Genomic DNA, 41,518 nt, shown 5'->3' on the forward strand with positions numbered 1-41,518 from the left:
CACGCATTCGACGAGGCTAGGCAGGGGCACCGCCCATCACCCAGCGTGATCGTGTGGCGCTGGCCACAATTCGGGCCCGGCAATCCGGACACTCCTGACCCCGCGCACCCGTCGGCGAACGTCCCTCGCGAAGCAGGCGAACCTCCGGTCCGCCCAGCGGCGCGCCACCCCGGGCAGGAACCGGGACAGCCGGCCCCGGCACCAGCCAAGGTCCATTAACTCGTCCGTTCGGTTGATTCCCTCTTCCGCCCTTCGCCCGAAACCCCGACAAGATCAACGCATTCGCCCCGATCCGTACCCCTCCTCGTCCGGTCCGCGACCACCCGCCGACCCCCGAACCGGGCCGTAACGGAATGGACCAGGATGGCCGGTACGTTGGCCCCACGGGGAGCCGTGCGCGCACGGCCCGCCGTACGCGCGTTTCCAGGGAGGTCTCCACCGGTGCTCGACCCACACGAGCTCTACGAACTCAGCGACGATCTGCCCGAACTCGGCCAGCCGGTGCTGATCCAGGCGCTCACCGGCTTCGTCGACGCCGGCAGCGCCACCCGGCTCGCCCGGGAACAGCTGCTCACCTCCCTGGAGGCGCGGCCGGTGGCCCGGTTCGACGTCGACCAGCTCTTCGACTACCGCTCCCGCCGGCCGGTGATGACCTTCGTCGAGGACCACTGGGCCGACTACGACGCGCCGGCGCTCGAGCTGCACCTCCTGCGCGACGATGACGAGACCCCGTTCCTGCTGCTCACCGGCCCCGAGCCGGACCTGCAGTGGGAACGCTTCGTGGCCGCGCTCGCCGGGCTCGCCGCGCGGCTCGACGTCCGACTCACCGTGGGCCTCAACTCGATCCCGATGGCGGTGCCGCACACCCGGCCCAGCGGGGTCACCGCGCACGCCACCCGGCGCGAGCTGATCGCCGGCTACGAGCCCTGGCTCCAGCGGGTCCAGGTGCCGGGCAGCGTGGGTCACCTGCTGGAATACCGCCTCGGCGAGCAGGGCCGCGACGCCCTCGGCTTCGCCGCGCACGTGCCGCACTACGTCGCCCAGACCGAGTACCCGGCCGCCGCCGAGGCACTGCTCGCCGCGGTGTCCCGCAGCACCGGGCTGCTGCTGCCCCGGGACGGCCTGCGCAGCGCCGCCGAGGTGGTCCGGGTGGAGATCGACCGCCAGGTCGCCCAGACCGAGGAGGCGGCCACCCTGGTGCAGGCCCTGGAGGAGCAGTACGACGCGTTCGCCCGGGGCCGCGACCAGCAGAACCTGCTGGCCGCCGAGACCGGCCCGCTGCCCACCGCCGACGAGCTCGGCGCCGAACTGGAGCGCTTCCTCGCCGAGCAGACCCGCCCCGGCGACACCCCCGACCGCTGACGCCCACGCCGGGCGCCTCACCCGGCCCGGCCCGCCCGGCCCGGGCCGGGCGGCCCCGGCGCCTTACCCCGGACCGGGCGGCCCGGGCGCCTCGCCCTGCCCGGGCGACCCCGGCGGTGGGTTGCGGCATGTCGCGGCTTCCGGCGTTGCGGACACCCCGGAATGCCGTAGCCCGAGTCGACCATGAGGGCGGCGGCCGGCGCGGCCGGCGCGGCTGACTCGGCGCGCGGCGGCGGGATGCGGCAGGCTTGGAGACATGCGCCTGGCGACCTGGAACGTCAACTCGGTGAAGGCCCGCCTGCCCCGGCTGCTCGACTGGCTGGCCGGCACGAAGCCCGACGTCGTCTGCCTGCAGGAGACCAAGTGCCGCGACGGGGCGTTCCCGGTCGCCGAGGTGGGCGAACTCGGCTACGAGGCGGCCAGCCACAGCGACGGCCGGTGGAACGGGGTGGCCATCCTGTCCCGGGTCGGGCTGGCCGACGTGGCGGTCGGCTTCCCCGGCGAGCCCGGCTTCCCGGAGCCGGAGGCGCGGGCCATCTCCGCCACCTGCGACGGGGTCCGGGTCTGGTCGGTGTACGTGCCGAACGGCCGGGCGCCCGACGACCCGCACTACGCGTACAAGCTGGCCTGGTTCGCGGCGCTGCGGGACGCGCTGGAGCCGGAACTGGCCACCGGGCTGCCCCTGGCGGTCTGCGGGGACTACAACGTCGCCCCGACCGACGCCGACGTCTGGGACCCGGCGCTCTTCGTCACCTCCACCCACGTCACCCCGGCCGAGCGGGCGGCCCTCGCGGCGCTGCGCGACCTGGGGCTCAGCGACGTCGTGCCGACCCCGATGAAGGGGCCGCACCCGTTCACCTACTGGGACTACCGGGCCGGCATGTTCCACCAGAACAAGGGCATGCGGATCGACCTGGTGTACGCCTCCGCGCCGTTCGCCCGGGCGGTCCGCTCCGCGTACGTGGACCGCGAGGCGCGCAAGGGCAAGGGCCCGTCCGACCACGCCCCGATCGTGGTCGACGCCGACCTGGTGCCGGCCGTCGAGGGGTTCTGACCGCCGCGGGATCGGCGAGGTGGCGGTGGGCGCGCGCCCGGGATGCCGCGACATCGCCGAGACGGTGCCGGCGCGCTTAGGGTGGGACGCATGGCAGTCGTGAAGATCAACGCGATCGACGTCCCGCCCGGCGCCGGTGCGGAGCTGGAGAAGCGGTTCGCGGCCCGGGCTGGCGCGGTGGAGAACTCGCCGGGCTTCCTCGGCTTCGAGCTGCTCCGCCCGGTCGCCGGAGAGAGCCGCTACTTCGTCTACACCCGCTGGGAGTCCGAGGAGGCGTACCAGGCGTGGGCGCAGGGCCCGTCCCGGGCCGCGCATGCCGGCGGCGAGGGCGGCGAACCGCGCAAGCCGGTCGCCACCGGGGCCACGCTGCTGGAGTTCGAGGTGGTCCAGCAGGTTCCCGGCAAGGGCTGAATCGTCAGCTGACGGCCAGGGCGTCCGACGCCGGCCACACCCCGGCGGGCGGCATCTCCAACCGCTCCCCGAGCTCGCGCCGCCACTCGGGGGCCGTGAAGGGCTCGCCCCAGTAGTCGGTCACCCGCATCGCCTCGCCGTCCCGCAGCTCGGCGATCGAGACGTTGCGGTAGATCCGGCCGTCGCCGTAGTCGTTGCTCCACTCGACGACCAGCGTGTCTCCACAGCCGTGCCGCCGCCCGACGGCGAGCCGTAGCCCGACGAAGTGCGACTCGACCTCCGCTATCCGGGCTCTGCCCCGGATCAGCTCACCGGACTGGGGCCACGGCCGCACCGCGTCCTCGGCGAGCGGTACGCCGAGGATCCGCTCGAGTCGCGTGTTCGCGTCGCCACCCACTCCCCGGACCTTACTGACAAGCCGCGCCAACCGGGCCGAAACCTCCAGCGCGCCGTCACGGGGTACGGGTGCCGACCAGGGAGGCGAACGTGATCACGTTGTCCTCGTAGCCGGTCCGCCCGCCGAGCCATTCGCCACCACAGGTGATCAGGCGCAGCTCCGGCGGGCCGGTGTCGCCGTAGACCCGGTCGGCGGGGAGGTTGTCCTTGTCGAAGTACTCCACGGTGTCGACCTTGAACGTCACCACGCTCCGGTCTGACCGGGTCACCTCGATCCGGTCACCCGGCTTGAGCTCCCGGAGGTGGTAGAAGACCGCCGGCCCGCTCTTGGTGTCCACGTGCCCGACGATGATCGCCCGCCCGGGCTCGCCCGGGACCGCGCCGCGGTCGTACCAGCCGGTCTGGCTGTGCTGGCTCAGCGGGGGGACGTCCACCGAGCCGTCCTTCGCCTGGCCGACCGGGGTGATCGGCGCGGTCACCTTGATCGCCGGCACGGAGAGGCTCACCGGCCGGCTGGCCGGCGCCCGGGCCGGGGCGGGCGCGGCGGCGCGCGGCGTCGCACCGGTCGACGCGTCGGCCCAGTCGAACGGGCCGACGGTCCGGCCCAGCCCGGCGCCGGTGGCGAAGACCCCGACCAGCACCAGCAGCACGGCGAGCGGCGCGGACCACGGGCTGCGGGCACGGGCCGCCCGGGTGGGCGGTGGGGAGGCGGGCTGCGCGGCCATGGCGGGGCTCAGCGTCGGGCGGCGCCATGGACGGCACGCGGCCGGCGGGAGGTGGCCACGCCGACGACCGCCCCGGCCACGGTGAGCGCCAGGCCGACCGGGACCAGCAGCCCACCCAACCCGATCCCGCCGGCGGTGCCGCCGAATCCGGTCGCCGGGCCGCGGCTCGGCCGCGGGCCGTGGGTCGGCTCCACCTGCTTGACCACCTGGAGCATGGTCGACGCGGTCTGCCCGGTGGGGCACTCCAGCTTGACCCGGTAGTTGCCGGGGCGGGTGCGCTCCTTGACCATCGGCGAGGCGGTGAGCAGCCCGCGCTGCGGCTGCACCTGCACCCGGCCGAACGCGTCGGAGACCACGGTCGCCGGGATGGAGTTGTCCCGGCAGCTGGCGCGGATGCCGACCAGGAAGCCGGGCTCCACGGTGCTGGGGGTGACCTCCACGAAGATGACGTCCTCGGGTGGCGGCCGGCTCTCCCCGGGCGCCGGCTCGGCGGCGGGGAGCGCGACGGGCCGCGGGCCGGCCGACGCCGGGAGCGCCCCGAGAAGCGGGGCGCAGGCGGCGGCCGCGATCAGCAGCGCCACGCGTCGCGTGACTGACACCATGCCCCCTCCCGGCGCCGCCCGTACTGCCGTTACGGGATGAATCCTCTCACCCCGGGCCGTACACCACATCCGATCCGCGCCGCCGGTCGCGTACGCTCGAATCGCTGTGACCTCCACCGACCTGAGCGCCGCCCCGCCGGCCCACGCCGCCCGCATCCGCACCTTCCATCCGCGTCGCGGCCGGATGAGCGACCGGCAGCGCGACGCGCTGGCCCGGCTCTGGCCCGCGTACGGGCTGGAGATCGCCGACCTCGACGGGCCGTTCGATCCGGCGGCGCTGTTCGACCGGCCGGCCCCGCTGGTGCTGGAGATCGGCTCCGGCATGGGCGACGCCACCGCGGCGATGGCGGCCGCCGACCCGGACCGACATTATCTGGCGGTCGAGGTGCACACGCCCGGAATCGCCAACCTGCTGGAGCTGGTCGAACGGCACGGGCTGGCCAACGTCCGGGTGGCCAAGGGCGATGCGCTGGACCTGGTCCGGGCGATGCCGGCCGGTTGTCTGGACGCGGTGCACGTCTTCTTCCCCGACCCGTGGCCGAAGGCGCGCCACCACAAACGGCGGATCATCCAGCCGGCGCACGTGGCGCTGCTGCGCTCCCGGCTGGCGTCGGCCGGGACGCTGCACTGCGCCACCGACTGGGCCGAGTACGCCGAGTCGATGCGGGAGACGCTGACCGCCGACCCGGAGCTGGTGGACGTGCACGGGGGCTACGCGCCCCGGCCGGCGCACCGGCCGGTGACCAAGTTCGAGCGGCGCGCGCTGACCGCCGGGCGGGAGATCTTCGACCTGATCCACCGGCGGCGCTGAACCCGGTTGGCGCGGCGGCCCATGATCCGGGCACGATGGGAGCCGCCATGACTCTCACCGCCGCGCTGCCGAAGAGCGCCGACCCCGACACCCTCTACGACGCGTTCGCCGGCTGGGCGTCCGAGCGCGGTCTCGACCTCTACCCCCACCAGGAGGAGGCGGTCATCGAGATCGTCTCCGGCGCGAACCTGATCATGAATACGCCGACCGGCTCCGGCAAGAGCCTGGTGGCGATCGCGGCGCACTTCGCGGCGCTGGCCGACGACCGGACGACGTTCTACACCGCGCCGATCAAGGCACTGGTGTCGGAGAAGTTCTTCGCCCTCTGCGAGGTGTTCGGGGCGGAGAACGTCGGCATGCTCACCGGCGACGCCAGCGTCAACGCCGACGCCCCGATCATCTGCTGCACCGCGGAGATCCTGGCCAACCTGGCGCTGCGCGAGGGCACCCGGGCCGACGTCGGCCAGGTGATCATGGACGAGTTCCACTTCTACGCCGAGCCGGACCGGGGCTGGGCCTGGCAGGTGCCGCTGATCGAACTGCCGCAGGCGCAGTTCATCCTGATGTCCGCCACGCTGGGCGACACCACCCGCTTCGTGGACGACCTGACCCGGCGCACCGGGCGGCCGACCGCCGTCGTCCGCTCGGCCGAGCGGCCGGTCCCGCTCCTCTTCTCGTACGCGATGACCCCGCTGCACGAGACCCTGGAGGAGCTGCTGGAGACCAAGCAGGCCCCGGTGTACGTCGTGCACTTCACCCAGGCCGCCGCGCTGGAACGGGCGCAGGCGCTGATGAGCGTCAACGTCTGCACCCGGGCGGAGAAGGACATGATCGCGCAGGCGATCGGGAACTTCCGGTTCACCTCCGGCTTCGGCAAGACGCTGTCCCGGCTGGTCCGGCACGGCATCGGCGTGCACCACGCCGGCATGCTGCCCAAGTACCGCCGCCTCGTGGAGACCCTGGCCCAGGCCGGCCTGCTCAAGGTCATCTGCGGCACCGACACCCTCGGCGTCGGCATCAACGTGCCGATCCGCACCGTGCTCTTCACCGGCCTGTCGAAGTTCGACGGCACGCGTACCCGGCTGCTCAAGGCCCGCGAGTTCCACCAGATCGCCGGCCGGGCCGGACGGGCCGGCTTCGACACCCTCGGCCGGGTCGTGGTGCAGGCCCCCGAGCACGTCATCGAGAACGAGAAGGCGCTGGCCAAGGCGGGCGACGACCCGAAGAAGCGCCGCAAGGTGGTGAAGAAGAAGCCGCCGGAGGGCTCGATCGGCTGGGGCGAGCCGACCTTCCAGCGCCTCGTCGAGGCCGAGCCGGAGCCGCTGACCTCCAGCTTTCAGGTCAGCCACTCTATGCTGCTCAACGTGATCGGCCGCCCCGGCGACGCGTTCGCCTCGATGCGGCACCTGCTCACCGACAACCACGAGGACCGGGCCGCCCAGCGCCGGCACATCCGCCGGGCCATCGCCATCTACCGGGCGCTGCGGGCCGGTGGCGTGGTCGAGGAGCTGCCCGAGCCGGACGAGCAGGGCCGCCGGGTACGGCTCACCGTCGACCTCCAGCTGGACTTCGCGCTCAACCAGCCGCTGTCGCCGCTGGCCCTGGCCGCCATCGAGCTGCTCGACCGGGAGTCCCCGTCCTACGCGCTGGACGCGCTCTCGGTGATCGAGTCGATCCTGGACGACCCGCGTCAGGTGCTCTCCGCGCAGCAGTTCAAGGCCCGCGGCGAGGCGGTCGCCGCGATGAAGGCCGAGGGCATCGAGTACGAGGCCCGCCTCGAACTGCTCGACGAGGTGACCTGGCCCAAGCCCCTCGCCGAGCTGCTCGAGTCGGCGTACGAGATGTACCGGCAGGGCCACCCGTGGGTCGCCGACCACCAGCTCTCCCCCAAGTCGGTGGTCCGGGACATGTACGAGCGGGCCATGACCTTCCCCGAGTACGTGCAGTTCTACGGCCTGTCCCGGTCCGAGGGCCTGGTGCTGCGCTACCTCGCGGACGCGTACAAGACGCTGCGGCAGACCGTGCCCGAGGACGCCAAGACCGAGGAGCTGGTCGACCTCATCGAGTGGCTGGGCGAGCTGGTCCGCCAGGTCGACTCCAGCCTGATCGACGAGTGGGAGCGGCTGCGCAACCCGTCCGACGTGGCGGAGGTCGCCGCCTCGCTGGACGACCGGCCGCCGGCGGTCACCCGCAACGCCCGGGCGTTCCGGGTGCTGGTGCGCAACGCCCTGTTCCGCCGGGTCGAGCTGGCCGCCCTGCGTCGTTGGGATGAGCTGGGCGAACTCGACGGTTCCTCGGGCTGGGACGCGGACGCCTGGGCGGACGCGCTGGAGCCGTACTTCGAGGCGTACGACTCGATCGGGGTGGGGCCGGACGCGCGCGGGCCCGCGCTGCTGATGATCGAGCAGGGCCGGGAGCGGTGGACCGTACGCCAGATCCTGGACGACCCGGACGGCGACCACGACTGGGGCATCAGCGCCGAGGTCGACCTCGCCGCCTCCGACGAGACCGGTGCGGCGGCCGTCCGGATCACCGACGTGGGGCAGATGTAGCTCCACGCCGTCCGGGAGCTCGGTGGAGCTCTCCGGTCCCGGGTCAGCCCGCCGGTGCGCGCGGCGGTACGCCGGCCTGGGACAGGTGGGCGGGGACGTGCGGGCGTTGCTCGTCGGAGGCGAGCACCGCACCGAGCGGCCGCGGCATCGCCGCGCCGACGCGCCGCGCCGGCGCGGTCACGTCCCGCCCCGCGCTGCGCGGGACCGGCGGTTCGCTCGTGCGGCCGGTGGCGGCGTGCGCCGGCCGCTCCGGTGCCCGGCCGGCGAAGTGCCGGTCGATGGCCGCCCGGGCCTTCGTGAGCACCCGCTGGTAGGTCTCGTGGCCCGCGTCGGCCAGGTGGACGTCGGCAGGATCGAAGCCGGCCCAGCCGACGAAGGCGGTGAAGTCGGCGTCCTGCGTGGCCGCCCGGGTCGGAAGGCTCGCCAGCGGGACACCCTCGCCGTCGCAGAGCACCAGCTCGCTGCCGAACTTCGCGCTCCACTCGACGATCTCGAGGGCCGGGTCGCCCGCCGGGTGCGGGCGGTCCAGCTCGAGCTCGATGGTGTTCCTGCCTGCCTCGAAGGTCATCGCACCCGCCTGCCCTGGTGTACCTGTTTTTGACCTTATGTCCAAATTGCCGCAGCGGCCGGGTGGCCGCCCGAAGATGCCGACCCCTCACCCGTTCGGGTGAACGGAGGCCGAACCCGGCCCCGACCCGACCGCACCCCGGAACCCGGCCCACAACGGCCGCCCAACCCCCTGGGCGATGTCAGACCCGTCGATTAGAATGTATGTACTAATCCCGTTGTTGACCTGGGAGGATGCTCGTGACCGCGCCCACCTCCACCACCCCGCTCACCCCCTACGCCACCCTCCTCGGGTTCACCCGGTACGTGGACCGCACCGGGCCGACGAAGGCCACCTTCGTCGGCGGCCTGCGCAAGCAGCGGGCGAGCCGGCACGGCTTCAACCCGCACGGCCAGTTCGTCAAGGCGCTCAAGGCCGACATCGCGTTCCACACCGGCGGCACCCACCTGGCCCAGGTCGCCGACCTGGTCAAACCGCGCTGGCGCCCGCTCTACGAGGCCCTCGTCCCCGGCGCCACGACCTGGCTGCGCTCGCTCGGCGAGCCGATGGGCGTCGACCTGGCCCAGACCCGCGACGCCCTGGCCATGCTGGGCGACCTCCCCGTCAAGATCAACCCCCACTTCGGCGTCCGGTACGCGGACGGCCACGCCGAGGCGGTCCGGCTGCACTTCGACGAGGCGCCGCCGAGCGAGGAGGCCGCCCTCGCGACGCTGCACCTGATGGCCCGGCACATGGACGCGGTCCTTCCGCACGCCGAGCCGATCCTGGTCGACGTCCGCCGCGGCGAGTCCCACCGCATGCCGACCGACACCAAGCCCGACCAGGTCGAGCAGTGGCTCGCCGGCGAGGCCGCCGCCTTCCGCGCCATCTGGTCCACCGCCGCCTGACCCCCTCCGAGCGCGCAAATTCACGGAAAGAGTGGCTATCCGCCGTTGGATAGCCACTCTTTCGAGTGCAGACCGGCGGATCGGGTTGTCCACAGGGGCTTTCGGGGCCGACGGGAGGTGGGCAAGGTTAGCGGGTGGCTCGAATTCCTCGTCGGCCGGCCGAATTGGTCGGCAAGGTGTTCCTCGCGCCGGATGCGGTTCGTCGTGGCCTCCTCACCAAGAACGACCTGCGGAGCAGCGCGTGGCGGCGACTCTTCCACAACGTCTATGCCGATGCGCGAATGGAGATTTCGCACGTCACCCGCTGCCGTGCGGCGGCGTCGTGGCTGTTCCCGCCCGGTTGCGCGATCGCCGGCCGATCGGCTGTCGCACTGCTCGGCGGAGCAGAGCCCCGAGCCGACGAGCCGGTCGAGGTTCTCGTGGAACCGTCAGCTCGCTTCGGGCCGGTGGCTGGGCTCCGCATCCATGTGGCGAGGTGGCAGGAAGGTGAAGTGTCACGCATCGGCCGGATTCCCGTCACCACAGCGGCGCGCACCTGCTGGGATGTCGCTCGCTGGCTGGACGTGGTGGAGGCCGTGGCTCACGTCGACTCGCTGGTGCACCAGCGGGTCACCGGTCCCGCCGACTTGACCGCCTATCTGGGGCAACGCCGGGGAGAGCGGGGCGCCCGACGCTTCGCCGACGTGTTGAGCCTGGTGGATGGCGGTGCGGAGTCGTTACCCGAATCCCGCCTGCGGGTACGCATCGTTCGCGCCGGCCTTCCTCGGCCGGTGACCCAGCACGTCATCGAGCGGAACGGTCGCTTCGTCGCGAGGGTCGATCTCGCGTGGCCGGACCTGAAGGTGGCTGTTGAATACGACGGGCTCTGGCACCACGACCCCGACCAGTTCCACCGCGACCGCCGTCGTCTCAATCGGATCCTGGGAGACGACTGGATCGTCCTGCACGTCACCAGCAGGCGAATGGCCGAGGACTTCGAAGGCGTCCTCACCGAGATCCGTACCGCCCTGCGCCGCCGGCGCGCCACTCGCTGAAGCACGGTCGCACTTTCCCGGAAAGAGTGGCTAATACCCACCGGATAGCCACTCTTTCCGTGAATTAGGCGGCCCAGCCCGGTGTCGCCGGCCATGGCGTACCGGGGATGAAGCGCGCGTTCGAGCGGGATGTCAGGCGTGCCGGCGACTTGCACCTCCCCCTGGTGGAGGAGCGAGGGTGAGGGCATGAACGGCGAGCCGCAATTCTCGATCGGCGACCTGGCCCGGCGGACCGGGCTGACGGTCAAGACCATCCGGTTCTGGTCCGACCGCGGCATCGTGCCGCCCATCGGCCGCGACCCGGGCGGCCGACGCCGCTACGGGGTCGAGGCCGTCGCCCGCCTGGACCTGGTACGCACCCTCCGCGAGCTGGGGCTGGACCTGGCCACGATCCGTCGGGTGGTGGACCGCGAGGTCCCGCTCGCCGAGGTCGCCGCGGCACACGCCCAGGCACTGGCGACGCAGATCCGGGTGCTACGGCTGCGGCACGCGGTGCTGACCACGGTCGCCCGACGTGGATCCGACCCCGAGGAGATGGAGCTCATGCACGAACTGGCCCGGCTCTCCGCCTGCGAGCGTCGGCGGCTGATCGACGAGTTCCTCGACGCCGCGTTCACCGGCGTGGACACCGGCCCCGCGCTCGCCGGGGTCCGGCGGACGCTGACCCCCGAGTTGCCCGAAGACGCCGAGGTCGAGCAGGTCGAGGCGTGGCTGGAGCTGGCCGAGCTGTCCCGGGACCCGGACTTCCGCGCCGGCCTGCGACGGATGGCGGAGCAGCACGCCGCGGACCGGGCCGGCGCCACCGGGGTACGCCGGGACGCGGTCGCGATCACCCGCGACCAGGTCGGCCCGGCGTTGGCCGCCGGCGTGGACCCGCTCTCCCCCGCCGCCGAGCCGGTCGTCGCCGCCGTCACCGCCCGGTACGCGCAGCTCTGCGACCGCCCGGACGACCTCGACCTGCGGCGGCGGCTGCTGGCCCGGCTGGAATGCGCGAACGACCCACGCCGGGAGCGGTACCTGCACCTGCTGTCCGTGGTCAACGGCTGGCCGACGGGCGAGAGCCTGGCCCCGGCGCTCGACTGGTCGATCCGCGCGCTGCACGCCCGGACCGCGGAGTAGCCCGGTTTCCACCGGTTCGCACCCCTACCCTGGCAGCATGCGATTCGACCAGCACACCGTGGTCCTCCTGGTCCGTCCGGACGATCCGCCCGACCTGCCCCGGGACGCCCTCGACCGGCTGCACGACACCCACCTGGCCCACCAGGCCGGGCTGGTGGAGCAGGGGGCGGTCCTGGCGGCCGGCCCATTCCTCGGCGGCGACGACCCGAGCGTCCGCGGCTTCGCCGTGCTCTCGGTGGACCCGCAGCTGGCCCGCGAGCTGTACGCCAACGACCCGGCGGTGCGGGCGGGGCAGCTGGTCGCCCGGGTGATGAGCTGGCTGGTGCCGGAGGGTGTGCTCCGCTTCGAACAGGTCCCGGTGCCCACCTCCATGCTGGAGATGGCCGCCGGAGACTAGTCCTCCGCGCTCTGCCGGCTGCCCGGCACGACCGGCATCGGCCACACCCCGGTACGCGGCACCGCCGGCACCTCCACCTGGTGATCCGACCAGACGTACGTCTCGGGCAGCAGGTCGGCCACCGGGACCGCGCGCAGCCCGTCCGGCGGGCCGACGATCACCTTGATCGACGGGAAGTAGTCGAGGAGCACCTGGCGGCAGCGACCGCAGGGCGGGATGACGCCCCGGCCCCGGTCGCCGACCGCGACGATGGCCTCCAACTCGCCCGCGCCCGCCGTGGCGGCCGCGCCGATCGCCACCACCTCGGCACAGGGTCCGCCGGTGAAGTGGTAGACGTTGACGCCGCTGAAGACCCGGCCGTCGGGGGTACGCACGGCGGCCGCGAGGGTGTGGTTGTCGCTGCGACAGCGCAGCTTCGCCACGGCGGTGGCGGCCTGCACGAGCGCCCGGTCGATGTCCCGCATGATCAGCCCGTCCCCTCGTCGACCCGGTCGGCGCAAACTGTAGCCCGGCGAGCACCGCGACCTGGGACGGCACGCCCGCGTCATGACTCGCGCCACCGACCGGCCCGGCTCCGGCGGGCCGGCGCGGCAGGGCGGGCGGTAACCCGGGGGCGGTACGGCGGCGCACTGCCTATCCTTGGCGACGACATGCAGAATCCAGCCGCACCCGCCGTACCCGAGGCCGCCCGCGACCTGCACCGCCGCCTCTCCCCCCTGATGTTCCGCGACCAGCGCCGGCTGCAGCGGCGCCTCGACGGGGTGCGGAAGCTGCGGGACCCGCAGCGGCGCGAGGCGGCGCTCGCCGAGATCGCGGCCGAGGTGGGCCGGGCCGAGGCGCGACTGGCCGCCCGGCGGGCCGCCGTGCCGGCCATCACCTACCCGGCGCAGCTGCCGGTCAGCGAGCGCAGGGACGACATCGCCGCCGCGATCCGCGACCACCAGGTGGTGATCGTGGCGGGCGAGACCGGGTCGGGCAAGACCACCCAGCTGCCCAAGATCTGTCTGGAGCTGGGGCGCGGCGTCAACGGCCTGATCGGGCACACCCAGCCGCGCCGGCTGGCCGCCCGGACGGTCGCCGACCGGATCGCCGAGGAACTCGGCACCGAGCTGGGCGACGTGGTCGGCTACAAGGTCCGCTTCACCGACCAGGTGAGCGAGCGGAGCCTGGTCAAGCTGATGACCGACGGCATCCTGCTGGCCGAGTTGCAGACCGATCGGATGCTGCGCCAGTACGACACGTTGATCATCGACGAGGCGCACGAGCGCAGCCTCAACATCGACTTCATCCTCGGCTACCTCCGGCAACTGCTGCCCCGCCGTCCCGACCTCAAGGTGGTCATCACCTCCGCGACCATCGAGACCGACCGCTTCGCCAAGCACTTCGCCGACGCCGAGGGCAACCCCGCGCCGATCGTCGAGGTGTCCGGCCGGACCTACCCGGTGGAGGTGCGGTACCGGCCGCTGGTCGAGGTCACCGAGGCCGACGAGGAGGACGAGGCCGACGAGGAGAACGTCCGGGACCAGATCCAGGCCATCGGGGACGCGGTCGAGGAGTTGGCCGCCGAGGGCCCCGGCGACATCCTGGTCTTCCTCAGCGGTGAGCGGGAGATCCGGGACACCGCCGACGCGCTCGGCAAGCTGGTGCAGAAGAAACGCGCACTGCTCGGCACCGAAATCCTCCCGCTGTACGCCCGGCTCTCCTCCGCCGAGCAGCACCGGGTCTTCGCCCCGCACGGCGGGCGCCGGGTGGTGCTCGCCACCAACGTCGCGGAGACCTCGCTGACCGTGCCCGGCATCAAGCACGTGGTGGACCCCGGCACGGCCCGGATCTCCCGCTACTCCAGCCGGCTCAAGGTGCAGCGGCTGCCGATCGAGCCGGTCTCGCAGGCGAGCGCCAACCAGCGCAAGGGGCGCTGCGGGCGGACCTCGGACGGCATCTGCATCCGGCTCTACGACGAGCAGGACTTCGAATCCCGGCCCGAGTTCACCGACCCGGAGATCCTGCGCACCAACCTGGCCTCGGTCATCCTCCAGATGACCTCGATCGGGCTCGGCGACATCGGCGCGTTCCCGTTCATCGACCCGCCGGACCGGCGCAACATCACCGACGGCGTGAACCTGCTGCACGAGCTGGGCGCGCTGGACCCGGCCGAGACCGACCCGGCGAAGCGGCTCACCGCGCTGGGCCGGCGGCTGGCGCAGCTCCCGGTCGACCCCCGGCTGGCCCGGATGGTCCTGGAGGGCGAGCGCAACGGCTGCGCCACCGAGGTGATCGTGATCGCCGCCGCGCTCTCCATCCAGGACCCGCGCGAACGTCCCGCCGACAAGCAGGTCCAGGCCGACCAGGCGCACGCCCGGTTCGCCGACAAGGAGTCCGACTTCGTCGCGTACCTGAACCTGTGGCGGTACCTGCGCGAGCAGCAGCGGGCCCTGTCCTCCAGCGCGTTCCGCCGGATGTGCAAGGCGGAGTACCTCAACTACCTGCGGGTCCGCGAGTGGCAGGACATCGTCAGCCAGTTGCGCCAGGTGCTGCGTACCAGAGAAAAGGGTGACGGGCGGCGCGGGGCCGGCGCGGACCTGCCGGAGGAGATCGACACCCCGAAGGTGCACCAGTCCCTGCTGCCCGGCCTGCTCTCGCACATCGGGCTGAAGGACGCGCAGAAGCACGAGTACCTGGGGGCGCGCGGGGCGAAGTTCGCCGTCTTCCCCGGGTCGGCGCTGTTCAAGAAGCCGCCGCGCTGGGTGATGGCCGCCGAGCTGGTGGAGACCTCCCGGCTCTGGGGCCGGGTGGCCGGCCGGGTCGAGCCCGAGTGGGTGGAGCCCCTCGCCCAGCACCTGGTCAAGCGCAGCTACAGCGAGCCGCACTGGGAGAAGAAGCAGGCCGCGGTGATGGCCTACGAGAAGGTCACCCTCTACGGCATCCCGATCGTCACCTCCCGCAAGGTGAATTTCGGCCGGATCGACCCGGGCCTGAGCCGGGAGCTGTTCATCCGGCACGCCCTGGTCGAGGGCGACTGGCAGACCCACCACCAGTTCTGGCGGGACAACCAGCGGCTGCTGACCGAGGTGGAGGAGCTGGAGAACCGGGCCCGGCGGCGGGACATCCTGGTCGACGACGAGACCATCTTCCAGTTCTACGACCAGCGGATCCCCGCCGACGTGGTCTCCGGCCGGCACTTCGACACCTGGTGGAAGAAGACCCGGCGGGAACGGCCGGACCTGCTCACCTTCACCCGCGACCTGCTGGTCAACTCCGGTCGCGGCGGGGTGGACGAGGAGGACTACCCCGACGAGTGGCGGGCCGACGGCGTCGCCCTGCCACTGACCTACACCTTCGACCCGGGCACCCCGACCGACGGCGTCACCGTGGACATCCCGCTGCCGCTGCTCAACCAGGTGCCCGCGGAGAGCTTCGACTGGCAGGTGCCCGGCCTGCGCGAGGAACTGGTGATCGCGCTGATCCGGTCGCTGCCCAAGGCGATCCGGCGCAACTTCGTCCCGGTGCCCGACTTCGCCCGGGCCGCCCTGGCCGCGATCACCCCCGGCGGCGAGCCGCTGCTGGACGCGCTCACCCGGCAGCTGCGCCGGATGACCGGGGTCACCGTCCCGGCGCAGGCCTGGGACCTGGCGAAGCTGCCGCCGCACCTGCGGGTCACCTTCCGGGTGCTCGGCGAGGACGACAAGCCGGTCGCCGAGGGCAAGGACCTGCCGGCCCTGCAACGCCAGCTCCGCCAGGAGGTACGCCAGGTCGTCGCGGCCGCCGCGCCGGACGTCGCCCGGACGGGACTCAAGGAGTGGAGCATCGACGCCCTCCCCCGCACCATCGAGCAGGTCCGCGCCGGGTACGCGGTGACCGCGTACCCGGCGCTGGTCGACGAGGGCGCCACCGTCGGGGTGAAGGTGTTCGACTCCCCCGCCGAGCAGGAGGCCGCGCACTGGGCCGGCACCCGCCGGCTGCTCCGGCTCACCGTGCCCTCCCCGGCGAAGTTCCTCCAGGGACGGCTGAGCAACGAGGCCAAGCTGGCGCTGTCCCGCAACCCGCACGGCGGGGTGCAGGCGCTGATCGAGGACGCGTCCGGGGCCGCGATCGACAAGCTGATCGCGGACGCGGGCGGCCCGGCCTGGGACGCCGAGGGCTTCGCCGTGCTGCGCGACAAGGTCCGCGCCGACCTGGTCGACACCGTGGTCGAGGTGATGAACCGGGTCCGCCAGGTGCTCGCCGCCGCGTACGCGATCGAGCAGCGCCTCGGCGCGACCCGGAACCTGGCCGTGGTGGCCGCCCTGGCCGACATCCGCAACCAGCTCACCGGCCTGGTGCACGCCGGCTTCATCACCGAGGCCGGCTACGCCCGCCTGCCCGACCTGCTGCGCTACCTCACCGCGATCGAGCGCCGGCTGGACCGGCTGCCCGGCAACCCGCAGCGGGACAAGCAGCAGCAGGACCGGATCGCCGTGGTGCAGCGGGAGTACCAGGACATGGTGGCCGCGTTGCCGCCGGCGAAGCGGCAGTCGACGGCGGTCCGGCAGATCCGCTGGATGATCGAGGAGCTGCGGGTGAACGTGTTCGCGCAGGCGCTGGGCACCCCGTACCCGGTGTCGGAGCAGCGCATCTACCGGGCGATGGACGACGCCGAGGGGCGCTGAGGCTCAGAGCGGCTCGACGCCGGGCGGGAGCCGGTCGGCCGCGGTCGCGTCGTGGACGTACTCGAGCAGGATCCGGCGCAGCTCCCGGCCGGCGTGGGTGGGCACCACGTCGCGGCGCCGGGCCACCGCGATGGTCCGTCGTACGCCGGGCGGGGCGAGCCGGGTGACCCGGATGCCACCCCGCCGGGCGACCACGATCCCGGGGACCAGGGCCGCGCCGAGCCCCGCCTCGACGAAGCTGAGCACGGCGTCCATCTCCCCGCCGTCCACCGACAGGGTGGGTTCGAAGCCCGCCTCGCGGCACGCCTGCAGGGTGGCGTCGCGCAGGTCGTAGCCCTCGCGGAACATGACCAGGGGTTGGTCGCGCAGGTCGGTGATGCGCAGTTCGCCGGTGTCGGGGTCGGCGGGGAGCGGGTCCACCGAGGCGACCACCAGGCTCTCCCGCAGGATCGGGTCGGCGCGCAGGCCGGGGTCGGTGCCGGCGGACGGCATGATGATCAGCGCCAGGTCGAGGTCGCCGCGGAGCAGGTCGCGGACCAGGTCCTGGGAGCCGCCCTCCTCGACCCGCAGGTCCACGGTGGGGTGGGCGTCGCGGAACCGGCGCAGCACCGGGGGCGCCAGCGAGGTGGCCAGGCTGGGGGTGGCGCCCAGCCGGACCCGGCCCCGGCGCAGCCCGACCAGCTCCTGCACCTCGCGGGTGGCGGTGTCGACGTCGGCGAGGATCCGTTTGGCGAGCGGCAGCAGCACCTCGCCGGCGGCGGTGAGGGCGATGTTGCCCCTTACCCGTTCGAAGAGCGGGGCCCCGAGGTCGGTCTCCAGGGCGTGAATTTGCTTACTCAACGAGGGCTGGGTGATGCCCACCAGGTCGGCCGCCTGGGTGAAATGTCGTACTTCTGCGACCGCGACGAAGTACCGGAGCTGGTGGAGCTGCATCTAAATAGCCTACGGCTATCAAGACTGCGAGGTCGATGCATTGGACGACTGATCAAAGTGCTCTTAGCGTCGGGCGCGTGGTACTCACGAAAACTCGGTCGCCCATCCGCTCGAACGTCGGCCTCAAGGCTGTCATGGCGGTGACGGGCATCATCCTGGTGCTGTTCCTGATCGCGCACATGCTCGGGAACCTGAAGATCTTCACGGGCGAAGAGGCGTTCAACCACTACGCGCACTGGCTGCGCGACCTGGGCACGCCGCTGCTCGCCCCCGGCTGGTACCTCTGGCTGCAGCGCACCGTGCTGATGGTCGCGGTGCTCGCCCACATCGGCGCGGCCACCGTGCTGGCGCTGCGCGCCCGCGCCGCCCGCCCGGTCGCCTACGCGCACCGCAGGAAGATCCACGTGAACTACGCGGCGCGCACCATGCGCTGGGGTGGGGTGATCATCCTGCTCTTCGTGATCTACCACATCCTGGACCTGACCACCGGCACGCTGAACCCGGTCGGCGACTCCACCCGACCGCACAGCAACGTGGTGGCGGACTTCGCGCCGGAGCGCTGGTACGTCACGCTCTTCTACACCCTGGCCGTCGTCACCCTCGGCTTCCACCTGCGCCACGGCGCGTTCAGCGCCTTCCGCAGCCTCGGCCAGCAGACGCCGAAGGGTGAGCGTCGGGCCAGGACCGCCGCGCTGGTCTTCGCCGTCGTGCTGACCGCCGGCTACCTGGTGGTCCCGTTCGCCGTACTCACCGGATTGGTGGCCTGACATGGACCTCTACACCGAGGGCGAGCCGATCGCCGACACCCGGGCCCCGGACGGCCCGATCGAGACCCGGTGGGAGCGCCACCGGTTCGAGATGAAGCTGGTCAACCCGGCCAACCGCCGGAAGATGACGGTGATCGTGGTGGGCACCGGCCTGGCCGGTGGCTCGGCCGCGGCGACCCTGGCCGAGCAGGGCTACCACGTCAAGTCCTACTGCTACCAGGACAGCCCGCGCCGGGCCCACTCGATCGCCGCGCAGGGTGGCATCAACGCCGCCAAGAACTACCGCAACGACGGCGACTCGGTGCACCGGCTCTTCTACGACACCGTCAAGGGCGGCGACTTCCGCTCCCGGGAGTCGAACGTGCACCGGCTGGCCGAGGTCTCGGTCAACATCATCGACCAGTGCGTGGCCCAGGGCGTGCCGTTCGCCCGCGAGTACGGCGGCCTGCTGGACACCCGCTCCTTCGGCGGTGCGCAGGTGCAGCGCACCTTCTACGCCCGGGGCCAGACGGGTCAGCAGCTGCTGCTCGGCGCGTACCAGGCGCTGGAGCGGCAGATCGGCCTGGGCAACGTGGAGATGAACTCCCGGCACGAGATGCTGGAGCTGGTGATCGTCGACGGCCGGGCCCGCGGCATCGTGGTGCGCGACCTGGTCACCGGCGAGATCAGCACCGAGATGGCCGACGCGGTCGTGCTCGCCTCCGGCGGCTACGGCAACGTCTTCTACCTCTCCACCAACGCCAAGGGCTGCAACGTCACCGCCTCCTGGCGGGCGCACCGCAAGGGCGCGTACTTCGCCAACCCCTGCTACACGCAGATCCACCCGACCTGCATCCCGGTCTCCGGCGACCACCAGTCGAAGCTGACCCTGATGAGCGAGTCGCTGCGCAACGACGGCCGGGTGTGGGTGCCGAAGGCCAAGGGCGACCAGCGTGCGCCGCGGGACATCCCCGAGGACGAGCGGGACTACTACCTGGAGCGGATCTACCCCTCCTTCGGCAACCTGGTCCCCCGGGACATCGCCTCCCGCGCGGCGAAGAACGTCTGCGACGAGGGTCGCGGCGTCGGCCCCGGCGGGCTCGGCGTCTACCTGGACTTCGCCGACGCGATCAACCGGCTCGGCCGGAAGGCGATCGAGGCGAAGTACGGCAACCTCTTCGAGATGTACGAGCGGATCACCGGCGAGGACCCGTACGAGGTCCCGATGCGGATCTACCCCGCCGTGCACTACACGATGGGCGGCCTCTGGGTCGACTACGACCTCCAGTCGAGCATCCCGGGCCTGTTCGTGATCGGTGAGGCCAACTTCTCCGACCACGGCGCGAACCGGCTCGGCGCCTCGGCGCTGATGCAGGGCCTGGCGGACGGCTACTTCGTGCTGCCGAACACCCTGGCCAACTACCTGGCCTCCGGTCCGCTGGAGAAGGTCGACGCCAGCCACCCGGAGGCGGTGGCGGCGCGTACCGAGGTCGAGGACCGGCTCCAGCGGCTGCTGGCGATCAACGGCGACCGGACCGTGGACTCGTTCCACCGGGAGCTGGGCCAGATCATGTGGGAGCACTGCGGCATGGAGCGCACCGAGGCCGGGCTGCGTAAGGCGATCGACGAGATCCGGACGCTGCGCGACGAGTTCTGGCAGCGGGTCCGCGTTCCGGGCGACGGCGAAGGGCTCAACCAGTCGCTGGAGAAGGCCGGCCGGGTGGCCGACTTCTTCGAGCTGGCCGAGCTGATGTGCATCGACGCCCTGCACCGCGAGGAGTCCTGCGGCGGCCACTTCCGGGCCGAGCACCAGACCCCGGACGGCGAGGCGCAGCGCGACGACGACCGGTTCGCCTACGTGGCGGCCTGGGAGTACGCCGGCACCGGCCAGCCCGTGCTGCACAAGGAAGACCTGAAGTTCGAATACGTCCACCCGACGCAGCGGAGCTACAAGTGAATCTGACCCTGCGCATCTGGCGCCAGAAGGGCCCTGAGGACAAGGGTCAGATGGTGACCTACCAGGTGCCGGACGTGTCCCCGGACATGTCGTTCCTGGAGATGCTCGACGTGCTCAACGAGCGGCTGATCCTCGATGGCGAGGAGCCGGTCGCGTTCGACCACGACTGCCGCGAGGGCATCTGCGGCATGTGCAGCCTCATGATCAACGGCGAGGCGCACGGCCCGCAGCGCGGCACCACCGCCTGCCAGCTGCACATGCGGCAGTTCAAGGACGGGGACACCATCGACATCGAGCCGTGGCGGGCCCGGGCCTTCCCGGTCGTCAAGGACCTGGTGGTCAACCGCAACGCCTTCGACAAGATCATTGCCGCTGGCGGCTACGTCACCGCCCCGACCGGCAGCGCCCCCGAGGCGCACTCGGTGCCGGTGCCCAAGGCCGACGCGGACGCGGCCTTCGAGTCGGCCGCCTGCATCGGCTGCGGCGCCTGCGTGGCCGCCTGCCCGAACGGCTCCGGCATGCTGTTCACCGCCGCGAAGATCACTCAGCTGTCGCTGCTGCCGCAGGGCCAGCCCGAGCGGTACACCCGGGTGATCGGCATGGTGGACGCGCACGACGAGGCCGGCTTCGGCGGCTGCACCAACATCGGTGAGTGCGCGGCGGCCTGCCCGAAGGGCATCCCGCTGAACACCATCGGCCGGCTCAACCGGGACTTCCTCAAGGCGACGTCCAAGCGCGCCGGCACCCCGGGCTCCTGAACCGTCGCCCGACCCACCCGACCGCCGCGCCCCGCACCCGGGGGCGCGGCGGTCGGCCTTTCCAAGGGGTACGCGCTGCCTCCCCCCGGGGCGGGCGCACAGTGTTCAGCCGCCTTTCGAGCTGAGTCGTTTCTGACGTCATCCGCTGGACGCCAGGCCGGCCACAGGCGGCGGCGCGGGACAGCGGGGTGAGTCGTTTTCGACATCAGCTCGAAAGGCGCCCAACAGCGGTGACGTCCCCCGACGGGCCAGCCGGTTCAACGGTCTCCTCGCGGGTAGCAGTCCCATGGACGGCACCGAGGAGGGGACATTCAGGCATGAAGGCACTGACCTGGCACGGCAAGCGTGACGTCCGCGTCGAAAACGTCCCGGACCCCCGGATCGAGGAGCCGACCGACGCCATCGTCCGGATCACCTCAACCGCCATCTGCGGCTCCGACCTGCACCTGTACGAGGTGCTCGCGCCGTACCTGAAGCCCGGCGACATCCTCGGGCACGAGCCGATGGGGATCGTCGAGGAGGTCGGCCCGGGGGTGACCCGGCTCAAGCCCGGCGACCGGGTCGTCGTGCCGTTCAACATCTCCTGCGGGTCGTGTTGGATGTGCGAGCGGCAGCTCTACGCCCAGTGCGAGACCACCCAGGTGACCAGCGAGGGCAAGGGCGCCGCCCTGTTCGGCTACACCTCGCTCTACGGTGCGGTCCCCGGCGGCCAGGCCGAGTACCTGCGCGTCCCGCAGGCCCAGTTCGGCCCGATCAAGATCCCGGAGAGCGGCCCCGACGAGCGGTGGCTGTACCTCTCCGACATCCTGCCCACCGCCTGGCAGGCGGTGAAGTACGCGGACACCCCACCCGGCGGCACCCTGGCCGTCTTCGGCCTCGGGCCGGTCGGGCAGTTCTGCGCCCGGATCGGCCGGCACCTGGGCGCCGGCCGGGTGATCGGCTTGGACCTGGTCCCCGAGCGGCTGGAACTGGCCCGCCGGCACGGCATCGAGGTGCTCGACGTCAGCGAACTGGACGACGTGCCCGGCGCGCTGATCGACCTGGTGGACGGGCGCGGCCCGGACGCGGTGATCGACGCGGTCGGCATGGAGGCGCACGGCGCCCCGCTCGGCAAGTTCACCCAGGCCGCCGCCGGGCTGCTGCCGGACAAGCTGGCCCAGCCGATGATCGACAAGGCGGGCGTGGACCGCCTCGTCGTGCTGCACGCCGCGCTCAAGGCGGTCCGGCGCGGCGGCACCGTCTCGATCTCCGGCGTCTACGGCGGCGAGCAGGACCCGATGCCGCTGATGGAGATGTTCGACCGGGGGGTCCAGCTGCGCATGGGGCAGTGCCACGTGAAGCGTTGGGTGGACGAGATCATCCCGCTGCTCGCCGGCGACGACGACCCGCTCGGCGTGGAGGACCTGCGTACCCACCGGCTGCCGCTGGACCAGGCGCCGCAGGCGTACGAGATGTTCCAGAAGAAGGAGGACGGCTGCATCAAGGTCGTGCTCGCGCCGTGAGCCGGACGGTGGTGGTCACCGGCGCGACCAGCGGGATCGGCCGGGCGGCGGCCCGGCGGTTCGCCGGCCGCGGGGACCGCCTGGTCCTCGCCGCCCGCTCCCCCGCCACCCTCGCCGAGGTGAGCGACGAGTGCCGCGCCGCCGGCGCGCGGGTGCTGGCCGTACCCGTGGACGTCACCGCGCCCGGCGCGGTGGCCGGGCTGGCCGAGGCGGCCGAGGCGGAGTTCGGCGGCATCGACGTCTGGCTGCACACCGCCGCGGTGATGGCCTACGGCCGCTTCGACGAGGTGCCCGCCGCGGTCTTCGAACAGGTTGTCCGCACCGACCTGCTGGCCGCGGCGGAGGTGGCCCGGGTGGCGCTGCGCCGGTTCCGGGCCGCCTCGGCGGGCACGCTGATCCTCACCGGCTCGGTGCTCGGGCACATCACGGCGCCCTACATGAGCGGCTACGTGGCGGCCAAGTGGGGTCTGCAGGGGCTGGCCCGGACGTTGCAGCAGGAGGCCCGGGAGACTCCGGGGGTGCGGGTCTGCCTGGTCAACCCGGGCAGCGTGGACACCCCGGTCTACCGGCAGGCGGCCAACTACCTGGGCCGGATCGGCCGCCCGCCGCCCCCGATCACCAGCCCGGAGCGGGTGGCCCGGGCGATCGTCCACTGCACCGACCATCCCCGCCGCGAGGTGTCCGTGGGCCGGCTCAACGTGATCATGCGGTTCGGTTTCACCGTCCTGCCCGGCCTCTACGACGTCCTGGTCGGGCCGCTGATGCGGACCGCCGGGCTGAGCCGGCGGCCGGTCGGGCCGCACGAGGGCGTCGTGTTCACCCCGAACCCGGCCGGCGAGGCGGTCCGGGGCGGCTGGCTGCCCGACCTGTCCCGGACGGTCCGGACGCTGCGCGGGGCGACGGCGACCGCGGGCTCGGCGGTGCTGCGCCGGCTGCGCTGAGCGCCGGCTGTGGTCTTCGACACGGCCCACCACCGCCCGTCCCGGATACCTGCTCGTCGGGGCCCCGGCGGCAGGCCGACGTTGCGGGCGAGGTGGTTACCGGATGGCTACCGTGTACTGCGGGACACGGCGGAGGGACGGAGCATGGGCGCAGCGGAGGAACGGGCCGTCGAGCGGGCACTCGGCAGGCGGATGTGGCGGATGACGAGGCTGGCCGCGGTGGCCGGCCTGGCCTGGGCGGCCCGGGACGTCCCGGCCCAGCTCGGTGGCCGGCTCACCGGCGCGCGGGCGGAACGCGCCGCCCGCTCCCCCCAGTACCGCGACGGCACCTTCCACAACGCGGCCAGCACCCGGACCATGGTCGCCGACCCGGGCCGCAACCTGCTCAAGGAGCTGATCTTCGGCAAGCAGAAGCGGCGGCCCACCGCGTCCGTCCCGCTGCTGCGCCCGACCGACCCGGCCCCGACCGACACCGAGCGGGAGCTGGCCGTCGTCTGGTACGGACACGCGTCAACGCTGATCGAGATCGAGGGGCACCGGGTGCTGCTCGATCCGGTGTGGAGCGACCGGTGCTCCCCGTCCAACCTCGTCGGCCCGCGCCGCATCCACCAGCCGCCGGTACGCCTCGACGAGCTGCCCCGCCTCGACGCCATCCTCATTTCGCACGACCATTACGACCACCTCGACATGGACACGGTCCGGGGGCTCCTCGCGCACCAGTCCGCGCCGTTCCTGGTCCCGCTCGGCGTCGGCGCCCACCTCGACCGGTGGGGCGTGCCGGAGGAGCGGATCGTCGAGCTGGACTGGGCGGAGAGCCACCGGGTCGGCGGGCTGACCCTCACCGCCACCGCCGCCCAGCACTTCTCCGGACGCGGGCTGCGCCGGGACGGGACGCTGTGGAGCTCCTGGGTGGTGGCCGGCGCGCACCGGAAGGTCTTCTACACCGGCGACTCCGGCTACTTCGACGGTTACGCGGCCATCGGCGCCGAGCACGGCCCGTTCGACGTCACGCTGATGCAGATCGGCGCGTACGACCGGGCCTGGCCGAGCATCCACATGTTCCCCGAGGAAGCCGTCGCCGCCCACCTCGACCTGCGCGGCGGGCTGTTCCTGCCGGTGCACTGGGCCACCTTCAACCTGGCGCTGCACGACTGGGCCGAACCGGTGAACCGCCTCTGGACCGAGGCGAAGGCCCGCGACGTCCGGCTGGCGGTGCCCCGCCCCGGCGAGCGGGTGGTGGTGGACGACCCGCCGCCGGTGGACGGCTGGTGGCAGGGGGTCGCCTGACGATCCTTTGGCGTTTGATCCCGTCTCATGCCTGTCTGTCTGGTAAACCGGTGTGATGTGCCACCCCTGCGGGACGATCGCCACGAGGAGCACCATGCTGAACGGTCGACTGGTCGGGCTCCGCCCGACCAGAACAGAGGACCTCGATTTTCTGGCGGACCTGGCCAACCTGGACCAGGTCCGGCACAACGTGGGCGGCTGGCACTGGCCGGTGGCGCGTGAGACGCAACCGGAGTGGCTGCGCCGCTCCCAGGCGGACCAGACGGTCCAGCGGCTGACGGTCGCCGACCCCGTGACGGATGAGCCATGGGGGCTGACCGGCCTCTGGGAGATTGACTGGCACAACCGCTCAGCGCTGACCGCGATCAAACTGATGCCGGGCGCCGCACCGCGGGGTGCGGGCAGTGACGCGATCATGCTGGTGATGGCCTGGAGCTTCTACGACGTCGGTCTGCGCCGGCTGCACGGTTCAATCCTGCCGTTCAACACAGCGAGCCTCGGCGCGTATGTGCGCAACTGCGGCTGGCGGGTGGAGGGCCGGGACCGGGAGGCCGTCTTCCGCCGCGGGGAGTGGCACGACCTCCTGCGGGTCGGCATCCTGCGCGCCGACTTCGACGCCCTCACCGCGGCGGAGGAATACGTCGAGCGGGTCTGCGGGCCGGCCACCAGCACGATCCCCGGTCAGTCCGGACCGGGCGTCCGGCTGGCCGTCGCGCCTGACGGGCTCGAGGGTGCCGGGGCGATCACCGGGGCCGGTACGGCCAGGGTGGACTGACCGGGCCGAGGTCACGTCGGGGCATCCTTCACCCGCCCCGACGTGACCCGCCGAATCAACCCGGCACGCGGAACCCTCGGCCGACCTTGCGGCCCAGATGACCACCCTCGACCATGCGCAGCAACAGCGGCGGCGGCGCGTACAAGGGCTCCTTGAACTCCTCATAGAGGGCGTTCGCGATCGCGGTGAGGGTGTCCAGGCCGATCAGGTCGGACAGCGCCAGCGGTCCCATCGGGTGGTTGCAGCCCAGTTGCATCCCCCGGTCGATCTCCTCGGCCGAGGCGAACCCAGACTCCACCATCCGGATCGCACTGAGCAGGTAGGGAACCAGCAGTGCGTTCACCACGAAACCGGCTCGATCCCGGGCCCGGATCGTCTGCTTGCCCAGCGTCTGCGTGACGAAATCCTCGATCTGACTGATGGTCCGCTCGGCGGTGAGGAAGGTGCCCACCAGTTCGACCAGGGGCATGGCACCAACCGGATTGAAGAAGTGCAGCCCCAGCACCCGCTCCGGCCGGCCGGTGAGCCGTGCCAACCGCATGATCGGGATCGACGACGTGTTCGACGCCAGGATCGCATCCGTACCGGACAGCACCTTGTCCAGAGTTTGGAAGACCTCCACCTTGACCGACTCGCGTTCGGTGACCGCCTCGATCACCAACTGCCGATCCGCCAAGGTCTCCAGGTCGGCGCCGAACCGCACCCGCTCAACTATCCGGTCACGTTCGTCGGAGGTGAGCCGGCCCTTGCGGAGCCGGCGTTCCAGCGAATCCCGCAGCCGGTTCCGGGCCGTACCGATGGACAACGGGCTCGACGTCACCACTCGTACGTCGAGGCCGGCGCGGGCGCAGGCCTCCGCGATTCCGGTGCCCATCACGCCACCGCCGACCACACCCACTCGTCGGATCGTGTTCATCGTCGCCTCTCGAATTAGTCTGTCGCCACGGGTAGGTCCTCGGAGGACGGCACGGCCGGTGCGGTCCATCTGAGCAGGCAGGCGCCGATCGCCATGCCACCCCCGAAGCCCGCCAGCAGAACGAGTTCACCCGGCCGCAGGTGACCGTTGCGGTGCGCCTCGTCCAAGGTCACCGCGACCGAGGCACTGCCGACGTTGCCGTAACGCTCCAACGTCCGGTGGGTGCGCGCGGCGGTCAGATCGGTGGCCTTCACCAGTTCGTCCAGCATCACGCCGTTGGCCTGATGCGGCACAAAGTGTTGCACGTCGTACGGCGTCATGCCGTTGCGCAGCAGGAGGTTCCGCAGCGCCGGGGGCACCTCCCGCGCCACGAAGTCGCGGACCTCCCGGCCCCGCATGCGGAAGTAGTGGCCGCCCGACTCGACCGTCTGGTGTGAGGCCGGCTGCCGTGACCCCCCGGCCTCGATCCAGATGAGGTTCCGGGCATCCCCCTGCGCCCGTAGTTCGAAGTCGAGGATCCCGGCGTCGGCACCCGAGGTCAGGATGGCCGCGCCGGCGCCGTCACCGAAGAGCACCGAGGTCGTGCGATCCGTGAAGTCGAGTATCCGCGAGTACAGGTCCGCCGCGACGACGAGGGCCCGCGTGCCCGGGCGAATGGCGAGCAGCCCGCAGGCGACCGTCATGGCGTAGACGAACCCGCTACAGACGACGTTGAGATCCATGGCCGCCGCGTTGCGGGCGCCGATCAGCCGCTGGACGGCGTGGGCGGTCGGCGGCTGAGGCGAGTCCCCGGTGGACGTCGCCACGATGATGTGGTCGAGCCGACCGGCGTCCATCCCGGCCTGCGCAAGTGCCCGCTCGGCAGCCCGGGCAGCCAGGTCGGAGGTCGCCTCGTCCGGCCCGGCGAACCGTCGGGAGCGGATGTGCGTCTTACGCTCAATCCACTCCGCGTCCACGCCGACCCGCCGCGCCACCTCGTCGTTGGAGACCTCTCGAGCCGGCACGTACGACCCGGTGGCCAGCACGGAGACGGCCGGTCTGTCCATGATCATGCCTCTCCTCGATGTCCGAAGCCGCCTGCGGCCAGCGACCGCCGCCCATAATACGGACAGAGGTGACAAAGAGGAGCAAATAAGACAAGACTGGTTGAGTCAGAGCACGAAGGCGTCCGTCCAGAGCGCGCCGGAGCGGCCGGACAGGGCGTCCAGCATCGCCACCGCCTGACCGTCGGTGAGCTGCGCGACGAAGTCGACGATCGCCCGCCCCCGGGCCCGGCCGATCCGGTCCGGCGTACGCGGGTGCAGCTCGGCCTCGGCCAGCTCGACCAGGTCGTGCAGCCGGCGGGGCAGCCGCGACTCCTCCTCGGGGTCCAGCAGCCACTCCCAGAGCGCCTCCACCAGGGTGCCCAGCAGCCGGGCCTGGCCGCGCTGGTGCAGGGCGAGATCGGGGCGGGCCAGCACGAACCGGTGGTGGACGAACTTGAGCACCTGCACCTCGTGCCACTGCGGCCGGGCCAGCAGCACGTACCCGGAGCGGACGTCCGGGTCCGGGGTGACCGCGATGGCGTCGACGAAGCGGGTGGACCAGCGGGCGGAGAACCGGGCCACGTACTGCTCCGCCTCGATGGAGCCGTCGAAGGGCAGCGCCAGCAGCCCCTCCACCAGTTCCTCGCGGACGTGCTCGACGGCGGCGGCGAACGCCTCGTCGTCGGCGATCCAGGCGTCCTTGCGGTGCAGTTGGCGGCGCAGCCGCTCGATGGCGGCCCCGGGCCGGCGGCCGGCGGCGGTCAGCGCCGAGGAGGTGATCGACCGGAAGTGGCCGCACTCCCGCTGCCAGGCCATCAGCTCGGCCGCCACCGCGCCCTGCTGGAGCACCCCGACCCGGTAGAAGTCCTCCACGTCGTGGATGGCGTACGCGATGTCGTCGGCGGTGTCCATGATGGACGCCTCCGGCGTCTGCTGCCAGTCGGGGATCCGCCCGGCGAACGGCTCCCGGGCCTGCCGCAGGTCGTCCACCTCGGTCCGGTACGCGCCGAACTTCACCGAGCCGCTCTCCGGGTCGTCCGGTGGGGCGGCGGCGCCGCGCGGTGCCGGGTCCAGGTGCCGGGGGTGCGGATCCGGATGGTCGAGCCGGGTCCACGGGTACTTCAGCATCGCCGCCCGGACCGCCGCGGTCAGGTCCAGGCCGGTGGTGGCCGCGCCGCGGATCTCGGTGCTGGTGACAATCCGGTACGACTGCGCGTTGCCCTCGAAGCCGTCGGGCAGCCCGAGCCGCTGCCGGGCCAGCCGGTCCAGCACCCGCTCCCCCAGGTGCCCGAAGGGCGGGTGGCCGAGGTCGTGGGCGAGGGCGGCCGCCTCCACCACGTCCGGGTCGCAGCCGCCCAGCTTCTCCAGCAGCTCCCGGTGCGCCGGGTCGGCGGTCAGCCGCTCGGCGATCGCCCGCGCCACCTGGGCGACCTTGAGGCTGTGGGTGAGCCGGTTGTGCACCAGCAGGCCCGAGCCGCCCGGGCTGATCACCTGGGTCACCCCGTTCAGCCGGGCGAAGAACGGCGACGCGACGATGCGGTCCCGGTCGGCCCGGAACGGGCTGGCGGCCAGGTCGCCCAACGCACGGGCGCTGCCGCCGAAGAGCCGCCGGGCGCGCGGATCCGCAGGTGCCTCCATGATCGCCACGCTAGCGCAGCCGACCGGCCGGCAGCGACGGGTCCGCCACCCGGCGGGTGCGGCGTGCGCCGTCGGGGGCGGGCGGCACAATGCAGGGCGGAACCCACCCGAGAAGGCGGATCAAGATCGTGACCCAGTCTGTTCATCAGCGGATCGCCGAGGAGCTCGGCGTCGCCGAGCGCCAGGTGCGGGCGGCCGTGGAGCTGCTCGACGGCGGCGCCACCGTGCCGTTCATCGCCCGCTACCGCAAGGAGGCCACCGGCCTGCTCGACGACGCGCAGCTGCGCACCGTCGAGGAGCGGCTGCGCTACCTGCGCGAGCTGGACGAGCGACGCGCCGCCGTGCTGGAGTCCATCCGCAGCCAGGGCAAGCTCGACGAGGCCCTGGAAGCGCAGATCATGGCCGCCGACTCGAAGTCCCGGCTGGAGGACATCTACCTCCCGTACAAGCCGAAGCGGCGGACCCGGGCCCAGATCGCCCGCGAGGCCGGGCTGGAGCCCCTCGCGGACACGCTGCTGGCCGACCCGACGCAGGACCCTCGCGGCACAGCCGCCGGCTTCGTGGAGGCCGACAAGGGGGTGGCCGACGCCGCCGCCGCGCTGGAGGGCGCCCGGGCCATCCTCATCGAGCGCTTCGGCGAGGACGCCGACCTGATCGGCACGCTGCGGGAGCAGATGTGGTCGCGGGGCCGGCTCGTCTCCCGGGTACGCGAGGGCCAGGAGAGCGCCGGCGCCAAGTTCGCCGACTACTTCGACTTCGCCGAGCCGTACCCGAAGCTGCCCTCGCACCGGATCCTGGCCATGTTCCGGGGCGAGAAGGAGGGCGTGCTCGACCTGACGATGGACCCGGAGGCCGAGGGCGACGCCGACGCCGTGGTCACCGGCCCGAGCCGCTACGAGGCGGCGATCGCCGGCCGGTTCGGGATCAGCGACCACGGCCGCCCGGCTGACCGGTGGCTGGCCGACACGGTGCGCTGGGCCTGGCGTACCCGGATCCTCATCCACCTCGGCGCGGACCTGCGGATGCGGCTCTGGCAGGCGGCCGAGGAGGAGGCCGTCCGGGTCTTCGCCACCAACCTGCGGGACCTGCTGCTCGCCGCGCCCGCCGGCGCCCGGCCCACCATGGGGCTGGACCCGGGGCTGCGCACCGGCGTGAAGGTGGCGGTGGTCGACGCCACCGGCAAGGTGGTCGCCACCGACACCATCTACCCGCACGAGCCGCGCCGGCAGTGGGACGCCTCCCTCGCCACCCTGGCCATGCTCGCCGCGGCGCACGGCGTGGAGCTGGTGGCGATCGGCAACGGCACCGCCAGCCGGGAGACCGACAAGCTCGCCGGCGACCTGATCAAGCGGCACCCGGAGCTGAAGCTGACCAAGGTGGTGGTCTCCGAGGCCGGCGCGTCGGTCTACTCCGCCTCCGCGTACGCCTCGCAGGAGCTGCCCGGGCTGGACGTGTCGCTGCGCGGCGCGGTCTCCATCGCCCGCCGCCTCCAGGACCCGCTCGCCGAGCTGGTGAAGATCGACCCGCGGTCGATCGGCGTCGGGCAGTACCAGCACGATCTGTCCGAGGTGAAGCTGTCCCGCTCGCTCGACGCGGTGGTCGAGGACTGCGTCAACGCGGTCGGCGTGGACGTCAACACCGCCTCCGCGCCGCTGCTCACCCGGGTCTCCGGCATCGGCGCCGGGCTGGCGGAGAACATCGTGCTGCACCGGGACGCCAACGGGCCGTTCCGCACCCGGACGGACCTGAAGAAGGTGCCCCGGCTCGGGCCGAAGGCGTTCGAGCAGTGCGCCGGCTTCCTGCGCATCCCCGGTGGCGACGACCCGCTCGACTCCTCCAGCGTGCACCCCGAGGCGTACCCGGTGGTGCGGCGGATCCTGGCCCACACCGGCCAGGACGTGCGCGCGCTGATCGGGAAGTCCGCCATATTGCGCGGGCTGAAGGCGACCGACTTCGTCGACGACACGTTCGGCCTGCCCACTGTCACCGACATCCTGGCCGAGCTGGAAAAGCCCGGCCGGGACCCGCGCCCCGAGTTCCGGACGGCGACGTTCGTCGAGGGCGTGGAGAAGATCAGCGACCTGCAGCCCGGGATGATCCTGGAGGGTGTGGTCACCAACGTGGCCGCGTTCGGAGCGTTCGTCGACGTCGGTGTGCACCAGGACGGGCTGGTGCACGTCTCCGCGATGTCGCACACCTTCGTGAAGGACCCGCGCGACGTGGTGAAGTCCGGCGACGTGGTACGGGTCCGGGTGCTGGACGTGGACGTGCCGCGCAAGCGGATCTCGCTGACCCTGCGCCTGGACGACGAGGCCCCGGCCGGTGGGGGCCGCCCCCAGGGCGACGGCCGCCGCGAACGTGGTGGCCAGGCCGGCGGCGGCCAGGGCGGCGACCGGACCGGCTCGCGAGGCGGCCCGCAGCAGCGCCAGGGCCGCCCCGCCGGCGCACCGGCCCCGGCCAACAGCGCCATGGCCGACGCTCTCCGCCGCGCCGGCCTGGCCTGAGTTCGCCGCACCCTGTCGGCCCGAGGCCCGACAGGGTGCGGCGGTGGGGGCGCGTACCCTCGCGGGGGTGGGTGGGGAGAACGACGGGGCGGGATGGCGGGAGCGGCAGGCGCACGCGGTGCGGGCACACGCGGCGGCCGACGCCCGGCAGCGGGCCGCCGAGGAGGCGGAGGCCGCGGCGCTGGTACGGCGGTTCGCCGCCGAGGCGACCCGGCGGGGCCTGCGCACCGAGCGGTTGAGGGCGGCGGCCTACGACGGGCGGAGCCGCTACCGGACGCACCTCACCGGCTGGTACCTGGACCGGGCCCGGAGCCGGGCGGTGGATCCGGAGGGACGCTTCTACCTGTTGACCGTGCCGGCCAGCCTCCGGTTACGGCTGTTCGGCGCCCGACCCGAGCCGTCGGCGCCGCCGCTGGTCGTCGGCCGGGGTGGGCGCGACGGCGAGTCCCTGCCGCTGGCGACCCTGCTCAGCCTGCGGCTCGAGGCGGGCGACGACTGGCGCTGACCCGCGGCGCCGCGCGCTCGGCCCGCGGCCGCGGCACGATCCCGCCGTTGCGCCGCTCCACCCGTCGCCACCAGCACAACTGCACGACCAGGGTGAGCAGGCCGGCCAGCACGATCGCGGCCAGGTTGATCACCAACTGGAGGGCGGAGCCCGCCGCCTCGGGCCAGACCCCGTACGCCGTCGCGACCGCCACGTTCGCCGCCGCCGGCACGGTGGTCACCGAGATCAGCACCCCCACCAGGGAGCCGGACTTCTTCGAGGTGAGCGAGAGCATGCCGGCGACCCCGGCCAGGATGCCCACCACCCAGGAGAGCGCGTCCGGACGCCAGATGAAGTCGGTCAGCGGCCGGTCGGCCAGCAGCATGTCCCGGCCGACCAGGCCGGTGGCCGTCAACGCCCAGGTGCTCAGCACGGTGACGCCCATGGCGACGAGGAAACCGACCGTGAGGGCCTTGAGCGAGCGGCCGATGATCTCGGGCTGCCGGCGCAGCAGGGCGACGCAGAGCGCGGCGAGCGGGCCGAACTCGGGACCGACCACCATCGCGCCGACGATCAGGATCGGCTGGTCCAGCAGCACCCCGATGCCGGCGATCATGGTGGCCACGATGATCAGCGCCAGGAAGGTGCCGGTGAGCACCGTCTGCTCGCCGGTCTTCGCGGCGATCTCGTCCCAGACCACGGCGTCCTCGCCGTGGCCGGGCGCGTCCTCGGCGGCCTGGTCGGCGGCGGCCGAGAGGGTCAACTCCACGTCGTCGACGGCGATCGCCCCGTGCGCTTCGACGCTCAACTCCTGGAGCTGGCGCAGCACCCCGTCCGCGCTCTCCCGTCACAGGTGAGGTAGTCACCGGCCGGCTGGCGGGCGACCCCGGGCAGGACCACGAGATGGGTCACCCCGGGGTCCGCCGCGAGCAGGTCGGCGACGGCGGATGACTGATCCGCCGGCGCGATCACCCTCAGATGCAGCATCGCCAGCTCCGTACGTCCAGGGCGGCCCAGCGCCGCAGGCCGCAGCACTGTACCGGGCGGGACCGGGGACCGGCAGAGGCGACGGAAACCCACCAGAAACGCGAAACGTCATCTTTGTCCGTTTCTAGGCACCACTGTCGTCGACCTGCGTCGTTGACCTTCGGGAAAGCGAGGGGCGGGCCGAGTGCCCACCGACATCCGGGGGCCAGGCATGGCGGTACGCGAACAGGACACCGGCGGATGGCCGGCCGCGACGGACGGCGGGCGAGTGCTGCTCTCCCCACCGGACATCGGGCCGCTCGAGGAGTCGTACCTACTCAACGCCCTGCGCTCCGGCTGGGTCGCCCCGGTCGGCCCGGACCTCGACGCGTTCGAGCGGGAGGTCGCCGCCCGGGTGGGCCGGGAGCACGCCGTGGCTCTCGCCTCCGGCACCGCCGGGCTGCACCTGGCGCTGGTCGCCCTCGGCACACTGCCCGGTGACGTCGTGGTGGTGCCAACGCTGACCTTCGTCGCCACCGCCAACGCCGCCGTCTACGCCGGCGCCGAGCCGGTCTTCGTCGACTGCACGCCGGAGACCGGCAACCTCGACCCGGACCTGCTCGACCGGACGCTGGACGAACTGCGCCGGGCCGGCCGGCGGGTGGCCGCGGTGCTGCCGGTGGACATGTTCGGCTCCTGCGCCGACTACGCCCGCATCCTGCCGCTCTGCGCGGCTGCCGGGGTTCCCGTGGTGGAGGACGCCGCGGAGGCGCTCGGCGCCGTCCGTAACGGACGGGCGGCCGGCTCCTTCGGCCGGGCCGCGGTGCTGTCCTTCAACGGCAACAAGATCATCACCACCTCGGGCGGCGGGATGTTAGTCTCCGACGACGCCGACCTGGTCGCCCGCTGCCGTTACCTGGCCACCCAGGCCCGGCAGCCGGTGGTCCACTACGAGCACACCGACACCGGGTACAACTACCGGCTCAGTAACCTGCTCGCCGCGCTCGGTCGGGCTCAGCTGCGCCGGCTGGACGGCATGCTGGCCCGGCGGCGCGCCCACCGGGAGCGGTACGCCAAGCTCTTCGCCGCCACCCCCGGCGTCCGCCTGCTCGCCGACCACGACTCGGGCGCCAACTGCTGGCTGACCAGCATCGTGGTGGACCCGGAGCACGCCGGCTGGCGCGCCGCAGACCTGGCCCGGCACCTCGCCGTCCGCAACATCGAAACCCGACCGGTGTGGAAGCCGATGCACCTGCAACCGGTCTTCAGCGGCGCGCACGCGGTGCTCTCCGGGGCCGCCGAGCGGCTCTTCGCCGACGGCCTGACCCTGCCCAGCGGTTCGGGGATGACCGAGCACCAGGCGGACCGGGTGGCGGCCGCGATCGCCGACTTCCTCGACCGCCGATGACCCTGCCCCATTCGAAAACCCAGGTGCGGTGATGAAGCTCGAGATCTGGAACGCCCGCGACGCTCGGGACGAGGCGCGGTGGCGGGCGGCACACGACGCGTGGGCCGAGCGGGAGGTGTGTGCGCACCCCGGCTACGTGCGGCTGTTCGCCCGCGAGCGGGAGGAGCCGCTGGCCGCGTACGCCCGCACCCGCAACGGTTTCATCCTCTACCCGTTCCTGCTGCGCCCGATCGACGCCCCGCACCTGGCGGCCAGCGGACCGCCGGCCTACGACATCGCCAGCCCGTACGGCGGTAGCGGTGGGCCCTTTCAGGAGGGCGTGGACGAGGTCGAGGCCAAGGCCTTCTGGCTGGCCTTCGACGAGTTCTGCCGCTCGCGACGGGTGGTCAGCGAGTTCTGCCGGCTGCACATCTACCCGGAGCAACTCCTTCCCTACCCGGGACAGGTCCAGCCACGGCTGGTGAACGTGGTGCGCGACCTCGACACCCCGCCCGAACAGATGTGGCGAGAGTTCGCCCACAAGGTCCGCAAGAACGTGAACCGGGCCCGCCGCGAGGGGGTGACGGTGGAGGTCGACGAGGCGGGCGCGGCACTCGACGACTTCCTGCGCATCTACTACGCCACGATGCACCGCCGCAGCGCCGGGGAGTCCTACCACTTCCCGCGGGAGTTCTTCCGGACACTGCTGCGCGATCTGCCCGGCCAGGCGGTCTTCTTTCACGCCCGCCACGAGGGCCGCATCGTCTCGACCGAACTGGTCCTGGTGTCCGGCAGGAACATGTACTCGTTCCTGGGCGGCACGGATGAAGAGGCGTTCGACCTGCGCCCGAACGACCTGGTCAAGTTCGAGATCTTCCACTGGGGGCGGCAGCAGGGCCGGTCCCGCTTCATCCTCGGCGGTGGCTATGCCCCGGACGACGGCATCTTCCGCTACAAGCGGGCCTTCGCTCCGGACAACCTGGTCACCTACCACACGGGAGTCCGCGTCCTCGACCGCGAGCGGTACGACGCACTGACCCGGGCACACCTCGCCGAGGCGTACCGGCGCGACCCCGAGTGGACTGCCGGCGCGGACTTCTTCCCGCAGTACCGGCACCCCCTCCCGACGGGCACGCAGAAGCCATCAACCGGACCAGCTCGGCCGACGTAATCGGATAAATAGCCTAAATCCTTTATATACCGCGCAAAAACTGCTAAAACGAAAGCACCGCGTGCGCGGTGCACAGCAGGCATTGCACGCCGCTCGGCGGCGGGAATGGAGCGAGTGGTGGGATCGGCCAGAAGCGCCAAGAGGATCATGGACATCGTCGGCGCCGCATCCCTGCTGGTGCTGTTCAGCCCCATCATCGCGGTGATCGCGGTGGCGATCCTGGTGACCGACGGACGACCGGTGCTGTTCCGCCAGGTACGGCCGGGTCGGCACGGCGAGCCCTTCACCCTCGTCAAGTTCCGGACCATGCGGGACCCACACCCCGGTGAGGAGCCCTGGACCACCGACGACGTGCGCACCACCCGCCTGGGGCGCTTCCTGCGCCGCACCAGCCTGGACGAACTGCCCGAGCTCGCCCTGGTGCTCACCGGCCGGATGAGCCTGGTCGGCCCGCGCCCGCTCGTGATGGAGTACCTGCCGCGGTACAGTGCGCACCACGCCCGCCGGCACGAGGTGCGGCCCGGCATCACCGGCCTCACCCAGGTCAGCGGCCGCCGGTCGCTCACCTTCGGACAGCGGCTCGACCTGGACGTGGAGTACATCGACACCTGGTCGCTCAGGCTCGACCTCGCGATCCTGCTGCGTACCCTGGCCGAGCCGTTCCGGCGGGGTGAGATCAGAGGCCAGACGCTGGCGGAGGTGGACGACGTCGGACTGGTCCCACCCGTGCTGGAGCGCGTTCCGTGACGGTGCCCGACCGGTGGGAGCAGGGCTCGTCCTTCCCCGCCATTCTCCCCGCCGAGGGGCAGGCGTGCCGTTTCCCGGCGGCACACCAGCTGTACGGCTCCGGCCGCCAGGCGCTCCGGGCGCTCCTCGCTCTCGGCCGCCGGGAGTACGGCTGGCGACTGCTGCACGTGCCGGCCTTCTACTGCCCGGAGGTGGTGGAGAGCGTCGCCGACCTGCTGCCGGTGCGACGGTACGACGCGGGCCCCTTCGGTCCGCAGGCCACCCCGGCAGCGGACACCGGCGAGGCGGTGGTGACCGTTTCCTACTTCGGGGAAGCGCCGATCGTGCCGACCAGCGGCAAGGCGCAGGTGATCGTCGACGTGACGCACGACCCGATCGCGGACTGGCCGACCGAGACGCCGGTGGACTTCGTCTTCGCGTCTCTCCGCAAGACCCTGCCGCTGCCCGACGGCGGCGTGGTCTGGTCGCCGCGCGGCCTTCCGCTTCCGCCCGCGGCGCCACCCGGCGTGGACCACCTCGCCACCGCCGGCCGGGCCCTCACCGCCATGGTCCTCAAGCGCGCCTACCTGGACGGCGCCGACGTCGACAAGACGGGCTACCTGGACCTGTTCGCCGCGGCGGAGGCCGGGCTGCGGTCCCCCACGGTCAGCGGCATCTCGGACTACTCGCGGCAGGCGCTGCACGTCCTGCCCGCGGCGGAACTACGCCGCCGGCGGATCGCCAACGCGAACCACCTGTGCGACCGGCTGCGCGGCCTCCCCGGGATCACGGTGCACGCCCGCACCTTCGGCCTGGTGCTGGAGTTCGACAGCGCAGCCCAGCGGGACGCGACACGGCAGGGACTGATCGAGCGCCGCGTGTACCCCGCAGTGCTGTGGACGCTTCCACCCGAGGTGACCCCGCCAAGGCAGCTCGACCTGTCCCGGCGGCTGCTCTTTCTGCACACCGACATCCGGTGGAGCGACGCGGACCTCGACCGGGTCGACGAGACGATCCGGCAGCTGGCGTCTCGCTCGATCACCGAAGACCGCGTGCTCCACCAGCCCGTGCCGGGTAACGGGGTAGCCGTAGCGGCTACCTGAGCACGCCGGCGATGATCTCGGCAATGCGTTCGCCGGCCCTGCCGTCCCACAAAGGCGGGGTGCACCACGTGGCGGGCCGCCCGACGGCCAGAACGCTGGACAGAGCCTCCGCGAGCGCTTGCGGCGTGACAAGACGGTTGGTGCCGTGCGTGATGGTGATCGGCCGTTCCGTGTTGGGCCGCAGTGTCAGGCATGGCACCCCGAGCATCGTCGTCTCCTCCTGCACCCCACCGGAGTCGGTGACGACAGCCACGGCGCCGCGGACGAGGCTGACGAACTCGATGTAGCCCAGCGGCTCGACCACGCGCAGCGCGCGATGCGACAGCAGGCCCGCGTTCTCGAGGTGACGTCGCCCGCGGGGGTGCAGCGGCAGGATGACCGGAATCTCGTCGGCAACGGAGTGCATGGCCTTGACCAGGTCGATTGCACCGGCGGGATCGTCGACATTGGCCGGTCGGTGCAGGGTCGCCACGACGTAACGGGCGGGAAGCGTGAGGGCGGCACGGATGCCGGCGATGTCGAAGCGGTCGAGATTGCCCAGGAGCGTGTCGATCATGGGATTGCCGACGAGGTGGATTCTGTCCGCGGAAATTCCCTCGTTTCCGAGGTGCACTGCAGCGTCGGGGCTCGTGGCGAACAGCACGTCGGACACCCGGTCGACGATGACGCGGTTGACCTCCTCCGGCATTGATCGGTCGAAGCTGCGCAGACCAGCTTCCACGTGCGCCACCGGGATCTCCAACTTCGCCCCGACAAGCGCCGCGGCGAGCGCGGAGTTGACGTCGCCGTAGACGACCACGAGCTCCGGCCGGTCCGCGGTCATCAAATCCTCCAAGCCGGTCATGATGTCCGCGGTCTGTCTCGCGTGGCTCCCCGAACCCACGCCGAGATTGACGTCGGGCTCCGGCAGGCCCAACTGTCGGAAGAAGACCTCCGACATCCGCTCGTCATAATGTTGCCCCGTGTGGACCAGGCGCTGCCGGACACCGTGCCGATCGAGCGCACGGATCACCGGCGCCGCCTTGGGAAAGTTCGGACGTGCGCCCGCGACGTGCAGGACAGCGGCTGCTGACATGTGTCTCCTCCCGGAGTGAGCGTTGACCGGTGGGCATCACGCCCAGGTCGGACAGGTACGACCCTTCAGCGGCGCCGATCCGGTCGGCAACGCGTCGCACCCGGATCTTCGAGCAGCGAGGCGAGGAGTTCCCCCAGGGCGCGGGCCATGGCCGTACGAGACTGGTTCTGCTGAATCCACCGTCGGCCCGATGCGCCCATCTTCGCCAACTCATCGGGGCTCGCCTGAGCCAACTGGCCGAGACCGTGGGCCAGATTCCCCGGGGCGACCACGTGCCCGGCGGCGGCCGCCATGACGAGATCACCGACGACACCGGGACTGTTGGTGACGACAGGCAGGCCGGCGGCCAGGTAGTCGAACACCTTGTTGGGGCTGACCCCGACGCGGAACAGTTCGACGTCGGCGAGTACGTGGACGCCGATGTCCGCCGCATGGAGGAGGTCCGGGATCTCGGTCTTCGGCACCGGATCCAGGAAGCGCACATTGCGGATGTCGCGCGCCGCTGCCTGCAGTCGCGCCTTCTCCACACCGGAACCGACGAGCACCACGTCGAGGTCAGGTACCGCCCTGGCCGCGTCCAGCAACAGGTCCAGACCGTTCGCGGGGCCGTGCGCTCCAGCGTAGACGGCGGTGCGGCGGGTGAACCCGTACCGTCGCCGCAGCTCGTCGCGCTCGGCTCCGGGCGTGAAGTCCTCCGGATCGGCACCGTTGGGGATGAAGACTATCTTTTCCGGCTCAGCACCCTTGCTCTCGATCGCGGCCCGCACACCGGGCGCCATGATGACCACCCGCTGGGCGCGCCGGTACAGGAACCGCTCCAAGCGCTCCAGCGCCCGGTACATCAGGGATGCTTCGGTAAGCCTCCCCATGTCGACGAGCACACGCGGCCACAGGTCCCGGACCTCGAGAACGAACGGCACGCGCCTGGCCGCCGCCACGAACCAGCCGGACAGACCGGCCAGCAGGTGGGGCGAGGACGCGTACACCACATCGGGGCGGGGCTGCCGTAGCCCGGCCACCGTCCCCGTCACGGCGAAGCTGGCCCAGTTGATTACCCGGCCGAGGCCGTTGCCTTGGTACGGCGTCACGGCGACCGGAAGGAACCCCTGCTCGGCCCGCTGCGGCGGCCCGCCCGCTGTGTTGCGGCGCGCGGTAATGATCACGGTCGACCACTCGGGCAGACGGCCGAACAACTCGACGTGCCGGGTACCCCCCGGACAGTCCCGGGGCACGGCGAAATGGTTGAGAACTAGGATTCTGCGTTGCGTCATTGCGGCGCTCCCATCCGGTGGGCTGCTCCAGACTCGATGTGGGAACGAGGCACGCGGCGAGCCCGGCCCCGAGCCCGAAAGGCGAATAGTGGTGTTGTATCAGCCGCCAGCTGCGGTTACGCGGTCTTTCAAAATACTCAGCGCAGGTCGAACAGCAGTAAAGCTTGTTTCACCTCGGCAAGAGCCGTTTCAAACCATGACCGCCTGCCGGGCGAGCATCATCGGTTGGACGCGGCACCAGGAAAATAGCGACGGAGCGAGAAGCTCTTCGACATGCATCCTGACGAATGAGCCGGTCACCGCCGGTGGCCCATGGCTCCGGCTCCGGCTGCCACGGCACCGAATTGACGGGACGTAGGTCGAACGTGCCGTGCCGGGCGGGGCCGCAACGCCACATTGAGAACCAGCGCCGCCCCGACCACTGCAGCCAAGACGTTCGAGTAGTGGATGATACTGATCGTGCTGGACCAGAGGATGATGCTGTAGCAGCCGGCAAGGACCGCCGCCGCTGTCGCGGACCGGTGCCACATCACGGCCCGATAGGCCGCGCCGGCCGCCGCACCGAAGAGGAAAAGCACCAGTACTCCCCCAGCTCGACCGAAGTCGATTAGCACGCCTCGAAACATGGTGTAGATATTGGTCTTGCTGCCCCTCTCGTCCACGACGACGAACTCGTCGTAGGTACGAAAGTCCCTGCGGCTCTGGCCGGTCAGCAACGAGACGCCGGCGACTGACGCAGTGCCCAGCCCGAGTTGCTTCTCGTCCGCCCACTCCCGCTGTTCCAACCACTGAGAGAAGGCCGGCTGATAGCCGAGCGCGTAAACCGCCACTCGACTGCGGACCATAGACGCCGTGCTGGCGTCGAATGTGCCGATCCGAAGGAATGCCATGAAGGTGAACAGGGCGGTCACCGCGAGCATCGCTCCGGCAGTGCCGGCGACGGCACGGGCGGTGATCCGGGGGGGCCGCCCGTCCCTCATGATGCGCATCGCGACATACCCGCTGAACCAGAGAAAGACACCGGAGACCATGCCAGCCCGGGCGGTGGTCGTAAATCCATAGATCACCAACGACGCCAACGGCGCGAGCATCCAGGCACGCTGGAATCGAACGCGTGCGAGCGCAAGGAACGGAGCACACAGCGCCGCGCAGTACGTGATCGACAGCAGCGCCGAAACCCAACGCTGGCTGCCGCTCGCACTTGCCGCCAAAAGGTTGTCGTACCGGCCCACGGCAACCTGATGGGATGCGTCGAGCAACTCCTCAATCGACAGAAGATTGTCGATGGAGATGCCGTTCGTCCGAACAGACAGGAAGCCCGCAGCCAGCCCGGACACGGTGCCGGCAGCGATCGTCCAGAGCAGACCTCCCTGTCTCGCACTCGGTGCCGAGTTGGACGTTCGAACCACTGGGCCGGGGAACGGTGGTCGCGTGTAGGTCAGAACGAGCGACCCCAGACCGAACGCGGCCACGCCCACCGCGATGTAGATGAGTGCCCGGTAGGTCGTTTCGCGACCATAGAACGCGGCGGAGAGAGCGGAGGCGATCATCCAGTATCCCGCGAACATCGCGCCTGGCTGAAACCAGTGACCGGCGCAGGACCGGACGATCAACGCCAGGGAGGCGAAGACGGCAAGCGAGAATAGCAACATGTGAGGCTCCCAGGTGGCGGACCAGCACGTCGCCAATCCGCCGTAACTGCAACGGGCCGGAGCCGCTCCGGTTACGGAGTCGACCCGGAATTGCGCCCGACGCGATCGCGGCGCGACTTCTGGACAATCAGGTAGCG

Annotated in this window: 37 protein-coding genes (1 of these 37 only partly in view); 23 read left to right on the forward strand and 14 right to left on the reverse strand. The window is 71.8% G+C overall.

Annotation, left to right across the window (positions count from 1 at the left end; genetic code table 11):
* A protein-coding gene (locus EFE23_RS06545; RefSeq protein WP_123239986.1) for a peptidase M23 crosses the window boundary here: on the reverse strand, positions 1–7 show its 5' end (the start). The gene continues 872 nt to the left of window position 1, outside the view; only the first 7 of its 879 coding nucleotides appear in the window; the start codon lies at positions 5–7; its stop codon lies beyond the left edge, outside the window.
* A 434-nt stretch (positions 8–441) separates the two neighbouring features.
* Between EFE23_RS06545 and EFE23_RS06550 the strand changes: the two genes are divergently transcribed.
* The 3 genes from EFE23_RS06550 (at position 442) to EFE23_RS06560 (ending at position 2,827) form a co-directional block, all read left to right on the forward strand.
* On the forward strand, positions 442–1,362 hold the full coding sequence (locus EFE23_RS06550; protein ID WP_123239987.1) for a proteasome assembly chaperone family protein: 921 nt from the start codon (positions 442–444) through the stop codon (positions 1,360–1,362).
* A 256-nt stretch (positions 1,363–1,618) separates the two neighbouring features.
* The gene (locus EFE23_RS06555; protein WP_123239988.1) at positions 1,619–2,416 is read left to right on the forward strand and encodes an exodeoxyribonuclease III; all 798 of its coding nucleotides are present in this window, start codon (positions 1,619–1,621) and stop codon (positions 2,414–2,416) included.
* Positions 2,417–2,506: 90 nt separating this feature from the next.
* The gene (locus EFE23_RS06560) at positions 2,507–2,827 is read left to right on the forward strand and encodes an antibiotic biosynthesis monooxygenase family protein (RefSeq protein WP_123239989.1); all 321 of its coding nucleotides are present in this window, start codon (positions 2,507–2,509) and stop codon (positions 2,825–2,827) included.
* Between the two features lie 4 nt (positions 2,828–2,831).
* On the opposite strand, the gene EFE23_RS06565 is transcribed toward EFE23_RS06560, so the two are convergent.
* Genes EFE23_RS06565 through EFE23_RS06575 form a run of 3 tightly spaced genes read right to left on the reverse strand, consistent with a single transcriptional unit; the run spans position 2,832 to position 4,550 of the window.
* Positions 2,832–3,224, reverse strand: coding sequence for a nuclear transport factor 2-like protein (locus EFE23_RS06565; protein ID WP_123239990.1), 393 nt, complete (start codon positions 3,222–3,224; stop codon positions 2,832–2,834).
* A gap of 55 nt (positions 3,225–3,279) precedes the next feature.
* Positions 3,280–3,948, reverse strand: coding sequence for a class F sortase (locus EFE23_RS06570; protein WP_123239991.1), 669 nt, complete (start codon positions 3,946–3,948; stop codon positions 3,280–3,282).
* Positions 3,949–3,956: 8 nt separating this feature from the next.
* Positions 3,957–4,550: a hypothetical protein gene (locus EFE23_RS06575; protein ID WP_123239992.1), complete on the reverse strand. Its 594-nt coding sequence runs from the start codon at positions 4,548–4,550 to the stop codon at positions 3,957–3,959.
* A 106-nt stretch (positions 4,551–4,656) separates the two neighbouring features.
* On the opposite strand from EFE23_RS06575, the gene trmB reads away from it, so the two are divergent.
* The gene (gene trmB / locus EFE23_RS06580; protein ID WP_123239993.1) at positions 4,657–5,361 is read left to right on the forward strand and encodes a tRNA (guanosine(46)-N7)-methyltransferase TrmB; all 705 of its coding nucleotides are present in this window, start codon (positions 4,657–4,659) and stop codon (positions 5,359–5,361) included.
* A 47-nt stretch (positions 5,362–5,408) separates the two neighbouring features.
* Positions 5,409–7,913: a DEAD/DEAH box helicase gene (locus EFE23_RS06585; RefSeq protein WP_123239994.1), complete on the forward strand. Its 2,505-nt coding sequence runs from the start codon at positions 5,409–5,411 to the stop codon at positions 7,911–7,913.
* Positions 7,914–7,956: 43 nt separating this feature from the next.
* Here the strand turns inward: EFE23_RS06585 and EFE23_RS06590 are convergent, their stop codons facing one another.
* Complete coding sequence (locus tag EFE23_RS06590; protein ID WP_123239995.1) at positions 7,957–8,481, reverse strand: hypothetical protein; 525 nt, start codon at positions 8,479–8,481, stop codon at positions 7,957–7,959.
* 239 nt (positions 8,482–8,720) lie between these two features.
* Between EFE23_RS06590 and EFE23_RS06595 the strand changes: the two genes are divergently transcribed.
* The 4 genes from EFE23_RS06595 (at position 8,721) to EFE23_RS06610 (ending at position 11,918) form a co-directional block, all read left to right on the forward strand.
* Complete coding sequence (locus EFE23_RS06595) at positions 8,721–9,368, forward strand: hypothetical protein (protein ID WP_123239996.1); 648 nt, start codon at positions 8,721–8,723, stop codon at positions 9,366–9,368.
* Positions 9,369–9,502: 134 nt separating this feature from the next.
* Positions 9,503–10,402 carry an endonuclease domain-containing protein gene (locus tag EFE23_RS06600; RefSeq protein WP_148058418.1) on the forward strand — a complete coding sequence of 300 codons (900 nt, stop codon included), beginning with the start codon at positions 9,503–9,505 and terminating at the stop codon, positions 10,400–10,402.
* A 186-nt stretch (positions 10,403–10,588) separates the two neighbouring features.
* On the forward strand, positions 10,589–11,521 hold the full coding sequence (locus EFE23_RS06605) for a MerR family transcriptional regulator (RefSeq protein WP_123239998.1): 933 nt from the start codon (positions 10,589–10,591) through the stop codon (positions 11,519–11,521).
* A 37-nt stretch (positions 11,522–11,558) separates the two neighbouring features.
* The gene (locus EFE23_RS06610) at positions 11,559–11,918 is read left to right on the forward strand and encodes a YciI family protein (RefSeq protein ID WP_123239999.1); all 360 of its coding nucleotides are present in this window, start codon (positions 11,559–11,561) and stop codon (positions 11,916–11,918) included.
* Here EFE23_RS06610 and EFE23_RS06615 read toward each other — a convergent pair.
* Positions 11,915–12,382: a cytidine deaminase family protein gene (locus EFE23_RS06615; protein ID WP_233600893.1), complete on the reverse strand. Its 468-nt coding sequence runs from the start codon at positions 12,380–12,382 to the stop codon at positions 11,915–11,917. The genes EFE23_RS06610 and EFE23_RS06615 overlap by 4 nt on opposite strands.
* A 186-nt stretch (positions 12,383–12,568) precedes the next feature.
* On the opposite strand from EFE23_RS06615, the gene hrpA reads away from it, so the two are divergent.
* On the forward strand, positions 12,569–16,564 hold the full coding sequence (gene hrpA / locus EFE23_RS06620) for an ATP-dependent RNA helicase HrpA (protein ID WP_123240000.1): 3,996 nt from the start codon (positions 12,569–12,571) through the stop codon (positions 16,562–16,564).
* 3 nt (positions 16,565–16,567) lie between these two features.
* On the opposite strand, the gene EFE23_RS06625 is transcribed toward hrpA, so the two are convergent.
* Positions 16,568–17,497 carry a LysR family transcriptional regulator gene (locus tag EFE23_RS06625; protein WP_123240001.1) on the reverse strand — a complete coding sequence of 310 codons (930 nt, stop codon included), beginning with the start codon at positions 17,495–17,497 and terminating at the stop codon, positions 16,568–16,570.
* 35 nt (positions 17,498–17,532) lie between these two features.
* Here EFE23_RS06625 and EFE23_RS06630 point away from each other — a divergent pair, with 35 nt between their 5' ends.
* From EFE23_RS06630 to EFE23_RS06660, 7 genes are all read left to right on the forward strand, one after another.
* Positions 17,533–18,264, forward strand: a complete 732-nt coding sequence (locus EFE23_RS06630; RefSeq protein WP_123240002.1) for a succinate dehydrogenase cytochrome b subunit — start codon at positions 17,533–17,535, stop codon at positions 18,262–18,264.
* A gap of 1 nt (position 18,265) precedes the next feature.
* Positions 18,266–20,200: a fumarate reductase/succinate dehydrogenase flavoprotein subunit gene (locus tag EFE23_RS06635; protein WP_123240003.1), complete on the forward strand. Its 1,935-nt coding sequence runs from the start codon at positions 18,266–18,268 to the stop codon at positions 20,198–20,200.
* A complete protein-coding gene (locus EFE23_RS06640) occupies positions 20,197–20,958 on the forward strand; it encodes a succinate dehydrogenase/fumarate reductase iron-sulfur subunit (RefSeq protein WP_123240004.1) in 762 nt (253 codons plus the stop codon). Before EFE23_RS06635 ends, EFE23_RS06640 begins: the two co-directional genes overlap by 4 nt.
* Positions 20,959–21,275: 317 nt before the next feature.
* Positions 21,276–22,460 carry a zinc-dependent alcohol dehydrogenase gene (locus EFE23_RS06645; RefSeq protein ID WP_123240005.1) on the forward strand — a complete coding sequence of 395 codons (1,185 nt, stop codon included), beginning with the start codon at positions 21,276–21,278 and terminating at the stop codon, positions 22,458–22,460.
* A complete protein-coding gene (locus tag EFE23_RS06650; RefSeq protein WP_123240006.1) occupies positions 22,457–23,401 on the forward strand; it encodes an SDR family NAD(P)-dependent oxidoreductase in 945 nt (314 codons plus the stop codon). Before EFE23_RS06645 ends, EFE23_RS06650 begins: the two co-directional genes overlap by 4 nt.
* A 144-nt stretch (positions 23,402–23,545) precedes the next feature.
* Positions 23,546–24,688 carry an MBL fold metallo-hydrolase gene (locus EFE23_RS06655; RefSeq protein WP_123240007.1) on the forward strand — a complete coding sequence of 381 codons (1,143 nt, stop codon included), beginning with the start codon at positions 23,546–23,548 and terminating at the stop codon, positions 24,686–24,688.
* 94 nt (positions 24,689–24,782) lie between these two features.
* Positions 24,783–25,463, forward strand: a complete 681-nt coding sequence (locus tag EFE23_RS06660) for a GNAT family N-acetyltransferase (RefSeq protein WP_158675839.1) — start codon at positions 24,783–24,785, stop codon at positions 25,461–25,463.
* Positions 25,464–25,518: 55 nt separating this feature from the next.
* On the opposite strand, the gene EFE23_RS06665 is transcribed toward EFE23_RS06660, so the two are convergent.
* From EFE23_RS06665 to EFE23_RS06675, 3 genes are all read right to left on the reverse strand, one after another.
* Positions 25,519–26,448: a 3-hydroxybutyryl-CoA dehydrogenase gene (locus tag EFE23_RS06665; RefSeq protein WP_439650831.1), complete on the reverse strand. Its 930-nt coding sequence runs from the start codon at positions 26,446–26,448 to the stop codon at positions 25,519–25,521.
* Positions 26,394–27,431, reverse strand: coding sequence for a 3-oxoacyl-ACP synthase III family protein (locus EFE23_RS06670; RefSeq protein WP_233600895.1), 1,038 nt, complete (start codon positions 27,429–27,431; stop codon positions 26,394–26,396). Before EFE23_RS06670 ends, EFE23_RS06665 begins: the two co-directional genes overlap by 55 nt.
* A 99-nt stretch (positions 27,432–27,530) precedes the next feature.
* Positions 27,531–29,042, reverse strand: a complete 1,512-nt coding sequence (locus EFE23_RS06675; RefSeq protein ID WP_123240026.1) for a deoxyguanosinetriphosphate triphosphohydrolase family protein — start codon at positions 29,040–29,042, stop codon at positions 27,531–27,533.
* Between the two features lie 89 nt (positions 29,043–29,131).
* Between EFE23_RS06675 and EFE23_RS06680 the strand changes: the two genes are divergently transcribed.
* Positions 29,132–31,546: a Tex family protein gene (locus tag EFE23_RS06680; protein ID WP_123240010.1), complete on the forward strand. Its 2,415-nt coding sequence runs from the start codon at positions 29,132–29,134 to the stop codon at positions 31,544–31,546.
* Positions 31,547–31,613: 67 nt separating this feature from the next.
* Complete coding sequence (locus tag EFE23_RS06685) at positions 31,614–32,051, forward strand: hypothetical protein (protein ID WP_199736948.1); 438 nt, start codon at positions 31,614–31,616, stop codon at positions 32,049–32,051.
* On the opposite strand, the gene EFE23_RS06690 is transcribed toward EFE23_RS06685, so the two are convergent.
* A complete protein-coding gene (locus EFE23_RS06690; RefSeq protein WP_233600896.1) occupies positions 32,014–32,859 on the reverse strand; it encodes a DUF389 domain-containing protein in 846 nt (281 codons plus the stop codon). The genes EFE23_RS06685 and EFE23_RS06690 overlap by 38 nt on opposite strands.
* A gap of 369 nt (positions 32,860–33,228) precedes the next feature.
* Here EFE23_RS06690 and EFE23_RS06695 point away from each other — a divergent pair, with 369 nt between their 5' ends.
* From EFE23_RS06695 to EFE23_RS06710, 4 genes are all read left to right on the forward strand, one after another.
* On the forward strand, positions 33,229–34,404 hold the full coding sequence (locus EFE23_RS06695; RefSeq protein ID WP_123240012.1) for a DegT/DnrJ/EryC1/StrS family aminotransferase: 1,176 nt from the start codon (positions 33,229–33,231) through the stop codon (positions 34,402–34,404).
* A gap of 31 nt (positions 34,405–34,435) precedes the next feature.
* Positions 34,436–35,554, forward strand: a complete 1,119-nt coding sequence (locus EFE23_RS06700; protein WP_123240013.1) for a lipid II:glycine glycyltransferase FemX — start codon at positions 34,436–34,438, stop codon at positions 35,552–35,554.
* Positions 35,555–35,671: 117 nt separating this feature from the next.
* On the forward strand, positions 35,672–36,301 hold the full coding sequence (locus tag EFE23_RS06705; protein WP_199736949.1) for a sugar transferase: 630 nt from the start codon (positions 35,672–35,674) through the stop codon (positions 36,299–36,301).
* Positions 36,298–37,383, forward strand: coding sequence for an aspartate aminotransferase family protein (locus tag EFE23_RS06710; RefSeq protein WP_123240015.1), 1,086 nt, complete (start codon positions 36,298–36,300; stop codon positions 37,381–37,383). The genes EFE23_RS06705 and EFE23_RS06710 overlap by 4 nt, the downstream gene beginning before the upstream one ends.
* On the opposite strand, the gene wecB is transcribed toward EFE23_RS06710, so the two are convergent.
* The 3 genes from wecB to EFE23_RS06725 all read right to left on the reverse strand — a co-directional run bounded on the left by wecB (position 37,376) and on the right by EFE23_RS06725 (position 41,381).
* The gene (gene wecB, locus EFE23_RS06715) at positions 37,376–38,458 is read right to left on the reverse strand and encodes a non-hydrolyzing UDP-N-acetylglucosamine 2-epimerase (RefSeq protein WP_199736950.1); all 1,083 of its coding nucleotides are present in this window, start codon (positions 38,456–38,458) and stop codon (positions 37,376–37,378) included. The genes EFE23_RS06710 and wecB overlap by 8 nt on opposite strands.
* 65 nt (positions 38,459–38,523) lie before the next feature.
* Positions 38,524–39,651, reverse strand: a complete 1,128-nt coding sequence (locus EFE23_RS06720) for a glycosyltransferase family 4 protein (protein ID WP_233600897.1) — start codon at positions 39,649–39,651, stop codon at positions 38,524–38,526.
* Between the two features lie 374 nt (positions 39,652–40,025).
* The gene (locus tag EFE23_RS06725) at positions 40,026–41,381 is read right to left on the reverse strand and encodes an O-antigen polymerase (RefSeq protein WP_123240017.1); all 1,356 of its coding nucleotides are present in this window, start codon (positions 41,379–41,381) and stop codon (positions 40,026–40,028) included.
* Between the last annotated feature and the right edge of the window lie 137 nt (positions 41,382–41,518).

Origin of the sequence: Micromonospora solifontis (assembly GCF_003725545.1) — a bacterium.
GTDB classification, from domain to species: domain Bacteria; phylum Actinomycetota; class Actinomycetes; order Mycobacteriales; family Micromonosporaceae; genus Micromonospora; species Micromonospora solifontis.

What these genes read in the sequence shown, in the direction of transcription:
- hrpA (WP_123240000.1), top strand. Translation starts at nt 12,569, where the DNA reads ATGCAGAATCCAGCCGCACCCGCCGTACCCGAGGCCGCCCGCGACCTG.
- EFE23_RS06605 (WP_123239998.1), top strand. Translation starts at nt 10,589, where the DNA reads ATGAACGGCGAGCCGCAATTCTCGATCGGCGACCTGGCCCGGCGGACC.
- EFE23_RS06585 (WP_123239994.1), top strand. Translation starts at nt 5,409, where the DNA reads ATGACTCTCACCGCCGCGCTGCCGAAGAGCGCCGACCCCGACACCCTC.
- EFE23_RS06560 (WP_123239989.1), top strand. Translation starts at nt 2,507, where the DNA reads ATGGCAGTCGTGAAGATCAACGCGATCGACGTCCCGCCCGGCGCCGGT.
- EFE23_RS06725 (WP_123240017.1), bottom strand. Translation starts at nt 41,381, where the DNA reads ATGTTGCTATTCTCGCTTGCCGTCTTCGCCTCCCTGGCGTTGATCGTC.
- EFE23_RS06700 (WP_123240013.1), top strand. Translation starts at nt 34,436, where the DNA reads ATGAAGCTCGAGATCTGGAACGCCCGCGACGCTCGGGACGAGGCGCGG.
- EFE23_RS06655 (WP_123240007.1), top strand. Translation starts at nt 23,546, where the DNA reads ATGGGCGCAGCGGAGGAACGGGCCGTCGAGCGGGCACTCGGCAGGCGG.
- EFE23_RS06695 (WP_123240012.1), top strand. Translation starts at nt 33,229, where the DNA reads ATGGCGGTACGCGAACAGGACACCGGCGGATGGCCGGCCGCGACGGAC.
- wecB (WP_199736950.1), bottom strand. Translation starts at nt 38,458, where the DNA reads ATGTCAGCAGCCGCTGTCCTGCACGTCGCGGGCGCACGTCCGAACTTT.
- EFE23_RS06610 (WP_123239999.1), top strand. Translation starts at nt 11,559, where the DNA reads ATGCGATTCGACCAGCACACCGTGGTCCTCCTGGTCCGTCCGGACGAT.
- EFE23_RS06590 (WP_123239995.1), bottom strand. Translation starts at nt 8,481, where the DNA reads ATGACCTTCGAGGCAGGCAGGAACACCATCGAGCTCGAGCTGGACCGC.
- EFE23_RS06645 (WP_123240005.1), top strand. Translation starts at nt 21,276, where the DNA reads ATGAAGGCACTGACCTGGCACGGCAAGCGTGACGTCCGCGTCGAAAAC.
- EFE23_RS06630 (WP_123240002.1), top strand. Translation starts at nt 17,533, where the DNA reads ATGCATTGGACGACTGATCAAAGTGCTCTTAGCGTCGGGCGCGTGGTA.
- EFE23_RS06665 (WP_439650831.1), bottom strand. Translation starts at nt 26,448, where the DNA reads ATGGACCGCACCGGCCGTGCCGTCCTCCGAGGACCTACCCGTGGCGAC.
- EFE23_RS06570 (WP_123239991.1), bottom strand. Translation starts at nt 3,948, where the DNA reads ATGGCCGCGCAGCCCGCCTCCCCACCGCCCACCCGGGCGGCCCGTGCC.
- EFE23_RS06675 (WP_123240026.1), bottom strand. Translation starts at nt 29,042, where the DNA reads ATGGAGGCACCTGCGGATCCGCGCGCCCGGCGGCTCTTCGGCGGCAGC.
- EFE23_RS06680 (WP_123240010.1), top strand. Translation starts at nt 29,132, where the DNA reads ATGCAGGGCGGAACCCACCCGAGAAGGCGGATCAAGATCGTGACCCAG.
- EFE23_RS06625 (WP_123240001.1), bottom strand. Translation starts at nt 17,497, where the DNA reads ATGCAGCTCCACCAGCTCCGGTACTTCGTCGCGGTCGCAGAAGTACGA.
- EFE23_RS06660 (WP_158675839.1), top strand. Translation starts at nt 24,783, where the DNA reads ATGCTGAACGGTCGACTGGTCGGGCTCCGCCCGACCAGAACAGAGGAC.
- EFE23_RS06555 (WP_123239988.1), top strand. Translation starts at nt 1,619, where the DNA reads ATGCGCCTGGCGACCTGGAACGTCAACTCGGTGAAGGCCCGCCTGCCC.
- EFE23_RS06635 (WP_123240003.1), top strand. Translation starts at nt 18,266, where the DNA reads ATGGACCTCTACACCGAGGGCGAGCCGATCGCCGACACCCGGGCCCCG.
- EFE23_RS06575 (WP_123239992.1), bottom strand. Translation starts at nt 4,550, where the DNA reads ATGGTGTCAGTCACGCGACGCGTGGCGCTGCTGATCGCGGCCGCCGCC.
- EFE23_RS06615 (WP_233600893.1), bottom strand. Translation starts at nt 12,382, where the DNA reads ATGCGGGACATCGACCGGGCGCTCGTGCAGGCCGCCACCGCCGTGGCG.
- EFE23_RS06670 (WP_233600895.1), bottom strand. Translation starts at nt 27,431, where the DNA reads ATGATCATGGACAGACCGGCCGTCTCCGTGCTGGCCACCGGGTCGTAC.